Source organism: Rothia sp. HMSC072B03 (assembly GCF_001809565.1).
Taxonomy (GTDB): domain Bacteria; phylum Actinomycetota; class Actinomycetes; order Actinomycetales; family Micrococcaceae; genus Rothia; species Rothia mucilaginosa_A.
Map to the genome: position 1 here is coordinate 341452 of NZ_KV797969.1, position 41596 is coordinate 383047.

Below are 41596 nucleotides of genomic sequence, written 5' to 3' on the forward strand. Positions count from 1 at the left end.
CACCCGTGGGCCACGGGCTAAAAACCTGTGGCCCACGCTAAAATTTTCAATTAAATCCATTATTGAGAGCATGAACAGTTTCATCTCTGCGGCGTAATCCGCTATTGTAGACGCTAGACCGTTTTATAACGGGATGCGCCGGAGCGAAGATCCGCGTGCATGTTTTCAATCGTTCTAGGAGGAACACTCTTGGCTAAGGCTAAGTTCGAGCGCTCCAAGCCTCACGTTAACGTCGGTACCATTGGTCACGTTGACCACGGTAAGACCACCCTGACCGCAGCAATCTCCAAGGTTCTGGCTGACAAGTACCCGGACCTGAACGAGAAGCGCGACTTCGGTATGATCGACTCCGCTCCCGAGGAGCGCCAGCGCGGTATTACCATTAACATTGCTCACATTGAGTACCAGACCGAGAAGCGCCACTACGCACACGTTGACGCTCCCGGCCACGCTGACTACGTCAAGAACATGATTACCGGTGCGGCTCAGATGGACGGCGCAATCCTCGTGGTTGCTGCTACCGACGGCCCCATGGCACAGACCCGCGAGCACGTTCTGCTCGCTCGCCAGGTTGGCGTCCCCACCCTGCTGGTTGCACTGAACAAGGCAGACATGGTTGACGACGAAGAGCTCCTCGACCTCGTCGAGATGGAGGTCCGTGACCTCCTCTCCTCGCAGGAGTTCGACGGCGACAACGCCCCTGTCATTCGCGTTTCCGCGCTGAAGGCTCTCGAAGGCGATCCCGAGTGGGTTGCTAAGATCGAGGAGCTCATGGACGCAGTCGACACCTACATCCCGGACCCCGTGCGTGAGAAGGACAAGCCCTTCCTCATGCCCATCGAGGACGTCTTCACCATCACCGGTCGTGGCACCGTGGTGACCGGCCGTGCAGAGCGCGGTACCCTGAAGCTGAACTCCGAGGTCGAGATCGTTGGTATCCGCCCGATCCAGAAGACCACCGTTACCGGTATCGAGATGTTCCACAAGCAGCTCGACGAGGCATGGGCAGGCGAGAACTGTGGTCTGCTGCTGCGTGGTCTGAAGCGCGACGATGTTGAGCGTGGTCAGGTTGTCGTGGAGCCGGGCTCCATCACCCCCCACACCGAGTTCGAGGCAAACGTCTACATCCTCTCCAAGGATGAGGGTGGCCGTCACAACCCCTTCTACTCCAACTACCGTCCTCAGTTCTACTTCCGTACCACTGACGTGACCGGCGTTATCACCCTCCCCGAGGGCACCGAGATGGTTATGCCCGGTGACAACACCGAGATGACCGTTGACCTGATTCAGCCCATCGCAATGGAAGAGGGCCTCGGCTTCGCTATCCGTGAGGGTGGCCGCACCGTTGGTTCGGGTCGCGTTACCAAGATCATCAAGTAATTGCCGTAAACTTTACGACAATTCGCTGGTGACCTGCCGGAGGGTTTTCCCCTCCACCAGGTAGCGATACTTAAGGACCCCCGCAGTTTTGCGGGGGTCCTTTTGTTATGCCCAGAACCGGTCTCGTAGTGGTCTTGCCATAGCACCTAGACAAAATCGTATGCCGACCAGCGCAGGACAGGGCCGGATAACCCCCTCACGGTACCCGAGCATTTAGAAGGGACCACGCAGAAAAATACGGGGGAAGAAAATCTAGAAGAAGAGCAACGGGGCGGAGGACAGGCCACGAAAGTGCGCGGGGCTTCGGAAACGTTCTGCCCTGTGACCGCAGACCTTGCTAGTTGTTCCTCGTCGCAATGGGGGATGGCGGAAGCGACAAAGAAGCGGCCCTCAGCCGTATGAAGCTGAGGGCCGCTTGAAGGTGGGGCGCCTTGGAAAACACGGCTTACCGTGACTTCTCAGGGCGTTAGCGAGGCAACGTCACTACGCCGAACGCCCGTCCCATTCAGGAACGGAGTAGCCGCCACCGAGAGGCGGGGTCTGCGCCGGCGGAATAGACTGGCTATTCACCGATTGTGGTGCCTGCCCGCTGGGAGACTGCCCAACATATCCCTCGGCCGGGGGAAGAGCGGTAGCTTGAGAAACCGGAGTCTGATCCACCGGAGTCGACGGGACGCCACTGTCATCCTGGTGGCCACTTTGACGGGCAAGGAGCCTCCAAATGACGCCGGCAATAAGAATCACCGAGATGATGAGCAGGAAGAGCGGGTTGAGACCATTGAGCGAAATGGCAAGATCCACCGTCACCAGTACTGCCGATACGTATGCCCACGCCTTGGGGAGTACAAGACCGGCCAAGAGGGTCAGACCAATGCCCAGTACGAGGAGGATAACGTCAGGGCCCCCGGTCGGAATTCTCCAAAGAACCAGCGTCAGGAGCGCCTGAAGACCCAGAGCGCAGTACAGGAGAGTAGACGACACCTGTTCATTGACGGGACGATGCGCTGCCAAATTCTTGAAAACACCAACCGCAGCGATGGCGAGAACAATCAAAAGGGCAATCTCCAGCACCAGGACGATGCGAGGTGCATCAGAATAATGCAGCATCAGCCGGGAGATAGAGAGGCAGAAAGCCGTCGTTGCGATGGTAGGTACCTGCTCCACTCGGCATACGGACATCAGACACAGCGTGCTTAGACCCCATAGGAGGGCGTTGAGCTCTACGTGAGTGGAGCTTAGCAGGCCCATTAGCGTGGCGAAATAGAGTACGCCCAGTGCGGGAACCATCAGCAGATAGTTGATCGGACCAAAAATACCCTGAGCCAGGGGGAGGCGGGGCGCAAACTGCGAGGTGGGTGCAGGCAGGGGACCGTGCATCGGAAGAACAACGTTCCTAGATCCCGCCTGGACGACTATGGAAGGACGTACGTTAGGATGCAGAACGGGATTCTCTCGGGGGATGAGGACCTTCAATACCCACAGAATAACGACAGCCAGAAGTGCGGAGTAGCCGAAGAACTCGGCGTGGTCCGAAGGAGCCGGAACCCCGGAGACATTCCAGAGAGCAGTGATACAGAACGTGCTCACGCTCAGAGAAGCACCGGGCTGTAGGTACGGAACCTTCAGAGCAACGCTAACGCCCCAGACAGCAATCAGCAGAGCCGGAGCACCGACGGAGAGAAGGGGATCCTCAAGATATAGCAGGCCGCCGGTGAAAGCGCTGTAGCAGGCCGCCACCGTAAAGACTCCCGTCGCGATGTATAGCTCGGCAATGCGGCGAGTGCGGGCATAGAGGAGAACACTGTACAGGGTTTGCGCAGCCATTAGAGCAACGAAGAAGAAATGGACGACCATCGTCTTCACATCGTTATTCATGGACAGAAGCAATAGCGACCAGCAGATAGGCAGACGAGAAACAGTCAGAATCTCGGTGCGGATTGCTGAACGAGGGGGCAACATAAGACCGAGCGCCGCGTATAGCACGGTGATCAAAGTCGGGAGAACAGCGACCCACAGCGTGTACCCTGCGATATCCAAGGTACCTGTTATCACCGTGGCGAGGGCGCTACGGTAGTACAGGGTCCCGACCAAGCCGATCAGAAGAAGCCCGTAGAGACCAATACGCGTCAGAACCAGCAGGGTGTAGCGCATATCGTCACGGTTTGAAATGCCGAAGATACGCCCCAACAGCAGAATAGCCAAAAGGCTGAGTAGAAGAAGCGCTGCAGAGAACATACCGAAGTAGGCCCAGAAATGCTGGGCAATCGTCTTGACGGTAATGTCCACGAACATCGAGGCGAGCAACGACAGAGAACCAAGGAACAGGTAAGCCAGCCCCTCGGGGGTTCTCCGTAGACCCGGGATCCCCTGAATCTCAGCGGAGGGAAGAGCGAAGATGAGCAGGCCCGCAAGTGCAAATACAAGCGCGAAGACCAGACGCATCTCGATGGGCTGCATGTCAGGGAAGAGGGTCGTCGCAAGCAGGAAGAAACCTAGCGCATACCCGAGGGTACTCATCATGGATCCTGCAAAGCGTAGTTTGATGTCGCTGCGGCTCAAAATGTAGATGATGGTAGATGCGCCAAAGAAGAGGTAGAAATCGCCCTGGGTGTTCCCATTCGCGATATTGATCAAGAGGGCGATGCAGGGGAGAAGTGCCGAGAAGGCCAGCAACGCCATCGGCCGAAGAGCCTTACGGTAGGTCAGGCAGCTGATCAGATAGAAGATACCGATACCCCAGGAAGCGGGGAAGATTGTGTGGGGGGTCTGCACGTACGGTAGAAGCTCGGCCCAGCCGCTTTCTACATAGGGGGAAGCTATGGCGAGGGCGGCTACAAATGCACAAGAAAGGAGGATGAGACCGAAGCCTGCGTCGTAGGTAGGAAGCCACTCGAACTTCTCGCGAGGCGACTGAGCAGCAGAAGAGCTCCAAGGAATCTTGGATACCGTAGCCTCTTGATGCTGGGTGGGGAGTTGCGCATTAGCCATAGTGCGCACGCGGGGGACGAAGACGTACACAGAAACAATGTTGGTGACGAGTACGGTAATCGCAAAAATCGAGGGAGTCCAGACAATTTGGTTCAACTCATCAGCAAATGCCAGGACAGCAATAAGCGGGTAGATTCGTGCCTGAACAAAGTAGTCGATCTTCCCCTCCATGCACAGGAAGAGGATAGCGTGGACAGACATCACCGTGAAGGCGATACCCATGTCCAGAGAGGACATCTCATAGGTAAAGAAGAAAATGGACGCCGCGGTGACCGGAACAAAAATTCGTGATGAATCAACGAGACCTTCGCGGATACCCCGTGGAGCGGCTTCGGGAACAAAGTGAAGTACGAGTCCCAAGACAATCGCTACGACCGTGAGGACAATGAAGTACCAAACGAAGGGGAGCTCAACCACCCTCGTGGCGGCCAACGAATCTGAAATAAAGAAAGAAATTAGGAGATAACCCATGACACGGTTACGCATCAGAGTACATGCTCCAATAATTGCGGCGGTACCAATCAGAGAAGTGATAAGCCAGATGAAACGGCCCTGATCCCAGATACCGAGGATATACGTGGCAATACCCGTGAGGGGGATGAAAGCCAAGCCGGTCGCCGTAAAGGAATAGGAAGCGATGCGCAGACGCTTCACGAAACGGTAGGTCAACAGGCCCGCACCGTAAAAGACAACGGCCCCCAACGCTAACGCGAGGACGCGAATCAGCGCCGTCTCGTCGGTCGAGGAAGTAACCGAAGTAATGAAAAGGGCAGCAGCTCCAATGAGCAGAAGCGAACCGATGTACAGAACAATATTGAGGAAGAGGTCCTCGTTCATCCGCTGAGGATGCGGTGTTTGATGAGAGTACATTTCTCCGCGGGTGACCTGCGATGGTGCAGGGGAGGGAGGGAACGGTGCTTGCTCGTTATAGGGTTGGTTGATGGGGGAGTGCGTGTGACTGGGTGCCCGGTGAGGTTGTGTCGGCTGAGACATGATTTCTCCTTAGGCTAAGTGGTACTTCTACCATACGAGTACTATTAGGCTTGAAAGCTATATTTCGGGGTATAAACTGCATGGAAAATACTGAAAGTAGGTTTAGAAGTCTCTGTGAAGGACACACCGGGCGATGATGTCTGGTTACGGAGAGGGACAGGAAGGTCTTTTAAGTGTTCTTGACCACTTAATGAACGTTGACATTGCGAAAACCCCCGAATATTTGAGAGAATTGACGACGTTGTCAAAGTGTCTATCTGTATCAGATAGGCCCACGTATGACCCGGTCCGAAGGATGACGGGACGAGTTTGTCTAGAATATAGACGACACGCCCGAGTTCGGGGGTCGGTACTCAGGCGGGGTGAGGAACCCGGCAAAGCCGGATTCAGTCCGTTCTGAGTGGCGCACGTGATGAATATATCGCGTTCCTTAAGCGCTATAACAAAGGGGCAAAAGCTCCGATACAGGGAATACATCAAGAAAGAGAGTCCGACAGATGGCGGGACAGAAAATCCGCATCCGTCTGAAGTCCTATGACCACGAGGTCATCGATTCTTCGGCACGGAAAATCGTCGAAACGGTCAAGGGCGCAGGCGCAACTGTAGTTGGCCCCGTGCCGCTGCCGACCGAGAAGAACGTCTACTGTGTTATTCGTTCTCCCCACAAGTACAAGGACAGCCGCGAGCACTTCGAGATGCGTACGCACAAGCGTCTGATCGACGTTGTTGATCCGACCCCCAAGGCTGTTGATGCCCTCATGCGTCTCGACCTGCCGGCAGACGTAAACATCGAGATCAAGCTGTAGAGGATCGCATCTAATGACTAACAAATTCGAGCGCCAGGTGAAGGGCCTGCTGGGCACCAAGCTCGGCATGACCCAGGTCTGGGACGAGGACGGCAAGTTTGTGCCCGTCACCGTCGTCAAGGCTGATTCTAACGTTGTTACCCAGATCCGTAACCAGGAGACTGACGGCTACGAAGCTGTTCAGATTGGTTTCGGTGCAATCGACTCTCGCAAGGTTACCAAGCCCCTGGCTGGTCACTTCGAGAAGGCCGGTGTTACCCCCCGTCGCCACATCGTCGAGCTGCGTACCGCAGATGCTTCTGAGTATTCCCTCGGTCAGGAACTGACCGTTGAGCTCTTCGAAGCAGGCCAGAAGGTCGACGTCGTTGGTAAGACCAAGGGTAAGGGCTTCGCAGGTGTTATGAAGCGTCACGGCTTCAAGGGTGTTGGCGCGTCTCACGGTCAGCACAAGAACCACCGTAAGCCCGGTTCCATCGGTGGCGCATCCTACCCCGCACGCGTGTTCAAGGGTATGCGCATGGCTGGCCGTATGGGCGCAGCACGTCACACTACCTTGAACCTGACTATCCAGGGTGTGGACGCAGAGAACAATGTCCTGCTGATCAAGGGCGCAATCCCCGGTCCCAAGGGCGGCGTTGTTCTGGTTCGTACCGCTGTGAAGGGAGCCTAATACATCATGGCTGTTAAGACCCTTAAGGTAGACCTGCCCGCAGAGATTTTCGACGCGCAGGCATCCGTGCCCCTGCTGCACCAGGTTGTCGTTGCACAGCTCGCTGCTGCACGCCAGGGCACCCACAAGACCAAGAACCGCGGCGAGGTTTCCGGTGCAGGCCGTAAGCCCTTCAAGCAGAAGGGTACCGGTAACGCACGTCAGGGCTCCATCCGTGCACCGCACATGACTGGCGGTGGCGTTGTTCACGGTCCGACTCCGCGTAACTACGCACAGCGCACCCCCAAGAAGATGATCGCCGCTGCACTGCGCGGTGCTCTCTCTGACCGCGCTCGTCACGACCGCGTCCACGTTGTCGAGAACTTCATCTCCGGTGAGACCCCCTCGACCAAGGCTGCAAAGGCTGCATTCGCAGCTATCACCGAGCGCAAGAACATCCTTCTTGTGATTGCTCGTGCAGAGGACGTTGTGGCTCTGTCCGCACGTAACCTGGAGAACGTCCACGTTCTGTACGTCGACCAGCTCAACACCTACGATGTGCTGGTTTCGGACGACGTGGTCTTCACCAAGGCAGCATTCGACGCATTCGTTGCTGCAGCTCAGAAGAAGGAGGGCGCTAAGTAATGAGCGTTTCCACCAAGTCTGTATACGACGTGATCATTGCTCCCGTCGTTTCCGAGAAGAGCTACGGTCAGCTCGACGAAGGTAAGTACACCTTCGAGGTCGCTACCGATTCCAACAAGCTGGAAATCAAGCAGGCCATCGAGAAGATCTTTGACGTCAAGGTTGCTTCCGTCAACACCATCAACCGTCAGGGCAAGCGCAAGCGCACCCGTTTCGGTTGGGGCGCTCGCAAGAACACCAAGCGTGCGATTGTGACCCTCAAGGAAGGCACCATCGACATCTTCGGCGGTCCGCAGGCATAAGCCCCGCGGAGACCACTTTAACGAAGGAAGAAATATCTAAATGGGTATTCGTAAGTACAAGCCGACGACCCCGGGTCGCCGCGGTTCGAGCGTTGCTGATTTCGCAGAGATCACCCGCTCCACCCCGGAGAAGTCCCTGCTTCGTCCGCTTCACAAGACCGGCGGCCGTAACAACACCGGCCGCATCACCACCCGTCACAAGGGTGGCGGCCACAAGCGCCAGTACCGTCTGATCGACTTCCGTCGTCACGACAAGGACGGCGTGAACGCACGCGTTGCACACATCGAGTACGATCCCAACCGTACCGCACGCATCGCACTGCTGCACTACGTCGATGGTTCCAAGCGTTACATCATCGCTCCGAACAAGCTCGCTCAGGGCGACATCGTCGAGTCCGGTCCCGCAGCTGACATCAAGCCCGGCAACAACCTGCCCCTGCGCAACATCCCGGTTGGTACCGTGATTCACTGCGTCGAGCTCCGCCCCGGTGGCGGCGCAAAGCTGGCACGTTCCGCTGGTGCTTCTGTCCAGCTGGTTGCTAAGGAAGGCAAGTACGGCCAGCTCCGTCTGCCCTCCGGCGAAATCCGCAACGTGGATGTTCGTTGCCGCGCAACCGTGGGCGAGGTCGGCAACGCCGAGCAGTCCAACATCAACTGGGGTAAGGCTGGCCGCAACCGCTGGAAGGGCATCCGCCCGACCGTCCGTGGTGTGGTTATGAACCCGGTTGACCACCCGCACGGTGGTGGTGAAGGTAAGACCTCCGGTGGTCGTCACCCGGTTAACCCCAACGGTAAGCCCGAGGGTCGTACCCGCCGTCCCAACAAGGAAAGCGACAAGCTCATCGTTCGTCGCCGTCGTACTGGCAAGAAGCGCTAAGGAGCCTGAAACATGCCTCGTAGTTTGAAGAAGGGCCCTTTCGTTGATCAGCACCTCTACCTGAAGGTTGCAGCTCAGAACGAGAAGGGCACCAAGAACGTAATTAAGACTTGGTCGCGTCGCTCGATGATTATCCCCGACATGCTCGGTCACACCATCGCAGTGTACGACGGTCGCAAGCACGTGCCGGTGTTCATCACCGAGTCGATGGTTGGTCACAAGCTCGGTGAGTTTGCTCCGACCCGCACTTTCCGCAGCCATGTGAAGGACGACCGTAAGGGCAAGCGTCGCTAATCGGTTCATACCGATAAGCTAACGTTTCCCTTTCGGCAATAGACGAAAGAGAGATAGGCAATGGAAGCCAAGGCATCAGCGCGTTTCGTTCGCGTTACGCCTATGAAGGCCCGCCGTGTCGTCAACCTGATCCGTGGTAAGCAGGCGGAAGAGGCTCTGGCGATTCTGAAGTTCGCCCCCCAGGCAGCTTCGGAACCGGTATACAAGATCGTTGCTTCGGCAGTAGCTAACGCTCGTCAGAAGGCAACCCAGCAGGGTCTGCCCTTCCGCGAGGAAGAGCTGTTCATCAGCGAAGCATTCGTGAACGAGGGCCCGACCATGAAGCGCATTCAGCCCCGCGCTCAGGGTCGTGCATACCGAATCAACAAGCGCACCAGCCACATCACCGTGGTAGTTGCTACCCCGGAGAAGGAGGAGGACCGCTAAATGGGTCAGAAAATTCACCCGAACGGTTTCCGACTGGGCATCACCACTGACCACGTCTCCAAGTGGTTCGCTGATTCCAACAAGCCCGGCGAGCGTTACGCAGACTTCGTCCGTGAGGACGTGAAGATCCGCGAGCTGCTGGCAAAGAACCTGGATCGCGCAGGCGTTGCAAAGGTCGAGATCGAGCGTACCCGTGACCGCGTGCGTGTGGACATCCACACCGCTCGTCCCGGTATCGTGATTGGCCGTCGTGGCGCAGAAGCAGACCGCATCCGCGGCGAGCTCGAGAAGCTCACCGGCAAGCAGATTCAGCTGAACATCCTCGAGGTTGCTAACCCCGACCTCTCCGCTCAGCTGGTTGCACAGAGCATCGCAGAGCAGCTCGCATCGCGTGTTGCATTCCGCCGTGCAATGAAGAAGGCAATCCAGTCCGCACAGCGTGCAGGCGCAAAGGGTATCCGTATCCAGTGCTCCGGCCGTCTGGGTGGCGCTGAAATGTCCCGTTCCGAGTTCTACCGCGAAGGCCGTGTGCCCCTGCACACCCTGCGCGCGAACATCGACTACGGCTTCTTCGAGGCCAAGACCACCTTCGGCCGCATCGGTGTGAAGGTCTGGATCTACAAGGGCGACCTGACCGACAAGGAGCTGGCAGCTCAGCAGGCAGCAAACAACCGCCGTGGCAACCGCCGCGATGGTGACCGCCGCCGCCAGGGCAACCGTGGTCCTCGTCGCGAGCGCCGCAACGAGAACGCTTCGGCAAAGGTCGAGGCCAAGACTGCAGAGAACGGTGAGGCATAAATGCTTATTCCCCGTCGAGTAAAGTACCGTAAGCAGCACCACCCCAAGCGTAGTGGTCTCGCAAAGGGCGGCACCGAGGTTAGCTTCGGTGAGTGGGGCATCCAGGCCCTGACCCCCGCATACGTGACCAACCGTCAGATTGAGGCTGCACGTATCGCAATGACCCGTCACATCAAGCGTGGCGGTAAGGTCTGGATCAACATTTACCCGGACCGCCCCCTGACCAAGAAGCCCGCCGAAACCCGTATGGGTTCCGGTAAGGGTTCGCCCGAGTGGTGGGTCGCAAATGTCAAGCCGGGTCGAGTCATGTTTGAACTCGCCGGTGTGTCCGAAGAGGTGGCTCGCGAGGCAATGCGCCTGGCAATCCACAAGCTCCCGATGAAGGCACGTATTGTGCGTCGCCGTGAAGGTGGTGAATAAGCGAGATGGCAGTAGGCTCCAAGGACCTGAGCATCGAGAAGCTCGCAGCACTCTCTAACGAGGATCTGGCTGCAAAGCTGAGCGAAGCGAAGAAGGAACTCTTCAACATCCGCTTCCAGGAAGTCACCGGTCAGGCTAATGCAGGTCGTCGCCGCACTATTAAGCGCGACATCGCACGTATCTACACCGTGCTGCGTGAGCGCGAGCTCGGTATTCGTCCCGCAACTGAAGGTGAGTCCAAGTGAGTGAAGTAAAGAACGAAGAGCGCGGCTACCGTAAGACCCGCCGCGGCTACGTTGTCTCCGACAAGATGGACAAGACCGTTGTCGTCGAGGTCGAGGACCACGTGAAGCACGCTCTGTACGGCAAGGTTGTTCGCCGTAGCTCCAAGATCAAGGCACACGATGAGCAGAACACTGCAGGCATCGGTGACCTCGTTCTGATTGCAGAGACCCGTCCGCTGTCCGCTTCCAAGCGTTGGCGCGTCGTGGAGATTCTGGAGAAGGCTAAGTAAGCCTTTCCGCAGAATCATCTGCTAGAGCAATAATGGCCCCTTCCCCACAACTGTGGGGGAGGGGCCATTGCTATACCCCGAGATGAGAAACATCGCGAGCTAAAGAACGTCATATTTGGAGATTGGTCGTCATATATAGAAACAGTACTTTTGCCGGGGCAGGCTTTCTGTAGAGCATAAATAATGATCTGACCTGGATAAATATGGGAAAAGGCAGATTTTACGGGCAGTAGATGGGCAACAGGTACTGGGGGAAGACTTAGACAGAGCTGAAAATAGGTTGAAAACCTCCTGAGAAGGTGTTTATCATCAACTCTATAAGTGCTTAGCTATGCCTTGCCTATATATTAGGGGTAGTCGAGCACCTAATCCGGAGGTTGCACGACCTTTGGAGAAGTATCATCAACACATCATCGAGGATTACCATGACTTCTTCACCCAAGCCCTCACGCAAGCTGCTCGCCGTCGCCAGCGCCCTCTCCGTCGTCGCAGGATCGATGACCATGATTCCCGCATCTTTTGCGGCTAACGGCAATTCCTCCCTGCCCGCAGCATCCAGCGCACAGAACTCTAATGACGAGTGCCGTCATTTTAGCGTAAGCGCTACCCAGTATCAGGGTCTGCCCGGCCAGTACCAGCTGGCTTACGCACCGGCTACCTCTACCCTGTTCACTTCCTTCTCCTCCGGCCGTCCTCCGATCCTGACCGGCGGTTTGGGCTCCTGGAATGTCTCCTCCGCACCGAGCCTTGCATCGGTCTACCAGTTCCCGACCGTGGACTTCACCCCTCGCGGAGCCACCGAACCCTCGGGTAAGCAGATTGCATCCCCCTACGGTGTCGGCTATGACGAGGCTACCGGTTACGTGTGGGTGGCTCAGACTCGTAACAGCACCGTATCCGTGGTGGATCCCTCGACCAAGAAGGTGATCTGGACCAGCGCAGAAGGCGAAGTTGATCATCCTCGTGAGGTGCGCATCGACTCCGCAACCGGTAAAGCTTTTGTTTCCGGCTCCGGCGGTGTGACCGTCTTTGACACCACGACTCATGCTCTGGTTAAGAAGATTACCTTCACTGACGCCAAGGGCGAGGAAGATACCGCAATGAACATGCACGTAGACTCCGCTGATGGCAAGGTCTACGTCCCTACCCTGAGCGCAGGCACCCTGAAGGTAATTAATGGCAAGACTCTCGAGGTTGAGAAGACCATTGAGCTGCACAAGGACAGCGCAGATATCGCTCTGAACGCCTCGGACGTCACTATCGACAAGTCCCTGAAGGAAATCTACGTAAGCTCTCAGGGCGACCGAAAGACCGGGGCCAACTCCGGTGTGACCGTCTACGATCTGGAGACCGGCGCATATAAGAAGTCCATTCCCTTCGGTAAGCAGGCTCTTGCCATCACCTCTGACGAAGCTCGTGACCTGCTCTACGTTACCGATTACGGTACCGGCAACGTGGGCGTGATTGATGCGCGTACCGGCACCGTTGTCTCCGAAGTCTCCACCGGCGCTACTAGCGGCGCAAATGACGTGTTGGTTACTCCCGATGGCTCGGCCTACGCCTTGGCTCGAAGCACCGAGGACGCCTCCCCGATCGAGACCAACTACACCATCGACCCGGCTACCGGTGAATACCGAACCTCCAGCACCGAACCCAAGGGCAAGGACAACGCCGACAGCCCGATTACTCCCGGTGTCATGGTGAAGCTCAATACCACCATCGAGACCACTGCAAAGTCTGCCTCGCAGGCCTCTTCTGAGGAACTGGTGAAGACCTACACCGACGGCGCCAAGCTGTACACCACCAAGGATTGGACCAAGGGCGAGACCCTGAAGCTGCGCGGTGAGGGCTTCAAGACCCAGGACGGCAAGGGCTCCGTTGTTGCCGTCAAACTGAACAAGGGTAAAATCAGCGCTAAGGAAGAGCCGAAGCTCAACGGCAAGGAAGGCAACAGCGCAGGCGTGTGGGCCTACATTCAGGCCGATGAGAACGGTAACTTCACCGCCGAGCTGCCCTACCCCACCACCGCTAACTCCAGCCTGAAAGACGATCTGAATACCGGTGACCAGATTTCCGTGGCTCTGCTCTCCGGTTCGATGGTTGAGAACGACACCCCGCGTGGTGGCGAAGCTCTGAAGGCAACCGTCACCGAGCAGAAGGCCGCAGACACCACCTGCGCAACCGTCGAAACCTCCAAGGTTGCTGCTGCTCCTTCCGGTGTGACTACTCAGTACCCTGCGGGTACTCCGCTGACCACCGCGAAGAACGATGAGCCTACCCCCGCCCCGAGTGATTCGGCTAAGCCTGAGCCGACTACTCCGGCCCCGAGCGATTCGGCTAAGCCTGAGCCCTCCACCCCCGCGCCCAGCGATTCGGCCACTTCGAACGAGGTTGTGCACGAGTACAAGGATGGCGCTAAGGTTTACTTCCCCAAGACTTGGGAAGGCGAGAAGCTGACCTTCCGCGGCGAAGGCTTCAAGACCAAGGACGGCAAGGGCTCGGTTATCGCAGTCAAGCTGAACAAGGGCACCATCTCAGCCAAGGAAGAGCCGAAGCTGGAGGGTGCAGAAGCTAACAGCTCGGGCGTGTGGGCCTACATCAAGGCCGATGAGAACGGTAACTTCACCGCGACTATCAATCGTCCGACCGTTGCCAACTCCAACCTGAAGGAAGAGCTCAAGACCGGTGATAAGGTAGCTATTTATCTGCTCTCCGGCTCCCTGACCGAGAACGATAACGCACGTGGCGGCATGGCCGTCGAGTACACCTTCACGACCGAGAACCAGCCGAAGAAGGATGAAGCTAAGGACGCCCCCGTGAACCCCTCGGCTCCTGAGCCCTCCGCACCGGCCGAGTCGAAGGATCAGGCTAAGGACCAGTCCAAGGCTCCTGCAGATTCCCTGAAGCCCTCGGCCCAGGAGAAGGGCAACAGCGCTTCGAAGACCTCCGCTTCTTCGTCGCAGAACACCTCTTCTTCTAACGGCTCGAACTCTTCGAAGTCCTCGAAGTCTTCGCTGGCTAACACCGGTGCCTCCGGCGTCTTGATTGCATCTGGCCTGGGTGCCCTGGCTATGGTCGCGGGTGCCGGTATTCTGGTGGCTCGTCGCCGCAAGGCATAAACGTCGATGAAGCCATGCGGTCTTCCCAGCGCTGTTCTGGGGAGGAGGAGCATGCTTCCATAATCGGTTTGCGTAAACCGTAAAATAGCCCAGGGGCGGTTCCCTTCCTTATGAAGGGAACCGCCCCTGGGCTATGCCCGGAGGAATGTCTCGGGCGAAAAGAAAACCCGCACCGAAGTGCGGGCTTAATGGTCAAAGCGAGGTTCGGTCCCTAGACAAACGGATTAGCGAGGAAAAAGGGACCCAAGAAATCTGTCCGATAAGGACCGAACCTCTTGTTTGACGCATGCGTCTCTTCTATTATGGTACATCTCGCTGAATTTCGCACCTTCAGCGGGAGTTTTTGGCAAAAAACTTGATTTTTGAAAAAATCGCCCCAAATTTCTAAACTTTTTGGCCGATTTTTGCAGAAACTCGATATCCCGGGCCGTTATCTGAAGAAATGTTACGAAATCACTGCCGGATTCCCCACCGTTCTTCTGTGGCTACAGCCGATGTAGAAGAGGTGGCTCTCAAGCTTGGGTTCCCCGCAAGGCCATGATTTTCGGAAACCTTTGGAAATGCGTGGGCTCACCGGGCCGCAGACGACCCGAGGTCGTCTATCCCCGCGGTCACGTCCTCCACAACGTATGATGTAGAGCAACATTGCGAGGTATAAGACCCATGCTGCCTCTCATCTTGCGGCCGTGGTACTTGAGCCGCACATATCTGTTCCCCCTACACACAGACCTTCGGAGGAAGAATGTCCCAGTCGAATAACGAAACACAGCAGGGAGTCTCAGGTGCTCGCCAGATTGTGGAGCGACAGCCCGGACTAGCCGGGCAATATCAGGTTGCTTACAACCCCGAACGGGATGTTCTCTTCGTGACCGGTAGCTTCAACCACACCAAGACCCATGGCACCCTGTGCGCCACTCTTGCACGCCTGAATGCCCACACCTTGGAGACTGAACTTACCGCGTATCTGCCCGTGGTCGAGGACCATAACCCTGGCCAGGAAGGCCTCTACCAAATTCAGGCCGCCTATGGGGTGGCCCTCGACAATCAACGCGGTCTGGTATGGACCGGAGGAACCCGAACCCAAACGGTCACCGCGTACTCTCAGGATGACCTTTCGCTCGTGTGGGATTCACGCTCCGAGGATATTGAGATGCTCACCCCGCGCGAGCTCTACGTGGCTCCTGACGGATCTGTACTCGTGACCGGTGCCGGCGGTTACCAGGTTATTTCTGCTGCTAACGATAAGGGGGAGCGCACCGTCAGCCCCCTGCGGGATTTTGGTCCCGCAATGCTACTCGGTCCCATCGCCGATGAGGAAAGCGGCCTGCTGTATGTCCCGAATATTATCAAGGACGAAATCTGGGTTATCGATCTGAAGACCTGGGAACGGGTTAATGTTTTTCCCGTGCGGGGTGGTCAGGATGCTGAAACCTCCGTTATGGTACACGGCGCGGAGATTGACCCCGCCCGCGGGGAGCTTTATATTTCGGCACAGGGAGCTGAAAGCAAGAACTCCGGCCTGTACATTCTGAGCCTGGAGGGCGAACAGCTGGCTTATATTCCCTTTGGCCGGATGCCCACCGATATTCTCTTCGATTCGAAGCGTCATCTGCTCTACGTCGCGGACTTTGGCGGTAAGGGAGAGCCCTCCATCGCCGGTGGTGGCACCATTACGGTGATCAACTCTTTGACCCGAGAAATTGTTGAGACGATTCAAGTAGCTCCTACCCGCATCAATCATCAGGTGCTGCTCTCCGACGGCTCGGTAATCGCTATCGACAAGGCCGGAGACTATCCCGCGGCTACCGTACCCTACGTGCTGGATGCTCGTAGCGGTCAGTATTACGAGTCGAAGAACGAATCACGCCCCGGAGAAGAACTGAACTCTATCGTTCGCGATGGGTTGGCTCGTGTGCGTGTTACGGGGGAATAGTCGGAGGACTCAGAGGGCTCTGGCTCGTTGAACCTTGGGCGGCAGCCCGTGTTTTCCAGTGGGGGAGAGGCCGAGATGTTAGCGCGAATAGCGCTCGCGATGCGTAGAAAATAGGCCGGATGCGCGATGTATTTAAAGTATCCTCGGCAAGCCTGTCACGGGATATATCAAAAAGTAGTAAAATATAAATATCTACCACCTTTGTTTGACACATTGCGCGGTAGATTTCTCGAGGCCCCTTCAGTTTCTTATGCGTCAGGAACTACACGAAGGGGCCTCCTGCTTTAACTGTCTAATAAGGAGTTTACCCCCTCTATGCCCGATGTATGGGCGGAAGATGTCTGCACTGATGCAGTAAGACTGGGGTAAGACAGGCGCAGAAGAGACGGTAATCATGTTTGTGAAACCCTTGCAATGCCCGAGTGGTTCCTGTAGAGTATTAAGACTGTGCGGCTGTATCCAAATAGCCGCGCAACCACGGGCTTCTCGTGCCAGTGCATAATGCCGCTAATTACGGGTGGATACGCCCGCTTCACGCGGGTCCAAATGCTTCTGGCATGGGTTTGCCCCAGGCGTTTCCGCTAACCCCTTCCCTAGAGCTGGGGCCCGGGGCGTCAACCAATCCCGTAAAAATGTTCCGCAAGGCTGGCTCACGCCTCAAGTGAGTCGGAACCGGCGAGACGACAGGAGAAATATGATTCAGCAGGAGTCGCGACTGAAGGTCGCCGACAACACTGGTGCGAAGGAAATCCTGACCATCCGTGTTCTCGGTGGTTCCTCGCGTCGCTACGCAGGCATCGGCGACATCATTGTCGCAACCGTCAAGGATGCAATCCCCGGCGGTACCGTAAAGAAGGGTGACGTTGTCAAGGCAGTCGTCGTCCGCACCAAGAAGGAAACCCGTCGTCCCGACGGCTCCTACATCAAGTTCGACGAGAACTCCGCAGTGATCCTGAAGAACACTGATGGTGATCCCCGTGGTACCCGTATCTTCGGCCCCGTGGGTCGTGAGCTTCGCGACAAGAAGTTCATGAAGATTGTTTCGCTGGCTCCGGAGGTGCTCTAATTCATGGCTAAGATCAAGTCCGGCGACCTGGTTCAGGTTATTTCCGGTGCAGATAAGGGCAAGCAGGGCAAGGTTCTGAAGGTTCTCCCCAAGGAAAACCGCGTGATTGTTGAGGGCGTCAAGGTCGTCACCAAGCACACCAAGGCTAACCCCCTGACCGGCGCAGCAGGCGGCATTCAGAAGGTTGAGGCACCGATCCACGTTTCTAACGTTGCGATTGTTGACCCCGAGACCAAGAAGCCGACCCGTGTTGGTTTCCGCCTCGAGACTGTAGAGCGTGACGGCAAGGAGCGCACCGTTCGCGTGCGCGTTGCTAAGCGTTCGGGTAAGGACATCTAATGACCGAAACCAAGATCACCCCCCGCTTCAAGACCAAGTACGCTGAGGTCGTCGTTCCCGCTCTGCAGGAAGAGTTCAAGTACGAGAACGTCATGCAGACCCCGAAGATCGTTAAGGTCGTCGTAAACATGGGTGTTGGCGAGGCAGCTCGCGACGCAAAGCTCATGGATGGCGCTATTCGCGATCTCACCGCAATCACCGGTCAGAAGCCGATTGTTACCCGCGCTAAGAAGTCCATCGCACAGTTCAAGCTGCGCGAAGGTATGCCCATCGGTGCACACGTCACCCTGCGTGGCGACCGCATGTGGGAATTCCTGGACCGCCTCGTCACCCTGGCACTGCCCCGAATCCGCGACTTCCGCGGCCTCTCGGATCGCCAGTTCGACGGTAACGGTAACTACACCTTCGGTCTGACCGAGCAGTCCATGTTCCACGAAATCGATCAGGACTCGATCGACCGCGTGCGTGGTATGGACATTACCGTGGTGACCTCCGCGAAGACCGACGACGAGGGCCGTGCCATTCTGAAGGCACTGGGCTTCCCGTTCAAGACCAAGTAACGACTACGTTGTAGGTCCAGACCCCGTTACCGCGGGGTAGGGAAACCACAACGAGGAAGGGCACAAGCCCACAATGACTATGACTGATCCGGTCGCAGATATGCTGACCCGTTTGCGCAACGCAAACTCCGCATACCACGACACCGTATCCATGCCCTACTCCAAGCTGAAGTCTCGCATCGCCGAGATCCTGAAGGCTGAGGGTTACATCGCCGACGTTAAGGTTGAGGATGCAAAGGTCGGCAAGACCCTGACCCTCGTCCTCAAGTACGGTCCGTCCCGTGAGCGTTCCATCGCTGGCGTGCGTCGTATTTCCAAGCCGGGCCTGCGTACCTACGCAAAGTCCACCAACCTGCCCCAGGTTCTGGGTGGCCTCGGCATCGCAATCCTGTCCACCTCTTCGGGTCTGCTGACTGACAAGCAGGCTGCGAAGAAGGGTGTGGGCGGCGAAGTCATCGCTTACATCTGGTAGTCGGTTAGAAGAGAAAGGAAGAGAATAATGTCACGTATTGGACGTCTCCCCATCTCGGTTCCCGCCGGCGTTGAGGTTAAGGTCGATGGCAACCTGGTCACCGTTAAGGGCGCAAAGGGCGAGCTCTCCCACAAGGTTGCTTCCCCCATCACTGTCGCTCTGAACGACAACGAGATCGTCGTGTCTCGTCCCAACGACGAGCGCCTGTCTCGCTCGCTGCACGGTCTGACTCGTACCCTGATTCAGAACCTGATCATCGGCGTGACCTCCGGCTTCGAGAAGAAGCTGGAAATCGTCGGTACCGGTTACCGTGTGACCCCGAAGGGTAACGACCTGGAGTTCGCTCTGGGCTACTCCCACCCGATCAACATCACCGCTCCCGAGGGTATTACCTTCGCAGTGGAGGGTGCTAACAAGCTGACCGTGTCGGGTATCGACAAGCAGCTCGTTGGTCAGGTTGCAGCAAACATTCGTGGTCTGCGTAAGCCCGATCCCTACAAGGGCAAGGGTGTTCGCTACGCAGGTGAGCACATCCGCCGCAAGGTCGGAAAGGCTGGTAAGTAAACATGGCTATCAAGTCGAAGGCAGCGCAGCGTGCACGTCGTCACGCTCGCATCCGCAAGTACGTTTCGGGTACCGCTGCGCGTCCGCGCCTGTGCGTCACCCGTTCGACCCGTCACATGTTCGTTCAGGTTATCGACGATGTCAAGGGCGTGACCCTGGCATCCGCTTCCACCATGGAAGCAGAGCTGCGTGCAGCTGACCTGGACAAGACCGCTAAGGCAAAGCGCGTTGGTGAGCTCGTTGCAGAGCGCGCCAAGGCAGCAGGTGTTGAGGCAGTCGTGTTCGACCGCGGTGGTAACAAGTACCACGGCCGTGTTGCAGCCGTTGCTGACGGTGCACGCGAAGGGGGTCTTGCACTCTAATGAGCGAGCAGAACGTAAAGGAAACTCAGGTGAGCGAAGCAGTAGTAGCTGAAACCGCTGAGACCTCCAACCAGCGCGAGGAGCGCCGCAACAACCGCGGCGAGCGTCGTGGCCGTGGCGAGCGCCGCAACAACCGCGCTCGCGAGGAGGAGAAGGACAAGTACATCGAGCGCGTTGTGACCATCAACCGCGTTTCCAAGGTCGTCAAGGGTGGTCGTCGCTTCAGCTTCACCGCACTGGTCGTCGTTGGTGACGGTAACGGCCTGGTCGGCGTTGGCTACGGTAAGGCTAAGGAAGTCCCCGCAGCAATCTCCAAGGGTGTCGAGGAAGCAAAGAAGAACTTCTTCCGCGTTCCCCGCATCGAGAACCGCACCATCCCGCACCGCGTGCAGGGTGAGGCAGCTGCAGGCGTTGTGATGCTCCGTCCGGCAACCGCTGGTACCGGTGTTATCGCAGGTGGCCCCGTGCGTGCAGTACTCGAGTGCGCAGGCATTCACGATGTGCTGTCCAAGTCGCTCGGTTCCTCGAACCAGATCAACATCGTTCACGCAACCGTTGCAGCACTCAAGCAGCTTGAGGAGCCCCTGGCAGTGGCAGCCCGCCGTGGCCTGCCCACCGACGAGGTTATCCCCAGCTACCTGCGCAACACCAAGTCTGAGAAGGCAGGTGCGTAGTAATGGCCAAGCGTATTCAGCCCAGCGACGCAAAGCTGGAAATCACCCAGGTCAAGTCCTATGTTGGTCAGAAGCAGAACATGCGTGAAACCCTCCGTTCCCTGGGCCTCAAGCGCCCCGGTAACAAGGTTGTTCGCACTGCTGACCCCGTCACCGTTGGCATGGTTAACACCGTTGCTCACCTGGTGAAGGTTGAGGAGGTCAAGTAAAGATGGCAGAAGCTATCAAGATTCACGATCTGCGCCCGGCACCGGGTGCCCACAAGGCAAAGACCCGCGTTGGCCGCGGTGAAGGCTCCAAGGGTAAGACCGCAGGTCGCGGTACCAAGGGTACCAAGGCACGCTACCAGGTTCGTGCAGGCTTCGAAGGCGGCCAGCTGCCGCTGCACATGCGCCTGCCGAAGCTGCGCGGTTTCAAGAACCCCTTCCGCACCGAGTACCAGGTTGTTAACCTGGACCGCATCCAGGAACTGTTCCCCAACGGTGGCGACGTCACCGTCGAGGCACTGGTTGCTAAGGGTGCCGTTCGCAAGAACGAGCTCGTGAAGGTTCTGGGCAACGGCGAAATCTCCGTCAAGGTGAACGTTGTTGTCGACAAGGCATCGGCTTCCGCTATCGAGAAGATCGAGGCCGCTGGCGGTTCCGTAACCGTTAAGTAGTCTTAGCTACTGAAAGCCCCCGCTCGGATAATTCGAGCGGGGGCTTTTGCGTGAAAAGTTATTCTGACGGTTCTATATATCTGTTTTGGTATATATCGATAGGTTGTTTGAAGGCCCTTTGACAGTGCGTGAGAGGTAAAAATCACGCTAGAAGAATATAAAACATACATATTCTCGTGAGAAGTTATCTTTCATCCGCCCAAACACGATAGACTGGAAGATGTGTTTACTGCGCCCTAAAACTCTTTGAGGGGAGGGGCGCCCCATAGATTTACAGGAGGACATGTGCTGAGCGCAGTGGGGCGAGTCTTTAAGACTGCCGATTTGCGGCGTAAGCTGCTGTTTACCCTGGCAATGATTGTGCTGTACCGTTTTGGTACCTTTATCCCCGCACCGGGTGTTTCCTATGGAAACGTGCAACAGTGTCTTGAATCCAACACTACCAGTGGCGGAGTCTACGATATTGTGAACCTCTTCAGCGGTGGCGCCCTGCTGCAGCTGTCAATCTTTGCCCTCGGCGTGATGCCGTACATTACTGCATCCATTATCATTCAGCTGCTGCGCGTGGTCATCCCGCGATTCCAGGAGCTGCATGAAGAGGGTGCCCAGGGTCAGGCAAAGCTAACGCAGTACACCCGTTACCTCACCATCGCTCTCGCACTGCTGAACGCTACCACCATCGTCTCGATGGCGCGCTCCGGCGTTCTGCTGGGTAACTGCCCCGGCATCATCCCCCAGGACGACGTGATGCACATTCTGCTCATCATCGTCACCCTGTGCGCCGGTACCACCGTCATCATGTGGATGGGCGAGCAGATTACCGAGCACGGCGTGGGCAACGGTATGTCCTTGCTGATTTTCACCTCTATCGCCTCCTCCTTCCCGAATGCTTTGGGCTCCATCCAGAGGACCCACGGTTGGGGTATTTTCGCAGCGGTCTGCGGTATCGGCCTCGTCGTGATGCTTGCCGTGGTGTACGTGGAGCAATCGGTTCGCCGTATCCCCGTGCAGTACGCCAAGCGTATGATTGGTCGTCGCACCATCGGCGGAACCAGCACCTACATTCCGCTGAAGGTCAATATGGCCGGTGTGATTCCGCTGATTTTTGCCTCCTCCCTGTTGACCCTGCCCGGTCTGCTGGCTCAGTTCAACACCCCTACCGACGGCTCAACCCCGCCGGACTGGGTGAACTGGATTAACGCATACCTGGTGCGTGGCGATCACCCGCTGTACATCGTTCTCTACTTCTTCATGATTATCGGCTTCGCCTACTTCTACGTGGCGGTTACCTTTGATCCGGTTGAGGTCGCGGACAACATGAAGAAGTACGGCGGTTTCATCCCCGGTATTCGTGCGGGCAAGCCGACCGAGCGTTACCTCAGCTACGTGCTTAACCGCATTACCCTGCCCGGTGCGCTGTACCTGGGCGTCATCTCCATGATTCCCCTCGTTGCGCTGATTCTGTTCAACGCAAACCAGAACTTCCCGTTCGGCGGCGCGTCGCTGCTGATCGTGGTGGGTGTTGGTCTTGATACTCTCAAGCAGATTAACGCCCAGCTCCAACAACGAAACTACGAAGGATTGCTCCGATGAACCGTCTGCTCATCGTTGGCCCTCCCGGTGCCGGTAAGGGCACCCAGGCCGTCAAGATTGCTGAAGCGCTGAAGATTCCCGCCATCTCCACTGGTGATATCTTCCGCAAGAACATTAAGGAAGAGACCGAGCTCGGTAAGGAAGCGAAGTCGTACATCGACTCCGGCAACCTGGTTCCCGACTCTGTCACCAACAACATGGTGCGTGCCCGCCTCGATGAGGGCGACGTCTCCAACGGATTCCTGCTGGATGGCTACCCCCGCAACACCGCACAGGTGCACGAGCTCGACTCCATCCTGGAAGCCAAGGGCGAGAAGATCGACCGCGTTCTGCTGCTGGTGGCCGACAACGACGAGCTGGTCGAGCGTCTGCTCAACCGCGCCGCTGAGCAGGGTCGCACCGATGACAACGAAGAGGTCATCCGTCACCGCCTGAAGGTCTATGAGGAAGAGACCGCACCGCTGATCGCGATTTACCGTGAGCGCGGTATCGTCAAGGAAGTGAACGGCCTGGGCGAAATCGCCGAGGTGACCGAGCGCATCCTCGACGCACTGAAGTAACCCTCTGCTGTACCCCCGCGACTGTGGTGCCTGATGCATCACAAAGACTTGCGGGGGTACAGTGCTGTCTGTAGAGTTCTAAGCTTGGGCGTGTAGCCCCCCAACCCAGAAGGAGCCGTATCGTGGCACGAGTCGAAATCAAAACCAACGCACAGCTTCAGCAGATGGCTCGTGCCGGAGTCATCACCAGCCGCGCCCTCGATGCGGCTGTCGCTGCCGCGCGCCCCGGCGTGACTACGGCCGAGGTGAACGCGGCCTTCGAGCGCACCATGCTGGAACTGGGAGGAACCTCCAACTTCTACGGGTACTACGACTACCCGGCTACCGTATGCACCTCCGTCAACCACGAGGTGGTGCACGGAATCCCCGGCGACTATGTTCTGAAGGACGGCGACATCCTTTCGATTGACGGTGGCGCATATGTGATTGACCCCGCCACCAACCGTCAGTGGCACGGCGATTCTGCACGCACCGTACTGATCGGCAACGCGAGCGAAGCCCGCGCCGAGCTGTCCGCCGTTACCCGCGAAGCCATGTGGCACGGTATCGCCGCACTGGCCACGGCAAAGAAGGTCGGTGAAATCGGCCTGGCTATCGAAGCATACGTTACCGAAGAATACGGCGATAAGTACGGCATTATTGAAGACTACGTGGGCCACGGTATCGGTTCGCAGATGCACATGGCTCCGGATGTGCTGAACTACGCCGTGCGCGACTTGGGCCCCCGAATTAAGCCCGGTATGGCTTTCGCTATTGAGCCGATGCTTGTCACCGGGTCCATTGAAACCAAGGTCCTTTCTGATGATTGGACTGTTGTGACCGTTGACGGATCCGATGCCTGCCAGTGGGAACACTCGGTTGCCGTGCACAGCGAAGGTATCTGGGTTCTGACTGCAGAAGACGGTGGCGCAAGCGAGCTGACCCGTTTCGGCATCACCCCCGTGCCCATCCCCGCCTAATACAGTCGCCAGTGGGAAGTAGCCCACGCGACGCATCCCAAGCATCAACCACACAGGAAGAAGCTCCATGAGCGAAACTCTTACCGGGTGCGAGAAAACCGAGCCTACCTCGACGAAGGTACCGGTCGAAATCTCCACCACCCGCCCCAAGCCCGGGCAGATTACCCTCAAGGCCCCGCGCCGCACGAAACCGCCGAAGCATATTGCGGATTTCGACATGGCCGGCCGCCGTGAATTTCTGAAGGAACTGGGTTACCAGCCCTTCCGTGCGTCCCAGCTATCGAAGCACTACTTTGAGCGTTTGGTGACCGACCCCGCCGAGATGACGGATCTGCCCGCCAAGGAACGCGAGCAGATGGTCGCGCAGGCCATGCCCCGACTGCTGACTCCGGTACGCACGCTGGAAGCAGACGGTGGGGATACCATCAAGGTCGTGCACCGCCTCTTTGACGGTGCGCTCATTGAGTCCGTCATTATGCGCTATGACAACCGCGTGACCATGTGCATCTCCTCGCAGGCCGGATGCGGCATGAACTGCCCCTTCTGCGCCACCGGCCAGCAGGGCCTGACCCGTAACCTCTCTACTGCAGAAATTGTGGAGCAGGTGGTGGCCGGCGCCCGATATCTGAAGCAGATGAAGGGCCTGGAAGAAGCAGAAGGCGGTTCTGAGGATACTCGTCCGCTGCGTGTTTCCAACATTGTCTTCATGGGTATGGGTGAGGCGCTCGCTAACTACAAGTCGACGATGGGGGCCATTCACCGCCTGATTGATCCGGCTCCGGAGGGCCTGGGTATCTCGGCGCGCGGTCTGACCATGTCGACCGTGGGCCTGGTTCCGGGTATCCGCAAGTTCGAGATGGAGAAGCTGCCCATCACTCTGGCGCTGTCTCTGCACGCGCCGGATGATGAGCTGCGTGACGAGCTGATCCCGATTAACCAGCGCTGGAAGGTCGACGAGACTCTGGACGCCGCCTACGACTACTACCGCACGACCGGTCGTCGCATCTCGATTGAGTACGCGCTGATTCGCGATATTAACGATCAGGGCTGGCGCGCTGATCTGCTGGGCAAGAAGCTGGCGCAGCGCGGCCGCGGTTGGGTACACGTGAACCCGATTCCGTTGAACCCGACCCCGGGTTCGAAGTGGACGGCTTCTCGCAAGGGCGTGGAGCAGAACTTCGTGGAGCGCCTGCGTGCCCACGGTATTCCGACGACGATTCGCGATACTCGCGGTTCCGATATTGACGGTGCATGCGGCCAGCTTGCTGCTAAGGAAGAGGAAGAGTAGCAGATGTGTGGACGGGGCGGTGCCCCTCCTCCTTGAAAAATGTTAAGGCGTTTTTCGGGGACTTGCTCGGGAATGAGCCGGGTGAGGGGGGCGCCTTTCTGTCTTCCGCGGAGTCGTGATATGCGGGATGCTTTACCTCTTGGCATTGCGGGTTAAGTGCCAGATGTCATAGATATCACGGTTGTTTTTAAAGATGATTTGCCGTAGAGTTATGAGTTGGTTGTTTATGCCGGTGTTAAGTGCGCCTTAAAACGCCTGCACCTCACCTCGGTGAGCTCATAAACAGAAGATACATTTGTCCGACGCAACTGCGCCGGGCACCGACGTTAGCGGAGGATATGGCTAAGAAAGACGGCGTCATCGAGATCGAAGGCTCTGTGGTTGAAGCTCTGCCCAACGCGATGTTCCGTGTTGAGCTGGATAACGGCCACAAGGTTCTCGCGCACATCTCGGGCAAGATGCGTCAGCACTATATTCGAATCCTGCCTGAGGACCGAGTGGTAGTGGAACTGAGCCCCTACGACCTTTCCCGAGGTCGTATCGTCTACCGTTACAAGTAAACCCGAGATAAACGTCGCCCACCGGCGGCGTTTAAATCGTGTTCAAAGGGATAAATAGTTCCCCAACGTAAGTGAGGGAACCTCTTATCTCGCCAGTAATCAAGTTGCAATCAAAAGGAATGCGATGAAGGTCAAGCCGAGCGTTAAGCCGATCTGCGATAAGTGCAAGGTGATCCGCCGTCACGGTGTGGTCATGGTGATCTGCGAAAACCCGCGCCACAAGCAGCGCCAGGGCTAATCCCTAGCAGCTGACTTCATAACCGCCTACGGGCGGAATTGTCATAGGCACCGCTCCGAAGTAGCGTCCAATGTGGCGACTTCGGATACCTCCGGACTCAGAGGCCGGGGACCGGGACAGAACAACCCGGGCAGTGATGCTAAAGACCTCTGGAAAACAACAAGGAGAAGCCAGTATGGCACGTCTCGCTGGAGTTGATATTCCCCGCGAAAAGCGCGTGGAAGTTGCTCTCACTTACATCTACGGCGTGGGCAAGACCCGTGCACACGAAACCCTCGCTGCTACCGGCGTCAACCCTGACACCCGCGTCAAGGACCTGACCGACCAGGAGCTCGTGGCACTTCGTGACTTCATCGAAGGCAACTACAAGGTTGAAGGTGATCTTCGCCGCGAGGTTGCAGCTGACATTCGCCGCAAGGTCGAAATCGGCTCCTACCAGGGCCTGCGCCACCGCCGCGGCCTGCCGGTTCACGGTCAGCGCACCAAGACCAACGCACGTACCCGTAAGGGCCCGAAGCGTACCGTCGCAGGTAAGAAGAAGTAAGACACGTTGCTCTGTTGGGTATCTCTACCCGACCAACGTATTAGTAAACCTTTGTAGGAGAATCAAAAATGCCTCCCAAGACTCGCGCTGCGGCAGCTCGTAAGACCAACCGCCGCAAGGTTAGCAAGAACATCGTTGCTGGTCAGGCTCACATCAAGTCGACCTTCAACAACACCATCGTCTCCATCACCGATCCCACCGGTGCAGTGATTTCCTGGTCCTCCGCTGGCGACATGGGCTTCAAGGGCTCCCGTAAGTCCACCCCCTACGCCGCTCAGCTGGCTGCCGAGGCCGCTGCAAACCGCGCCAAGGAGCACGGCGTCCGCAAGGTCGACGTCTTCGTCAAGGGCCCCGGTTCCGGTCGCGAAACCGCAATCCGTTCCCTGCAGGCTGCAGGCCTCGAGGTCGGTTCGATTCAGGACGTTACCCCCGTTGCACACAACGGCTGCCGTCCTCCGAAGCGTCGCCGCGTCTAATTAGGTTTCGTCCTAATCCCTCGACGGGTACACTCCACGGAGCGTACCCGGAGAGCACAGACACCCGTCTGCTTCCTAAGATATGTTTTCCCCAACCTGTGGGCTCATATAGCGGAGCTCACCGAAAGGAAACAAAGTGCTCATTGCACAGCGCCCCACTCTGACTGAAGAGGTCGTAGCGCCCAACCGCTCGCGCTTCACCATCGAGCCTCTGGAGCCCGGTTTCGGCTACACCATGGGTAACTCCCTCCGCCGTACTTTGCTGTCCTCCATTCCTGGCGCCGCTGTTACCAGCGTCCGCATCGATGGTGTACTGCACGAGTTCAGCACTGTTCCCGGCGTGACCGAGGACGTCACCGAGATCATCTTGAACATCAAGAAGCTCTCCATCTCTTCTGAGAACGACGAGCCCGTCGTAGCCTACCTGCGCAAGCAGGGCGAAGGTGAACTGACCGCAGGCGACATTGAGGTTCCCGCCGGCGTGGAGATCCACAACCCGGACCTGCACCTGGCAACCCTGAACGCCTCGGCAAACTTCAACGCTGAGCTGGTTATTGAGCGTGGTCGTGGCTACGTGACCGCTGCACAGAACAAGGTCGGCGACGGTGAGATTGGCCGTATTCCGGTTGACTCCATCTACTCTCCGGTTCTGAAGGTCACCTTCAGCGTGAACGCAACCCGTGTTGAGCAGCGCACCGACTTCGACAGCCTGACCCTGGACGTCGAGACCAAGGAAGCCATCGCACCGCGTGACGCTGTTGCCTCTGCCGGCAGCACCCTGGTCGAGCTCTTCGGCCTGGCCCGCGAGCTGAACATTGCTGCTGAGGGTATCGAAGTTGGCCCGTCGCCCGCCGACGAGTCCATGGCCGCCGATCTGGCCCTGCCGATCGAGGACCTGAACATGTCCGTCCGCTCCTACAACTGCCTCAAGCGCGAGGGTATCCACACCGTGGGTGAGCTCGTGACCCGCAGCGAAGCTGACCTGATGGACATCCGTAACTTCGGTGCTAAGTCCATTGACGAGGTTAAGGCAAAGCTCACCGAGCTCGGCCTGGCCCTGAAGGATTCCCCTCCCGGCTTTGAGCCCGCCGCACGCCCGCTTGATGACGAAGACGGTTCCGGCGAATAATTTCGGCCGAATAGTTCACCCGGTTCTCCCGGGATCAGTCAAACTTGATTCCCTAAGAGGCTCCGCTGCTGGGGCGTTAGGGAACGCAACTATGGAGAAATAACTATGCCTACTCCCACTAAGGGTCCCCGCCTCGGCGGTTCCCCGACCCACGAGCGCCACATGCTCAACAACCTGTCGGCGCAGCTGTTCCAGCACAAGCGCATCACCACCACCCTGACCAAGGCAAAGCGCCTGCGTCCGGTGGCTGAGCGCTTCATCACCTTCGGTAAGAAGGGCGACCTGGCTGCTCGCCGTCGCGTGCTGCGTTCGATTGCCGACAAGTCCGTCGTGCACGAGCTCTTCACCGTCATTGCTCCCGCAATGGCAGAGCGCCCCGGTGGTTACACCCGCATCATCAAGATCGGTAACCGCAAGGGTGACAACGCTCCCATGGCTGTCATCGAGCTCGTGATGGAGCCCGTAGCATCCAAGGGCGCCGTTGCCGAGGCAACCAAGGTTGCTGAGAAGGCAGCAGAGGCTCCCAAGGCTGAGGCCCCCAAGGCTGAGGCTGCTGAGGGTCAGCCCGCCGGTTCCCACGCACCCCTGGAGTCCGGCGAGGCTCCCGAGGGCTTCGAGGTTAAGGGTAACGCCGACTCCATGAAGTACCACGTGCCCGGTTCCCGCTGGTACTCCAGCACCAAGGCTGAGATCTGGTTCGACTCCGCTGAGTCTGCAGAGGCTGCAGGTTACGCCCCCGCCGGTGGCGCAGCAGCTCAGAAGGTGTCCGAGTAATTCGGATTCCTCTGACGTAGGCCTAGCCTAAATATTGCCGATCCGCCGTCCGCTTCTGCGGGCGGCGGATCGGCGTATCTACATCTGACCGAAGCATCATGGAGCTACTTCCACGAACGTACCGACCGTCGAAAGGCATTTATGCTCAACGTATCAGAGGGCGTACCCGAAAATAGTTCCGTCGAAAGGCCCCTGGTGGCTGCACATCGCGTGCGCATTGATTGTGCCTACGACGGTTCGCTCTTCAGCGGCTGGGCGGCTCAGCCACACCTGGTTACTGTACAGGGTGTGCTCGAGAGCGCGCTGGAGCTTATTCTGCGTAGCCCGCATCGTGTGGTGGTTGCAGGTCGTACTGACGCCGGAGTGCATGCCGAGGCGCAGACCGTACACTGCGACTTGACCGAGGCTGATTGGGATCGTCTGAAGGGACGTACCGGGGATGACGACCCGGCCCCCGCGCTGGCACGCCGCCTGCAGGGTGCTCTGCGGCGTTGCCTCTACGACGCGGAGGAACGCCTCGGCCTTCCAAAAAACCTGGCCGGTATTCTGCAGGGGGCGATTCAGGTGCACTCGGTAAGCGAGGTGCCTTTCGAATTTGATGCGCGATTCTCGGCTACCGGTCGCCGCTACGTATATCGCATTGCAGATGGCGCGGCGGACGGTCTTAATCCTCTGCACCGTACCTACACCTGGGCTGTTGCAGAGCCGCTGGATTGTAGGCAGCTCAACGAGGCCACAACCCAGCTACTGGGCCTGCGAGATTTCCTTTCTTTCTGCAAACCGCGCGAGGGCGCGACCACGATTCGTGAGCTACGGGAGCTGAGCTTTAGCCGCAACGATAGCGGGATCATCGAGGTGCGGGTAGTTGCCGACGCTTTTTGCCACCACATGGTGCGTTCCCTCGTCGGCGCCCTGGTACTGTACGGTACGGGTAGGCGCGATGCGGCTTGGCTGCGTGAGCGGATTGAGAATCCCGGGCGCGAGGCATCGCTGACTCTGGCACCTCCGCATGCCTTGGCTCTGGCGGAGATTTACTACCCGCATCCCGAGCTTTACGGAACGCAGGCTGAGAGGGCTCGCTCTCGTCGTGAGGAAAGCGAGCTGACCTAGCAATAACGTTCAACGCAGGGGAGGGAAAGAGAGGGAGAGGGACCTTCACCTGGCCGCCGGGCCCTAAGCTCCACCATTCGAATTACACAGATGGAATTTAAAACGTGTTTTAAGCCAAAAACCCCGATTTTTAAGGTGAAGGCGGTGGATTAAGGCCGTCCCGTCCTGTATAGTCTTGATATGTTGTGCGTGTTCTACCCGAGCGCGCTCTAACCGCTGTCTAGTTGCAGGACGTTAAGGCGGTCTAGAGTACGGGCAGAACGGGCGGCAGCTCGGTCCTCACCCGGGTGTTCGTCATGCACGTAAGTAAAAGGCGCGATACCCAACTAAGCGCCGTATGTACATTTCGAGACAAAGGCCAATATTTTGCGCACTTATACTCCTAAGCCCGGCGAAGTCGAGCGCCAGTGGCACGTCATTGACGCCACCGACGTTGTTCTCGGCCGCCTCGCAAGCCAGACCGCTATCCTGCTGCGCGGTAAGCACAAGCCGACTTTTGCTCCCCACGTTGACACCGGTGACTTCGTTATCATCGTGAACGCTGAGAAGGTCGCCCTGACCGGTGCAAAGCTCGAGCAGAAGCGTGCATACCGCCACTCGGGTTACCCCGGCGGTCTGAAGTCCGTGAACTACGCAGAGCTGCTTGAGACCAACCCCGTTCGCGCGGTTGAGAAGGCTGTCAAGGGCATGCTGCCCAAGAACAAGCTTGCTGCACAGCAGCTCAAGAAGCTGAAGGTCTACGCTGGCCCCGAGCACCCGCACGCGGCACAGCAGCCCAAGACCTACGAATTCAACCAGGTCGCCCAGTAATTCGGGCCTACGAGAAACAATAGGAGAAATCGTGGCTCAGAACGAAGAGCTGATCGTAGTCGAGGAAGAGCTGACCAGCTACACCTCGGAGTCCGCTGCTCCCGCAGCGGCTAAGGCAGCACGCCCGGCCCTGACTGTTGCAGGCGCAGCAGTTGGTCGCCGCAAGGAAGCAGTGGCACGCGTTCGCGTTGTGCCCGGTTCCGGCAACTGGACCATCAACGGCCGTAGCCTGGACGACTACTTCCCCAACAAGCTGCACCAGCAGGACGTCAACCAGCCCTTCAAGCTCCTCGAGCTTGAGGGCGCATACGACGTCATCGCACGCATCAACGGTGGTGGCCCCTCCGGCCAGGCAGGTGCTCTGCGCCTGGGTATCGCTCGTGCACTGAACGAGATCGACCGCGAGAACAACCGCCCCGCACTGAAGAAGGCTGGCTACCTGACCCGTGACGCACGCGTCATTGAGCGTAAGAAGGCTGGTCTTAAGAAGGCACGCAAGGCTTCGCAGTTCTCCAAGCGTTAATCGCTGGTTTTCACGAAGCGTTACGCCCCGTCTCTCCCTAGAGAGCGGGGCGTTTTGCGTACCCGGATTGAACTCTGAGAACTGGGGGAGGAATTGGGGTCTCGTCTGCTCCGCCGAGAGCTCTCGGACGATTTCCTCTCTAGGGTATAGGGTGCCCCTAACTGTTACGTTTGGTACATTTTGTGCCTGCCGGTAGAGTTAAAGAGTCAAAGCAGACAGGAAGAAAAGAGCACTCATGGCAGAGCAGAATCCCTCCACCCAGCCCGCAGAGAAGGCAGTGGAGGCTCCTCAGACTGAAGTCCACCAGCACGCTGCTGGAGGCGCACACGCACACACCGGTTCTGAGAAGAAACAAGCCATTAAGGAAGCCCTGAAGCCCCAGGCACGCCGTACCTCCGTTGTCGAAGACTACTCGGCAGAGCTGGACGAAATGGCTTCCCTCACCCGCGCCCTCGGCAAGGACAAGAAGGACGACGAAACCTCGCAAGCATGGAAGAAGGGCTACCCCTACGACACCAAGCTCAGCCGTAAGGCATACGAGAAGGAAAAGCGCGCCCTGCAGATTGAGCTGCTGAAGCTGCAGCTCTGGGCTAAGTCCACCGGTCAGAAGATCCTTATCATCTTCGAAGGTCGTGACGCAGCAGGTAAGGGTGGCTCCATCAAGCGCTTCACCGAGCACCTGAACCCCCGTGGCGCTCGCGTTGTGGCACTGGAGAAGCCGACCGACATCGAGCAGACCCAGTGGTACTTCCAGCGTTACATTAAGCACCTGCCCTCCGGCGGCGAAATCGTCCTGATGGACCGCTCCTGGTACAACCGCGCCGGCGTTGAGCGCGTTATGGGTTACTGCACCCAGGCACAGTACTTCGAGTTTATGCGCGAAGTTCCGGACCTGGAGCGCATGCTGGTGAACTCCGGTATCCACATCATCAAGTTCTGGTTCTCCGTCACCCGCGAAGAGCAGCTCGCACGCTTCACCTCCCGCCGTACCGACCCGGTACGCCAGTGGAAGCTTTCCCCCACCGACCTGGCATCCCTGGACAAGTGGGACGACTACACCGCGGCAAAGGAAGCAATGTTCTTCTACACCCACACCGGTGACGCCCCCTGGACCGTTATCAAGTCGAACGACAAGAAGCGCGCACGTCTGGAAGCAATGCGTTACGTGCTCTCGCAGTTCGATTACCCCTCCAAGGACGAGGCAGTCGTGGGCGAGCTTGACTCGCTGATCGTTCGCTCCGCATCCGACGTTTTTGAGGATGAGTCTGGCGACTCGCCCGACGGCTTCCCCGTCGTCAAGTAAGCGTTGATAGATAGGGAAGAGCAGCAACTCAACCCTGCGGCGATATAACCGACAAACAGCTTGTACTGTGAAGGTGCCTGCCTCTCTTTTAACTGAGAGCAGGCACCTTTGCGTGTCTATAGAAACATTAGCTATGAAGCATATATGTAGCCGCTGAAAATCACTTTCTGATTCTGAAGAAAATGCGGTGTATGGGCGCGGAGAAACTTACGCGCATCGTAAAATAAAAGGGTGACTGAACGACTTTTTGGAACCGACGGCGTACGCGGTCTGGCAAACGATGTAATTACCCCCGCCCTCGCTATGGAGCTCGCTCAGGCGGCCTCTATTGTGCTGGGTTTTGACACGGTAGAAGAGGGCGTACGTCCCCGTGCCGTGATTGCAAATGACTCCCGATCCTCTGCAGACTTTATCGTCTCTGCGATGAAGGCTGGTTTCGCTAGCGCAGGCGTTGACGTGCTGGATGCCGGTATCGTCCCCACCCCCGCAGCAGCCTACCTGGTGGCGCACACCGGTGCCGACTTCGGCGTGATGATTTCTGCATCGCACAATCCCGCAGCGGACAACGGCATTAAGTTCCTGGCCCGTGGCGGTCAGAAGCTGGAGGACTCCGTTGAGGACGCTATCGAGCGCGTCTACCGCGAGAAGGCCTTCCGCTACCCGACTGGTGGCGCTGTGGGCACCGTCAAGCCCCTGGAAAACGGTACCGAGGCCTACGTGAAGCACCTGGTCTCTACCCTCTCTGAGGACAAGCCCCTGGCCGGTCAGAAGATTGTTCTGGACTGCGCAAACGGTGCGGCCTACGCGGCATCTCCGGCTGCTTTTGAAGCACTGGGCGCCGAGGTCATTGCCCTGGCTGTTGATCCCGACGGTACCAACATCAACGACGGCGTGGGCTCCACCCACCCCGAGAAGCTGCAGGCAGCCGTGGTTGAGCACGGCGCGAACCTCGGTATTGCGCACGACGGCGACTCCGACCGCTGCCAGGCGGTGGACGAGAAGGGCAACCTGGTGGATGGCGACCAGATTATGGCAATCCTTGCCGTTGCCGCCAAGCGCGAAGGCAAGCTCGCCAAGGACACCCTCGTCGCAACCGTGATGAGCAGCCTGGGCCTGGAACTGTACCTGCGCGAGCACGGCATTAACCTTGAGCGCACCGCCGTGGGTGACCGCTACGTCCTCGAGTCTATGCGCGAGCACGGCTACAACCTTGGCGGCGAGCAGTCCGGCCACGTCATCATGAGCGACTACGCAACCACCGGTGACGGCGTTCTGACCGGCATCCAGCTGGCTGCAGAGGTGGCTCGTAGCGGTCAGACCCTCTCGGAGCTGGCATCGCGTATGCAACCCACCCCGCAGCGTCTAATCAACGTCAAGGGCGTTGACCGTGCGGCGGTCAAGACCAACGAGGCGCTCGCTACCGCTGTGAGCGAGGCTGAAGGCGTACTGGGCGAGAGCGGCCGCGTGCTGCTGCGTGCATCCGGCACCGAGCCTCTGGTCCGCGTGATGGTTGAAGCTGCAACCCAGGAGCAGGCTGATGAGGTTGCTCAGCAGCTGGCTGGCGTTGTGGCTAAGGAACTGGCACTCTAAACGTATCCTTCCGGTGCGAAGACCGCAATGGAGGATAGAGAAGGGCTGGGAAGGTGTTACCTTCCCAGCCCTTCTTCGTTATCTTGGGCGGGGGAGGGGGGGACGAGGATACGGAAAACCCCCGTATCCACAGGGGATACGGGGGTCTAAAAAATTAGTGGTAGAGAGCAGAGAAATTACTTCTTTGCCAGAGCGTCGCGGATCTCCTTCAGGAGGTCAAGCTCGGTCTCTTCCTTTTCAACAGCCTCGTCTTCAGCCTTCTTCTTAGCCAGCGCGAGTTCAGTCAGCTTCTGAGTGGGCACAACAACTGCGAAGTAGACAGCAACTGCAATCAGGATGAAGTTGACAATAGCGGTTAGGAACACGCCAACCTTGATCTGGCCGAAGACCAGGAAGTTGTCGAAGTTGGGGGAGCCAACCAGCATGGAGATAGCCGGCATCAGGACGGCCTGGACAAGCGAGGTCACCACAGCGGTGAAGGCGGTACCCATAATCAGACCAACTGCGAGGTCGATGACGTTACCGCGGATTACAAAATCTTTAAAACCCTTAAGCATGAGATATAGAATAGCGGCTAATCGATGCTCAAAATAACAATTTGTGGGAAAACTTTCGCCGTAAAGTATGTGTTTTTCTTCACATTGCAAGGTTGAGGGGCTCAACCTTAAGGTTTGAGTCACACTAAATGGGGATAAAGGGCCCTCGGGGGGCTGCAAATAAGCCGTTTGGGAGTTTAAATATGTATCAAAAATACCGAATTAAAACCGGTTGATTTCTCCCTTTGAGCGGGAAAGTAGAAACTCAGTAGGTACCAAAAATGGAAGCATCTATGAGGCATAATCGGGGGCCGCGCCGGTTCCCAAGAACTCCTCCAAGGTGCCGGCGCCGGATACCGTGTATCGCGAGGCAAGGTCCTTCCCCAGGTAGCGGTAATGCCAGGGCTCAAAGAGGTAGCCCGTAATGGCCTGCTGACCCTTGGGGAAACGCAGGATAAACCCATAGTTCGGGGCGTTCTTAGCCAGCCAGCGTCCGGCCCGGGTGTCTTCGTAGCACTCCTCCAGGCGACATCCCTCGGGGGAAGAAAAATCGATGGCAAGGCCCGTCTGGTGCTCCGAATAACCGGGACGGGCCGAAAGCTGATCCGCCAACCGCTGGCCGTTGACCGAAACCCAGTGCTGATAGGTTTGTTGCTGCACCGCGTAGGAGCGGTACGCGCTCGAGACCGTGAGGGTGACGCCCTCGGCCTTGGCCGCATCCATCATGGTGTGCGCGGCCCGCGCGGCCTCTGCCCGCAATTGTTGACCCTCGAAATCCACGAGGTCGTTCGGCTCCCAATCTATCTGGGCGAAGGGGCGCATCTTATTCACCAGGCAACGCAAAGATTCGGGCGATGACTCCACGCTCGGATGAGCAGTCGCCGGAGAAGCAGAGGCAGCCTGCGATTCTGACGGAGAGCCGCTCGGCGTCACGCTCGGCGAATCCGACGGCGTAGCGCTCGCGGTCGGGGTAGCGGAGCCTGCGGCAGATGAAGAGGAGGCAAGGGGGGAAACGCTCGGCGACGAGGCAGGGGAGGAACCCGTAGAAGATGCAGAAGAGCCCTCGGAGCCCTGGGTGCCACAGGCGGCCAGCAGAATCGAACCGACAGAGCCCAACGCCACGCTCAGAGCGGCGCGGCGGGTCATGATGCTGTGAAAAGGCGAAGAGTGGTGATGATGCGGGTGCGGTCCCACGGTAGCTCCTGAAGATAACTATTCGTACGTATTGTGTTAGGCGGGGTGGACTAATTCTTGCGCAAAAGAACCTGATCCACCGTATGCTCCGGACCTTTCTGAAGAATAAGGTGGGCGCGAGCACGGGTGGGCAATATATTTTGTACGAGGTTTGGCTCATTCACGCTTTTCCAAATACCCGTTGCTACCTCAACGGCCTGCTCATCATTAAGCTCGGCATATCGCTTGAAATAAGACTCGGGATTCGTAAAAGCGGAAGAACGCAAGGCCAGAAAACGGTCGACGTACCAACGCTCAATATCCTCGGTGCGCGCATCCACGTAAATGGAAAAATCAAAGAAATCGCTGAGGGTCAGATCGGAGGTTTCCGGGCCCTCCGCGTGCGAAGGAGCCAGGACATTCAGACCCTCGAGGATAAGGACATCCGGGGCGGTTACCTCAATGCGCTCGTCGGGGATGATGTCGTAGTACAGATGCGAATACTTCGGTGCCGTGACACGCTCAGCGCCCGCCTTGACCCTAGAAACGAACTCCAGCAGGGCTCGACGATCGTAGGACTCCGGGAATCCCTTGCGGTGCATGATGCCGCGTCGCTGCAACTCCGCCTTGGGGTATAGAAATCCGTCCGTCGTCACCAGCTGGACGTTTGGAGTGGAGGGCCAGCGGCTCAAAAGCGCTTGTAGGATGCGTGCCGTGGTTGATTTTCCCACGGCGACCGAGCCCGCCACGCCGATAATAAACGGTACCCTGCGCTGGGACAGATGCAGAAAATCATTCGTCATGTGGTTTAGGGAAGACGCCGCGGTGACGTAGAGGTTCAGAAGACGTGAAATAGGCAGATAGATACGCCGAACCTCCTCGAGGTCAACTGTTTCGCCCAGGCCGCGCAGGGACTCAATCTCCTCTGCGCTGAGGGGAACGGAAATCTCATCGGCCAGGTGCGACCAGCGAGAGCGGTCGAGACGCATAAAGCGGTCATCGCCGGAAAAATACGGTGCGGAGCTCATTTATACAAGTGTACGAACTTTACGTCCACGGGGAAAATACAATCGGATAAAACCCGGCAAAAGAGAAGCGTAAAGAAATAAGGGAGGACGCAGCAAAAGAGAATAAAAGATGCGTTAGAAAAATGGCTCCCAGCGTGACGAATAACAGATTTTCACCCTGCGCGGATAACCTGGACCATGAGATAAACTTATAGCATGTGTGGAATCGTAGGATATGTAGGTCTGGACACTGCTCCGGACGGTAACAAGTTTGACCACAACGCATACGATGTGGTCCTCGAAGGTCTGCGCCGCCAGGAATACCGCGGCTATGACTCTGCTGGCGTGGCACTGGTGTGCCCCGACGGTATCGAATTCCGTAAGAAGGCAGGCAAGCTCCTGAACCTCGAGAACGAGGTTAAGGAACACCCCCTGCCGGAATCCCAGATTGGTATCGGTCACACCCGTTGGGCAACCCACGGTGGACCCACCGACGTCAACGCTCACCCCCACGTTGTTGACAACGGCCGCCTCGCCGTCGTCCACAACGGTATTATCGAAAACTTTGCAGAACTGCGTGCTGAGCTGCTCGCCGAGGGCGTGGAGTTCACTTCTCAGACTGACACTGAGGTAGCCGCCGCAACTATCGCAAGCATCTACAACAAGCTCGGTACCGGTGACCTCACCGAGGCCGTGCGTATCGCCTCCAACCGCCTCGAGGGTGCCTTCACCATCCTGGCTATCCACGCCGACCACCCGGACCGTGTTGTGGCAACCCGCCGCAACTCTCCGCTGGTGATTGGCCTGGGCCGCAACGAGAACTTCCTCGGTTCGGACGTCTCCGCGTTCATCGACTACACCAAGGAAGCCGTGGAGATGGGTCAGGACCAGATCGTGACCATCACCGCAACCGACTACTCGATTATCGACTTCGAGGGCAATCCCGCAGAGGGTAAGCCCTTCCACATCGAGTGGGACGCAGCCGCAGCCGAAAAGGGCGGCTACAACTCCTTCATGGAGAAGGAAATCCACGAGCAGCCGACCGCCGTTGAGCAGACCCTCATGGGCCGCCTCGACGAGAATGGTAATCTGACCCTCGACGAGCTGAACATCGACGACTCGGTGCTGCGCTCGATTGACAAGATCATCGTGGTTGCTTGCGGTACCGCCGCATACGCGGGCCAGGTGGCACGCTACGCCATCGAACACTGGTGCCGTATCCCCACCGAGGTTGAGCTCGCCCACGAGTTCCGCTACCGCGACCCGATCGTGAACGAGAAGACCCTGATTGTGGCCCTCTCGCAGTCTGGCGAAACCATGGACACCCTGATGGCCGTGCGCCACGCACGCGAACAGGGCGCAAAGGTTATCTCCATCTGCAACACCCACGGTTCGACCCTGCCCCGCGAATCCGACGCCGCGCTGTACACCCACGCCGGCCCCGAAATCGCAGTGGCCTCGACCAAGGCGTTCCTGGCACAGATTACCGCAGCATACCTGCTCGGCCTGTACCTGGCACAGCTGCGCGGCAACAAGTACAAGGACGAGATTGCTTCGATCCTCTCTGAGCTGCAGCAGATGCCCGAGAAGATTCAGAAGGTCATCGACAACGACGCACCGGTTAAGGAACTGGGCGTCGAGATGAAGGATGCCTCCTCCGTCATCTTCCTCGGCCGCCACGTGGGCTTCCCCGTTGCTATGGAGGGCGCACTCAAGCTCAAGGAGATCACCTACATCCACGCTGAAGGCTTCGCCGCTGGCGAGCTCAAGCACGGCCCGATCGCTCTGATTGACGAGGGTCAGCCCGTGATTATTGTGGTTCCCTCCGCAAGCGGACGCGACTCCCTGCACGGCAAGGTCGTCTCCAACATCCAGGAGGTACGCGCTCGCGGCGCCTTCACCATCGTCATTGCTGAGGAAGGCGACGAGGCAGTCAAGCCCTACGCAGACCGCCTCATCACCGTCCCGGCATGCCCCTCGCTGCTGCAGCCGCTGCTGGCAACCGTGCCCCTGCAGATCTTCGCATGCGCACTGGCTGAAGCCAAGGGCCTGGACGTTGACCAGCCGCGTAACCTCGCAAAGTCAGTGACCGTGGAGTAATCACACGGCTCGAACGCTGTAACGCTTGGGCGGTGGTTGAGTTCCCTAGGGAACTCAACCACCGCCCTTTGCATTTATCCGAATGACGAGTACAAGACAACGCGCAGAGTAACCGAACAGGAACGTCAGGAGATTTGAAACGCGTCATATTTGACGCTTAGCCGCACAGAAGCGTGGAAGCTCGCTAGACTTAAAACAAGAGAAGCCGCAACGACCGCGGCCGTAGTACCCGCCAAGGGAAGGTGTACCTCATGATCATGGGAATCGGCGTAGATACCGTCAATATTGAGCGTTTCGAACGGATCATCACCGAAACGCCGGCCTTCGTACGCCGCATTTTCACCCCCAACGAGCGAAGCCGTAACGTGCGTTCCCAAGCTGTGCGATTCGCCGCCAAGGAAGCCGTCGCCAAGGTTCTCGGAGCGCCCGCCGGGCTCAACTGGCAGGACTGCGAGGTCGCCACCGCCGAAAGCGGGCAGCCCTACCTCATCATTCGCGGTACTATCGCCGACCGCGCTCGAAAGCTCGGGATTAACCGCATCCACCTTTCACTCACCCACGATGAGCCCATGGCTATTGCCATCGCTACCGCAGAGTATCTGAGCGACGCCGAGCTGGAGCACCTGCGGAAGTTCAACCCCGAAAGCTACCGGCTCAGCGTCATCACCGAAACCTCCGCTGACGAGGGGTAGAAGAGGATTCTTCGCGCCATCGTTTAGCCGCAGGTCCCACCCGCCGCGCCCCGCGGCACCCCGGTCCATCCGCCGCCACTAAGGAGACAGCAATGAAGCTTATCTACACCGCATCCCAGATTCGCGAAGCGGAAAAGCCCTACATCGAGGCACCCGACTACGACGGCTACCTTATGCAGCGTGCCGCCGACGCGGTCGCTACCGAAGCCATTGGCCTGCTCGATGGCCGACAGGGAGCCTCCGTACTCCTGCTCGTTGGCCCGGGCAACAACGGATCTGACACCGTTTATGCCGGCGCTCGGCTGAGCGCTAACGGGCACCGTGTGGACGCCGTGGTCTTCGAACCCAGCGAAAAGAACCTAGAGCTTATCGCCCGTGAGGGCGGCGAAGGCACGCGGGTGCTCGACCCCGCCAAAGCCCTGGAACAGGTGAAGGAATACGACCTCATCATTGACGGCATCCTCGGAACTGGCTCGAGCGGCGCCGTGCGAGGAGAAGCGGGGGAGTTCCTGCGTACCCTGTGCGCAACCCAGAAGAAGGGCCGCCTCGGCCGAGTGCTTGCCGTTGACACCCCCTCTGGTATCGACAACAACCGAGGGACCGTTCACGAACCCGTTCTGCGCGCTGACCGCACCGTCACCTTCATCGGCCGTAAGCTACCGCTCGGAACCGTTCACAGCGAGCACGCCGGCGACGTTAAGCTCTACACCCTAGGTGTGCCGGAAGCCCTCAACCGCTTCAAGCCCGCCATGCGCGTCATGGAACGACAAGACTTCCGCGATACCCTCGAGGTCCCCAACGCCCACTCTCATAAGTACACCCGCGGGGTGCTCGGTATGCTCACCGGAAGCCTCGAGTACCCGGGGGCGGCCCTGATGAGCGTGCGCGCCGCGCTCAATTGCGGCGTGGGTATGGTACGTTTTGGCACGAACTCCCACGAGCTACGCCAGCTCATGATTGCCCACAACCCCGAGGCCGTCTACTTCTCCGGAACCCCCGCAGTGCAGCGGGTGACCGTATGGGCCGGTGGCTCCGGATCCGGCCACGACTCGCTGGATAAGAACCGCTACCTACTGCACGCACCGGAGCCAGCCATCCTGGATGCCGGTGCCTGCGATCTGGCCGCTGAATACCTGGCCACCGGTAAGCGCCTCGGACCCCACAAGATTCTGACCCCGCACGCCGGCGAGCTTGAACGCTTCCTGCGCATCGTGCACGAGGTTGCTCCCAGCGATTGGGAAGCTCATCTGGGGGATGCCATCGTGCCCAGCCGCCGCGATATCGACGCTGAACCCTTCCGCTGGGCGCGTGCCGCCTCCGAGCTCTCCGGCGCAACCGTCATGCTCAAGGGCGGATACACGATTATCGCGGCCCCCAACGGCGCCACCTACAGCGTGGCCGGCGGAACCCCCTGGCTGGCCACCGCCGGTAGCGGAGATACCCTAACCGGTATCTACGGCGCTCTGCTGGCCCAAACCATTGCAGTGCTCAACGCCGGCGACGAGCCCATCGAGGTGTGCACCTACTCCGCAGTGGGCGCCCTCGCCGTCTACCTGCACGGTCAGGCCGCCCGAGCCAGCGTCACCGGAAATACCGCAGACCCCCTGGATGGGCCCGCACCCGCCACTCGAGTGGCTCAGATGTTGCCGGAGGTAATCGCACGACTCCTCGCGGATTAGGGAAAGAATCTCCCGCGCGGCCCACTGCCTAAACGATTGAGGCTTTCAATCGCAGCATGAATACGGCGGCAGATAAACGTAGAAGGGGCGTGAACCCAACGGGTTCACGCCCA

Annotated in this window: 45 protein-coding genes; 41 read left to right on the forward strand and 4 right to left on the reverse strand. The window is 58.2% G+C overall.

The window, feature by feature from the left end:
* Positions 1-189: 189 nt before the first annotated feature.
* Positions 190-1380, forward strand: coding sequence for an elongation factor Tu (gene tuf, locus HMPREF2630_RS04805; protein ID WP_049331906.1), 1191 nt, complete (start codon positions 190-192; stop codon positions 1378-1380).
* A 483-nt stretch (positions 1381-1863) separates the two neighbouring features.
* On the opposite strand, the gene HMPREF2630_RS04810 is transcribed toward tuf, so the two are convergent.
* Entirely contained in the window at positions 1864-5361 is a 3498-nt protein-coding gene (locus HMPREF2630_RS04810) for a Fe2+/Zn2+ uptake regulation protein (RefSeq protein WP_143131595.1), read from the reverse strand.
* A 497-nt stretch (positions 5362-5858) separates the two neighbouring features.
* Between HMPREF2630_RS04810 and rpsJ the strand changes: the two genes are divergently transcribed.
* The 37 genes from rpsJ to glmM all read left to right on the forward strand — a co-directional run bounded on the left by rpsJ (position 5859) and on the right by glmM (position 34296).
* Positions 5859-6167, forward strand: a complete 309-nt coding sequence (gene rpsJ, locus HMPREF2630_RS04815) for a 30S ribosomal protein S10 (RefSeq protein WP_004005287.1) — start codon at positions 5859-5861, stop codon at positions 6165-6167.
* A gap of 13 nt (positions 6168-6180) precedes the next feature.
* Entirely contained in the window at positions 6181-6837 is a 657-nt protein-coding gene (rplC, locus tag HMPREF2630_RS04820; protein WP_005504955.1) for a 50S ribosomal protein L3, read from the forward strand.
* Between the two features lie 6 nt (positions 6838-6843).
* Positions 6844-7461 (forward strand): 50S ribosomal protein L4, encoded by a 618-nt coding sequence (rplD, locus tag HMPREF2630_RS04825; protein ID WP_049343391.1) that lies wholly within the window; start codon positions 6844-6846, stop codon positions 7459-7461.
* Positions 7461-7763, forward strand: coding sequence for a 50S ribosomal protein L23 (rplW, locus tag HMPREF2630_RS04830; protein ID WP_005504959.1), 303 nt, complete (start codon positions 7461-7463; stop codon positions 7761-7763). The genes rplD and rplW overlap by 1 nt, the downstream gene beginning before the upstream one ends.
* A 40-nt stretch (positions 7764-7803) precedes the next feature.
* Positions 7804-8640, forward strand: a complete 837-nt coding sequence (gene rplB / locus HMPREF2630_RS04835) for a 50S ribosomal protein L2 (RefSeq protein ID WP_049331908.1) — start codon at positions 7804-7806, stop codon at positions 8638-8640.
* Positions 8641-8652: 12 nt separating this feature from the next.
* Positions 8653-8934 carry a 30S ribosomal protein S19 gene (rpsS, locus tag HMPREF2630_RS04840; RefSeq protein ID WP_004005282.1) on the forward strand — a complete coding sequence of 94 codons (282 nt, stop codon included), beginning with the start codon at positions 8653-8655 and terminating at the stop codon, positions 8932-8934.
* 60 nt (positions 8935-8994) lie between these two features.
* The gene (gene rplV / locus HMPREF2630_RS04845; RefSeq protein WP_005504964.1) at positions 8995-9360 is read left to right on the forward strand and encodes a 50S ribosomal protein L22; all 366 of its coding nucleotides are present in this window, start codon (positions 8995-8997) and stop codon (positions 9358-9360) included.
* Positions 9361-10158, forward strand: coding sequence for a 30S ribosomal protein S3 (gene rpsC / locus HMPREF2630_RS04850; protein ID WP_049331911.1), 798 nt, complete (start codon positions 9361-9363; stop codon positions 10156-10158).
* On the forward strand, positions 10159-10578 hold the full coding sequence (gene rplP / locus HMPREF2630_RS04855; RefSeq protein ID WP_049331913.1) for a 50S ribosomal protein L16: 420 nt from the start codon (positions 10159-10161) through the stop codon (positions 10576-10578).
* Between the two features lie 5 nt (positions 10579-10583).
* Positions 10584-10823: a 50S ribosomal protein L29 gene (gene rpmC / locus HMPREF2630_RS04860; RefSeq protein ID WP_049331915.1), complete on the forward strand. Its 240-nt coding sequence runs from the start codon at positions 10584-10586 to the stop codon at positions 10821-10823.
* Entirely contained in the window at positions 10820-11092 is a 273-nt protein-coding gene (rpsQ, locus tag HMPREF2630_RS04865) for a 30S ribosomal protein S17 (RefSeq protein WP_049331917.1), read from the forward strand. The genes rpmC and rpsQ overlap by 4 nt, the downstream gene beginning before the upstream one ends.
* A gap of 425 nt (positions 11093-11517) precedes the next feature.
* Positions 11518-14211 (forward strand): YncE family protein, encoded by a 2694-nt coding sequence (locus HMPREF2630_RS09425; RefSeq protein ID WP_049343390.1) that lies wholly within the window; start codon positions 11518-11520, stop codon positions 14209-14211.
* A gap of 742 nt (positions 14212-14953) precedes the next feature.
* Complete coding sequence (locus HMPREF2630_RS04875; RefSeq protein ID WP_049343389.1) at positions 14954-16144, forward strand: YncE family protein; 1191 nt, start codon at positions 14954-14956, stop codon at positions 16142-16144.
* Between the two features lie 694 nt (positions 16145-16838).
* Positions 16839-17210 carry a 50S ribosomal protein L14 gene (gene rplN / locus HMPREF2630_RS04880; protein WP_005504986.1) on the forward strand — a complete coding sequence of 124 codons (372 nt, stop codon included), beginning with the start codon at positions 16839-16841 and terminating at the stop codon, positions 17208-17210.
* A gap of 3 nt (positions 17211-17213) precedes the next feature.
* Positions 17214-17549, forward strand: a complete 336-nt coding sequence (gene rplX / locus HMPREF2630_RS04885) for a 50S ribosomal protein L24 (RefSeq protein ID WP_005504988.1) — start codon at positions 17214-17216, stop codon at positions 17547-17549.
* Complete coding sequence (rplE, locus tag HMPREF2630_RS04890) at positions 17549-18109, forward strand: 50S ribosomal protein L5 (RefSeq protein WP_049331923.1); 561 nt, start codon at positions 17549-17551, stop codon at positions 18107-18109. Before rplX ends, rplE begins: the two co-directional genes overlap by 1 nt.
* 73 nt (positions 18110-18182) lie before the next feature.
* Entirely contained in the window at positions 18183-18581 is a 399-nt protein-coding gene (gene rpsH / locus HMPREF2630_RS04895; RefSeq protein WP_049331925.1) for a 30S ribosomal protein S8, read from the forward strand.
* A 27-nt stretch (positions 18582-18608) separates the two neighbouring features.
* The gene (gene rplF / locus HMPREF2630_RS04900; RefSeq protein WP_049331926.1) at positions 18609-19145 is read left to right on the forward strand and encodes a 50S ribosomal protein L6; all 537 of its coding nucleotides are present in this window, start codon (positions 18609-18611) and stop codon (positions 19143-19145) included.
* A gap of 2 nt (positions 19146-19147) precedes the next feature.
* Positions 19148-19507 carry a 50S ribosomal protein L18 gene (gene rplR, locus HMPREF2630_RS04905; RefSeq protein WP_005505006.1) on the forward strand — a complete coding sequence of 120 codons (360 nt, stop codon included), beginning with the start codon at positions 19148-19150 and terminating at the stop codon, positions 19505-19507.
* A 29-nt stretch (positions 19508-19536) separates the two neighbouring features.
* Positions 19537-20181, forward strand: a complete 645-nt coding sequence (gene rpsE / locus HMPREF2630_RS04910) for a 30S ribosomal protein S5 (RefSeq protein ID WP_192830492.1) — start codon at positions 19537-19539, stop codon at positions 20179-20181.
* 2 nt (positions 20182-20183) lie between these two features.
* Positions 20184-20390 (forward strand): 50S ribosomal protein L30, encoded by a 207-nt coding sequence (gene rpmD, locus HMPREF2630_RS04915; RefSeq protein ID WP_049331928.1) that lies wholly within the window; start codon positions 20184-20186, stop codon positions 20388-20390.
* 2 nt (positions 20391-20392) lie between these two features.
* A complete protein-coding gene (rplO, locus tag HMPREF2630_RS04920; RefSeq protein WP_005505008.1) occupies positions 20393-20839 on the forward strand; it encodes a 50S ribosomal protein L15 in 447 nt (148 codons plus the stop codon).
* A 285-nt stretch (positions 20840-21124) separates the two neighbouring features.
* Positions 21125-22432, forward strand: coding sequence for a preprotein translocase subunit SecY (secY, locus tag HMPREF2630_RS04925; RefSeq protein ID WP_070483653.1), 1308 nt, complete (start codon positions 21125-21127; stop codon positions 22430-22432).
* Positions 22429-22992 (forward strand): adenylate kinase, encoded by a 564-nt coding sequence (locus HMPREF2630_RS04930; protein ID WP_049331931.1) that lies wholly within the window; start codon positions 22429-22431, stop codon positions 22990-22992. Before secY ends, HMPREF2630_RS04930 begins: the two co-directional genes overlap by 4 nt.
* A 122-nt stretch (positions 22993-23114) precedes the next feature.
* Positions 23115-23951 (forward strand): type I methionyl aminopeptidase, encoded by an 837-nt coding sequence (map, locus tag HMPREF2630_RS04935; protein WP_083298886.1) that lies wholly within the window; start codon positions 23115-23117, stop codon positions 23949-23951.
* A 67-nt stretch (positions 23952-24018) separates the two neighbouring features.
* Entirely contained in the window at positions 24019-25239 is a 1221-nt protein-coding gene (gene rlmN / locus HMPREF2630_RS04940; protein WP_049343387.1) for a dual-specificity RNA methyltransferase RlmN, read from the forward strand.
* Positions 25240-25577: 338 nt separating this feature from the next.
* On the forward strand, positions 25578-25799 hold the full coding sequence (gene infA, locus HMPREF2630_RS04945; protein WP_005505018.1) for a translation initiation factor IF-1: 222 nt from the start codon (positions 25578-25580) through the stop codon (positions 25797-25799).
* A gap of 124 nt (positions 25800-25923) precedes the next feature.
* A complete protein-coding gene (rpmJ, locus tag HMPREF2630_RS04950; protein WP_004005257.1) occupies positions 25924-26037 on the forward strand; it encodes a 50S ribosomal protein L36 in 114 nt (37 codons plus the stop codon).
* A gap of 175 nt (positions 26038-26212) precedes the next feature.
* Positions 26213-26581 (forward strand): 30S ribosomal protein S13, encoded by a 369-nt coding sequence (rpsM, locus tag HMPREF2630_RS04955; protein ID WP_005505026.1) that lies wholly within the window; start codon positions 26213-26215, stop codon positions 26579-26581.
* A 68-nt stretch (positions 26582-26649) separates the two neighbouring features.
* Complete coding sequence (gene rpsK, locus HMPREF2630_RS04960; RefSeq protein WP_005505028.1) at positions 26650-27057, forward strand: 30S ribosomal protein S11; 408 nt, start codon at positions 26650-26652, stop codon at positions 27055-27057.
* Between the two features lie 136 nt (positions 27058-27193).
* A complete protein-coding gene (locus tag HMPREF2630_RS04965) occupies positions 27194-28186 on the forward strand; it encodes a DNA-directed RNA polymerase subunit alpha (RefSeq protein ID WP_049343386.1) in 993 nt (330 codons plus the stop codon).
* A gap of 105 nt (positions 28187-28291) precedes the next feature.
* Positions 28292-28960: a 50S ribosomal protein L17, sunset domain variant gene (rplQ, locus tag HMPREF2630_RS04970; RefSeq protein ID WP_049331938.1), complete on the forward strand. Its 669-nt coding sequence runs from the start codon at positions 28292-28294 to the stop codon at positions 28958-28960.
* A gap of 141 nt (positions 28961-29101) precedes the next feature.
* On the forward strand, positions 29102-30070 hold the full coding sequence (gene truA, locus HMPREF2630_RS04975; protein ID WP_070483655.1) for a tRNA pseudouridine(38-40) synthase TruA: 969 nt from the start codon (positions 29102-29104) through the stop codon (positions 30068-30070).
* Positions 30071-30436: 366 nt separating this feature from the next.
* Positions 30437-30880 (forward strand): 50S ribosomal protein L13, encoded by a 444-nt coding sequence (gene rplM / locus HMPREF2630_RS04980; RefSeq protein WP_005505035.1) that lies wholly within the window; start codon positions 30437-30439, stop codon positions 30878-30880.
* A 31-nt stretch (positions 30881-30911) separates the two neighbouring features.
* The gene (gene rpsI, locus HMPREF2630_RS04985; RefSeq protein WP_049331941.1) at positions 30912-31403 is read left to right on the forward strand and encodes a 30S ribosomal protein S9; all 492 of its coding nucleotides are present in this window, start codon (positions 30912-30914) and stop codon (positions 31401-31403) included.
* A gap of 235 nt (positions 31404-31638) precedes the next feature.
* Entirely contained in the window at positions 31639-32706 is a 1068-nt protein-coding gene (gene ppk2 / locus HMPREF2630_RS04990; RefSeq protein WP_070483657.1) for a polyphosphate kinase 2, read from the forward strand.
* A gap of 231 nt (positions 32707-32937) precedes the next feature.
* A complete protein-coding gene (gene glmM, locus HMPREF2630_RS04995) occupies positions 32938-34296 on the forward strand; it encodes a phosphoglucosamine mutase (protein WP_070483659.1) in 1359 nt (452 codons plus the stop codon).
* 176 nt (positions 34297-34472) lie between these two features.
* Here the strand turns inward: glmM and mscL are convergent, their stop codons facing one another.
* From mscL to coaA, 3 genes are all read right to left on the reverse strand, one after another.
* Entirely contained in the window at positions 34473-34853 is a 381-nt protein-coding gene (gene mscL / locus HMPREF2630_RS05000; protein WP_012903069.1) for a large conductance mechanosensitive channel protein MscL, read from the reverse strand.
* 270 nt (positions 34854-35123) lie between these two features.
* On the reverse strand, positions 35124-36026 hold the full coding sequence (locus HMPREF2630_RS05005) for a M15 family metallopeptidase (RefSeq protein WP_070483661.1): 903 nt from the start codon (positions 36024-36026) through the stop codon (positions 35124-35126).
* 50 nt (positions 36027-36076) lie between these two features.
* Positions 36077-37033: a type I pantothenate kinase gene (gene coaA / locus HMPREF2630_RS05010; protein WP_049331950.1), complete on the reverse strand. Its 957-nt coding sequence runs from the start codon at positions 37031-37033 to the stop codon at positions 36077-36079.
* A gap of 195 nt (positions 37034-37228) precedes the next feature.
* Here coaA and glmS point away from each other — a divergent pair, with 195 nt between their 5' ends.
* From glmS to HMPREF2630_RS05025, 3 genes are all read left to right on the forward strand, one after another.
* Positions 37229-39112, forward strand: a complete 1884-nt coding sequence (glmS, locus tag HMPREF2630_RS05015; protein WP_049331952.1) for a glutamine--fructose-6-phosphate transaminase (isomerizing) — start codon at positions 37229-37231, stop codon at positions 39110-39112.
* A gap of 251 nt (positions 39113-39363) precedes the next feature.
* On the forward strand, positions 39364-39804 hold the full coding sequence (locus tag HMPREF2630_RS05020; protein WP_049331954.1) for a holo-ACP synthase: 441 nt from the start codon (positions 39364-39366) through the stop codon (positions 39802-39804).
* A gap of 92 nt (positions 39805-39896) precedes the next feature.
* Positions 39897-41483, forward strand: coding sequence for a bifunctional ADP-dependent NAD(P)H-hydrate dehydratase/NAD(P)H-hydrate epimerase (locus tag HMPREF2630_RS05025; protein ID WP_070483663.1), 1587 nt, complete (start codon positions 39897-39899; stop codon positions 41481-41483).
* Positions 41484-41596 lie beyond the last annotated feature (113 nt).

What these genes read in the sequence shown, in the direction of transcription:
- HMPREF2630_RS04810 (WP_143131595.1), bottom strand. Translation starts at nt 5,361, where the DNA reads ATGTCTCAGCCGACACAACCTCACCGGGCACCCAGTCACACGCACTCC.
- rpsJ (WP_004005287.1), top strand. Translation starts at nt 5,859, where the DNA reads ATGGCGGGACAGAAAATCCGCATCCGTCTGAAGTCCTATGACCACGAG.
- rplC (WP_005504955.1), top strand. Translation starts at nt 6,181, where the DNA reads ATGACTAACAAATTCGAGCGCCAGGTGAAGGGCCTGCTGGGCACCAAG.
- rplD (WP_049343391.1), top strand. Translation starts at nt 6,844, where the DNA reads ATGGCTGTTAAGACCCTTAAGGTAGACCTGCCCGCAGAGATTTTCGAC.
- rplW (WP_005504959.1), top strand. Translation starts at nt 7,461, where the DNA reads ATGAGCGTTTCCACCAAGTCTGTATACGACGTGATCATTGCTCCCGTC.
- rplB (WP_049331908.1), top strand. Translation starts at nt 7,804, where the DNA reads ATGGGTATTCGTAAGTACAAGCCGACGACCCCGGGTCGCCGCGGTTCG.
- rpsS (WP_004005282.1), top strand. Translation starts at nt 8,653, where the DNA reads ATGCCTCGTAGTTTGAAGAAGGGCCCTTTCGTTGATCAGCACCTCTAC.
- rplV (WP_005504964.1), top strand. Translation starts at nt 8,995, where the DNA reads ATGGAAGCCAAGGCATCAGCGCGTTTCGTTCGCGTTACGCCTATGAAG.
- rpsC (WP_049331911.1), top strand. Translation starts at nt 9,361, where the DNA reads ATGGGTCAGAAAATTCACCCGAACGGTTTCCGACTGGGCATCACCACT.
- rplP (WP_049331913.1), top strand. Translation starts at nt 10,159, where the DNA reads ATGCTTATTCCCCGTCGAGTAAAGTACCGTAAGCAGCACCACCCCAAG.
- rpmC (WP_049331915.1), top strand. Translation starts at nt 10,584, where the DNA reads ATGGCAGTAGGCTCCAAGGACCTGAGCATCGAGAAGCTCGCAGCACTC.
- HMPREF2630_RS09425 (WP_049343390.1), top strand. Translation starts at nt 11,518, where the DNA reads ATGACTTCTTCACCCAAGCCCTCACGCAAGCTGCTCGCCGTCGCCAGC.
- HMPREF2630_RS04875 (WP_049343389.1), top strand. Translation starts at nt 14,954, where the DNA reads ATGTCCCAGTCGAATAACGAAACACAGCAGGGAGTCTCAGGTGCTCGC.
- rplN (WP_005504986.1), top strand. Translation starts at nt 16,839, where the DNA reads ATGATTCAGCAGGAGTCGCGACTGAAGGTCGCCGACAACACTGGTGCG.
- rplX (WP_005504988.1), top strand. Translation starts at nt 17,214, where the DNA reads ATGGCTAAGATCAAGTCCGGCGACCTGGTTCAGGTTATTTCCGGTGCA.
- rplE (WP_049331923.1), top strand. Translation starts at nt 17,549, where the DNA reads ATGACCGAAACCAAGATCACCCCCCGCTTCAAGACCAAGTACGCTGAG.
- rpsH (WP_049331925.1), top strand. Translation starts at nt 18,183, where the DNA reads ATGACTATGACTGATCCGGTCGCAGATATGCTGACCCGTTTGCGCAAC.
- rplF (WP_049331926.1), top strand. Translation starts at nt 18,609, where the DNA reads ATGTCACGTATTGGACGTCTCCCCATCTCGGTTCCCGCCGGCGTTGAG.
- rplR (WP_005505006.1), top strand. Translation starts at nt 19,148, where the DNA reads ATGGCTATCAAGTCGAAGGCAGCGCAGCGTGCACGTCGTCACGCTCGC.
- rpmD (WP_049331928.1), top strand. Translation starts at nt 20,184, where the DNA reads ATGGCCAAGCGTATTCAGCCCAGCGACGCAAAGCTGGAAATCACCCAG.
- rplO (WP_005505008.1), top strand. Translation starts at nt 20,393, where the DNA reads ATGGCAGAAGCTATCAAGATTCACGATCTGCGCCCGGCACCGGGTGCC.
- HMPREF2630_RS04930 (WP_049331931.1), top strand. Translation starts at nt 22,429, where the DNA reads ATGAACCGTCTGCTCATCGTTGGCCCTCCCGGTGCCGGTAAGGGCACC.
- rlmN (WP_049343387.1), top strand. Translation starts at nt 24,019, where the DNA reads ATGAGCGAAACTCTTACCGGGTGCGAGAAAACCGAGCCTACCTCGACG.
- infA (WP_005505018.1), top strand. Translation starts at nt 25,578, where the DNA reads ATGGCTAAGAAAGACGGCGTCATCGAGATCGAAGGCTCTGTGGTTGAA.
- rpmJ (WP_004005257.1), top strand. Translation starts at nt 25,924, where the DNA reads ATGAAGGTCAAGCCGAGCGTTAAGCCGATCTGCGATAAGTGCAAGGTG.
- rpsM (WP_005505026.1), top strand. Translation starts at nt 26,213, where the DNA reads ATGGCACGTCTCGCTGGAGTTGATATTCCCCGCGAAAAGCGCGTGGAA.
- rpsK (WP_005505028.1), top strand. Translation starts at nt 26,650, where the DNA reads ATGCCTCCCAAGACTCGCGCTGCGGCAGCTCGTAAGACCAACCGCCGC.
- rplQ (WP_049331938.1), top strand. Translation starts at nt 28,292, where the DNA reads ATGCCTACTCCCACTAAGGGTCCCCGCCTCGGCGGTTCCCCGACCCAC.
- truA (WP_070483655.1), top strand. Translation starts at nt 29,102, where the DNA reads ATGCTCAACGTATCAGAGGGCGTACCCGAAAATAGTTCCGTCGAAAGG.
- ppk2 (WP_070483657.1), top strand. Translation starts at nt 31,639, where the DNA reads ATGGCAGAGCAGAATCCCTCCACCCAGCCCGCAGAGAAGGCAGTGGAG.
- mscL (WP_012903069.1), bottom strand. Translation starts at nt 34,853, where the DNA reads ATGCTTAAGGGTTTTAAAGATTTTGTAATCCGCGGTAACGTCATCGAC.
- coaA (WP_049331950.1), bottom strand. Translation starts at nt 37,033, where the DNA reads ATGAGCTCCGCACCGTATTTTTCCGGCGATGACCGCTTTATGCGTCTC.
- glmS (WP_049331952.1), top strand. Translation starts at nt 37,229, where the DNA reads ATGTGTGGAATCGTAGGATATGTAGGTCTGGACACTGCTCCGGACGGT.
- HMPREF2630_RS05020 (WP_049331954.1), top strand. Translation starts at nt 39,364, where the DNA reads ATGATCATGGGAATCGGCGTAGATACCGTCAATATTGAGCGTTTCGAA.
- HMPREF2630_RS05025 (WP_070483663.1), top strand. Translation starts at nt 39,897, where the DNA reads ATGAAGCTTATCTACACCGCATCCCAGATTCGCGAAGCGGAAAAGCCC.